Origin of the sequence: Paenibacillus sp. MDMC362 (assembly GCF_003269305.1) — a bacterium.
GTDB lineage: Bacteria > Bacillota > Bacilli > Paenibacillales > Paenibacillaceae > Paenibacillus_AQ.
Genome location: NZ_QLYT01000006.1, coordinates 115,344 through 173,014, shown reverse-complemented (window position 1 = coordinate 173,014; position 57,671 = coordinate 115,344). Strand labels below are relative to the sequence as shown.

Here is a 57,671-nt window from a genome sequence, read left to right as displayed (position 1 = left end):
CCTTTTTCCTTAAGATGCGATTGGACGATTGCGGCCATTTCGTAGTCGAGCGGAGCCATCACCTGGTTGGCCATTTCGATGACTGTCACCTGAACGCCGCGATCCGCCAGATTCTCGGCCATTTCCAGCCCGATAAATCCACCTCCGACAATAACGGCATCCTTCGGCTGGACTTCATCCACGTACTGCTTGATCCGGTCCGTATCGGGGATATTGCGCAAAGTGAAGACGTTTGGCGATCCGGCCAGACCGCGAATATCCGGCGTAATCGGCTTCGCGCCGGGTGACAGGATCAGATAATCATAATTCTCGGTGTAGGTTTCTCCGGTAATAAGGTTTTTAATCAGTACCATTTTTTCATCACGCAGTATGGACGTAACTTCGCTAAGATTTCGAATATCCAGCTTGTAGCGGCGGCTAAGGCCGGGTACGGTCTGCACCATTAACTTATCGCGGTCGGTTATCGTTTCTCCTATATAGTAGGGCAGACCGCAGTTGGCAAACGAAATATATTCACCGCGTTCCACTAAAACAATGGCAGAGTCCTCATCCAATCTCCGCAGTCTGGCAGCTGCCGAGGCTCCTCCCGCTACGCCGCCGACAATGAGAATTTTTTTGCCCATCGAATATTCCTCCCTGATTTGGTGTATATGATGAATGGATTGCTATATACCCTATGGGGTATCATAACATATGGCAGCACGGAAGAGTGTGACAATTATCAAACATGTCCTGATAAGCGTAAAGTGAGAATTATCCATTTGACAACATACCCTTGGGGGTATATATTGATGACATGCAAGCCCGTATGCTTTTAATCATGCATCCTAAAAAGTGCAGAGACTGGAGGGATCGAGATGAACTACAATGATCAGATGAAAAATCGGGTGAAACGCATCGAAGGTCAGCTGCGCGGCATTCTGAAAATGATGGAAGAGAACAAGGATTGCAAGGAAGTGATTACCCAGCTATCGGCAACGCGGACGGCGATAGATCGGACGATCGGCGTTGTCGTCAGCTCAAACCTGGTGGAATGCGTACAGAAAGCTGAAGAGACCGGGCAGGACACGGAGAAACTTGTGGTTGAAGCGGTCAATTTGTTAGTGAAAAGCAGATAACTTGAGGACACCGTTCCCCTCAATTGAATACCAGTAGGAAGTTCAATCAGGATTGACAGGAATTACTACATCGCTTTAAATACCCCGTTGGGTATATGGAGAAACATATAGTCATCATTTTAAGGAGGAATAATAATGAACGCGGATAAAGTATTGGATGTGAAAGGCTTGGCATGTCCCATGCCGATCGTGAAAACAAAGAAACAGATGAATGAGATGCAACAAGGCCAAGTGCTTGAAATTCATGCAACGGATCAAGGCGCGAAGAGCGATTTGACGGCATGGGCCAAGTCAACGGGCAATGAGATGCTGGAGCAGGCGGAGGATGGAGGCGTGTTGAAATTTTGGATTAGAAAGGGATAATTTTTTTTGAATGAAAGTATACCCATAGGGGTATAAAACACATTCATTGACATTTATATTTATAAATCAAATTTTGCAGGGGGAGATCACGACGTGACGCAAACAAAAAAGACAACGATCGTATTATTCAGCGGCGATTATGACAAAGCAATGGCCGCCTATATCATCGCGAACGGGGCTGCCGCTTATGACCATGAGGTGACGATATTTCATACCTTCTGGGGACTGAACGCACTTCGTAAGGACGAGGATGTTATGCTGCCCAAGAAGAAAAGTTTCATCGAGAAGATGTTTGGGAAGATGATGCCTCGCGGATCCGATAACATGGGTCTTTCTAAAATGAATTTCGCCGGGATGGGTCCAAAAATGATCAAGGACGTGATCAAGAAACACAATGCCGTTCCGCTGCCGCAATTGATCGAGATGGCGCAGGAGCAGAACATCAAGCTTGTTGCATGCACCATGACGATGGATCTGCTTGGGCTGCAGCAAGAAGAACTGCTTGAAGGTATTGAGTATGCGGGAGTTGCTGCGTATTTGGGCGATGCTCAGGATGGCAATGTTAACTTGTTCATTTAAGGAAAACAGCGGCGACGGTTGCTGTTTTGAAGAGAGGGAATAAAGATGGATATTCTCAATGTATCGTTCATTGCACTTATCATTTTGTTTGTCGTTTGGAGAATTCTCCCGGCTCAGGGAGTCAGGCAGATTACGGCGGCACAGCTGAAGCAAGAGCTTAAAGACGGAAACGCAAACAAGCAGTTCATCGATGTCCGGACGCCGGGAGAGTTCAAGGGGAATCACATTCGGGGTTTCCGGAATATTCCGCTGGACCAGCTCATGTCGAGCAGCGATTCGCTCTCCAAAGAGATGGAAGTGGTATTGATCTGCCAAAGCGGCATGCGAAGCAACAAAGCGAGCAAAACATTAAAGAAATTAGGCTTTGAGATGGTGACTAACGTGAAAGGCGGCATAAATCGCTGGTCTTAAACTATAAAAAGTAAAAGGAGTGCTGAACAACATGAAAGAGATTTCTCCAAAAGAAGTAGAGCATATGCTGAGTGACGGAGCTGACATGAATATCATCGATGTTCGAGAAGCGGAGGAAGTCGCGGAAGGTAAAATTCCGGGCGCCGTCAACATTCCTTTAGGTTTGATTGAATTCCGCAAGCAGGATCTTGATCGGTCGAAAGAGTATGTCTTGGTATGCCGTTCCGGGGGGCGCAGCGGCCGTGCAACCGAATATTTGGAAGGTCAAGGCTATCAAGTCGTCAATATGACGGGCGGTATGCTCGCATGGGAGGGCAAAACAGAGTAACTGTGTCTATTTGAACAAGAATGGGTGTGTTAGGCACCTCTTTTTTTGAACTGAAATATACCCCAGGTGGTATGTTTACACAAAAAACAATGGAGGTTCGATGTGATATGGCAGCAATTGAATCGAATATGAGGCTGGATGCTAAGGGGCTGGCTTGCCCGATGCCCATCGTCCGCACGAAAAAAGCGATGAAGGATCTTGAAGCCGGACATGTACTGGAGGTAGAGGCAACCGACAAAGGCTCCAAGGCCGACATGCAGGCATGGGCGGAAAGCACGGGGCATCAATATCTCGGAACGATTGAAGAGGGGGATGTGCTGAAGCACTACCTTCGCAAATCATCAGGAGAAGAAACGGCAGAACGAACTTATCCGCATGTAGCGTCTAATGATCAGCTGGAGGAGAAACTTGCGTCCGGAGCGTCAATCGTCATTCTGGATGTAAGGGAAGCGGCGGAGTTTGTTTTCAAGCATATTCGCAATGCCGTATCGATTCCTCTTGGTGATCTGGATGAACGTATGGCTGAGTTGAACAAAGAGGATGAAATCTATGTCATCTGCCGTACCGGAACGCGGAGCGACCTGGCTGCGCAAAAGCTTTCAGCTAACGGCTTTGCAGGCATTATAAACGTCGTGCCGGGCATGAGCGGCTGGTGTGGAGAAACTGTGGGCTTGAACGATAACGCAGATTAAGATGGCTGTTCAAAAAACATGCTGACGCTTTTAATAGGCGGCCGGAAGTAATTTTAACATTTTCAGAACCATTTGAAATTATGAGGAGGAAGGCGACATGACAGTAAGAATAATGCAAGCGCAGGAAGTGGCCATGAAGGCGATTCGCAAAGAGAGCCTGTTCATATTGGATGTGCGGAACCCATCGGATTACGAGGACTGGAAGATTGAAGGCGATGGAATTCTGCATTTGAGTATCCCCTACTTTGATTTGATTGACGGCGTGGAAGAAATTTTGGATCGAATCCCGAAGGATCAAGAAGTGCTGGTCGTATGCGCCAAGGAAGGCTCGTCGGTGATGGTGGCTGAGATGCTGGCCGAGCACGGCCGGCATGTGGCGTATTTGAAAGGCGGTATGAAGGCCTGGAGTGAACACCTTGTTCCCCTGAAGATCGGCAGTTTGGCAGATGGAGGCACGCTTTATCAGTTTGTTCGTATAGGCAAAGGCTGCTTGTCTTATATGGCGGTATCGAACGGTGAAGCGGCATTGTTTGACGCAACCCGTATGACGGAGGTATATCTTGAATTCGCAAAAAGCCTGAATGCAAACATCAAGCATGTGTTTGATACCCATCTCCATGCGGACCATATTTCCGGCGGTCGAATGATTGCTAAGCAGACAGGAGCCGTATACTGGCTTCCGCCAAAGGATGCCGGCGAGGTGGTGTTTGAGTACGAACCGCTCAAGAACGGAGGCGAAGTGGCGATCGGCGGCAGCACAATTCGCATTGAAGCGCTCCATTCTCCGGGCCATACCATCGGGTCTACCTCGTTTGTGATTGATGATCAATATCTGCTGACAGGCGATATTCTGTTTATCGATTCCATCGGCCGTCCGGATCTGGCTGGGCTGGCGGAGGATTGGGTTGGCGACTTGCGGGAAACGCTCTATGTCCGCTACACCCATCTATCGGATGATCTGACCGTGCTGCCGGCGCATTTCATGGTCATGGACGAACTGAACGAGGACGGAACCGTCGCGAAGAAACTGGGAGAGCTTTACCGGGAAAACCATGGGCTCAACATCGCCGGTGAGGCAGAGTTCCGGACGTTGGTCACGCAAAATCTGCCGCCGCAGCCTAACAGCTATCAGGAAATCCGCCAAACGAACATGGGGAAATTGAATCCGGATACGGAGCAGCAGCGAGAGATGGAGATCGGGCCGAACCGCTGCGCGGTACGTTAATCATGCAAGGGCCGCCAACAAGATCGGCCACGACTATAAACGGATGTAACAAGAGAAAAAGAGATATAGGGAACCAGGCAGGTTCCCTTTTCTAAAGAGAAATAAGGGGGCAACACGATGGAACTAAGTTTATCCTTCATCATTACGATATTTTTAATCGGGTTCATTGGCTCTTATATATCAGGAATGGTTGGCATTGGAGGCTCGATCATCAAATACCCGATGCTGCTGTATATCCCGCCGTTATTCGGCCTTGCGGCTTTCACGGCGCATGAAGTATCGGGCATAAGCGCCGTACAGGTATTCTTCGCCACGATCGGCGGCGTGTGGGCATACCGTAAGGGCGGATATCTGAACAAAACGCTCATTATCTATATGGGTTCGGCCATACTGCTGGGCAGCTTCATCGGCGGTTTCGGCTCCAAGATGATGAGTGAAGGCGGCATCAATCTCATCTACGGCATATTGGCGCTGATTGCGGCCATTATGATGTTCATTCCGAACAAAGGGGTGGACGATATTCCGCTGGATCAGGTCAAGTTCAATAAATGGCTGGCCGCTTCGCTGGCTCTTGTGGTCGGTATCGGAGCTGGCATCGTCGGGGCGGCCGGGGCGTTCCTGCTCGTTCCGATCATGCTGGTTGTATTGAAAATACCGATGCGAATGACCATTGCGTCCTCGCTCGCAATCACCTTCATCTCATCCATCGGTTCTACGGTAGGGAAGCTGACGACGGGACAAGTGGATTATATCCCGGCCCTTATTATGGTTGTTGCCAGCTTGATCGCTTCTCCACTGGGGGCGGCCGCGGGTAAGAAGATGAACACGAGGATCCTGCAGATCATGCTGGCCGTTTTGATCCTGGCAACGGCTATCAAAATTTGGCTGGACATTCTATGATGGACGGGCTCCGGAAATCGCTATGGTTATTCATGACCGAGCCCAGTGGAGATAACACGCAAAGAGGCTAATTCCCCGAACCATTCGGAACTCACGCTAACATCGATGCGGCAGGAATGGTAAGATGGGGATGAGCTTCAGTGTGTACAGAATGGCGTTGATTTTAAAGAAAGAGGTGCTAAAACGATGAATCCATGGCATGAGCGGTTTCAGGGAGATGAATACGTGTTTGGGACGGACCCGAATGTATTCATTGCCGATATGCATAAGAAATTAGGCTTAACGGGCGACGCACTGGCTATCGCAGAAGGAGAAGGACGGAATGCGGTGTTCCTGGCCCGGGAAGGCATGAATGTTACCGTATGGGATTACGCGGAATCCGGCCTGAACAAAGCCAATCGACTGGCGGAAGCAAGCGGTGTGCAGATTCGCACGGAGCTTGTGGATCTCCACGATGCGTTGTGGAAGCAGGACCAATGGGATGAGATCATCTGCGTGTTTGGACATTTTCCCAAAGCATTGAGAACGAGGACTTTAGAAGGCGTGAAGACTGCGGTGAAGCCGGGAGGATATTTCCTCACGGAAGTATATTCACCGTACCAGATTCCTTATCGCAGCGGGGGACCGCAGGATCAGCAATTTTTATACGTTCCTGAGGATTTCCTCGAGCCCTTTGCAGATTGGCGCATTGTCCACTTTTTTATGGGAGAGGTCGTTCGTCATGAGGGCCAGGGGCATCAAGGCTTGTCCCATGTCATTCAGTTTGCTGGGCAGAAGCCGTTAGGAACATGAATGAAGACAAGCGGGGATTAAGTGAACAGCATGGAAATATCGGACCGATCGTCTTGCTGCACATAGTCGGAGGGCGACAGGCCGGTGTGTTTTTTAAACATCCGATAAAAATAGGACGTGTCATAATAACCCAAATAGTGGGCGATATGAGCGATGGTCATGTCCGAATGAAGCAGCAGGCTGCACGCTTCCAGAACGCGCAGCTGATGCATATATCGGATCGGTGAAAGACCGTACACCTCTTTGAAGAGGGCAGCAGCATAACTCGGAGAGCGATGGATTAGTTTCGCTAATCGATCGATTTCGATGGGTTCGCGGTAATGCTCTACCAGATACGATTTGATGGTATCCGCATAGTTTCGTTTGCTGGGTGCCAGCTCATTCTTCTCGAGCTCGCGGGCAAGCATGCCGATGAGCTCCTGCATAATGCCCTGACAGATCAAGGTACGGTAGCTTTTGCCACCCCGCATTTCCTCATACAGACGTTCACAGCGCCGGTAGACATATTGGATATGAGAGAGATTGAATTTCATGAATCGACCCGCATCCACAAATGGAATGCCTGTGGGTCCTTGACGATCCAATGTAAAGAGAATGGTATGCTTCTGATGTGAAGTGTCCTTCCAGTTGCCTCCGCTTCGTCTCGTCGACTGAGGGATATAGAGAACGTCTTCTTTCTCGGCAATGATTTCTTCCCCGTTGATATCGTATCTCACCTTGCCTTCTCTAACCACAACAAGGACATTGTACTCAATCGTTTCCAGCTGGGTTCGCCAATTCGGTATGTAATCATCAAAATTCACGCTCATCAATTGGATCATAGGACAACACCCCGCAGTGATTTTATACCTATAGCCTAGCACAATAATGCTCCATTTGAGTACTCATTGATTCGATTAGGTGATCCTGTTATTTCAAATCGGAGTAGAATCGTACAACATAGTGACGAAATGTACATCGACTCTGCAGGGATCGCGGCCTATAATTTCAAACAAATGCAGAAAAATTGTAAACGCTGACATGTGGAGTCTTGAGCGATGTCAAGTGAATTCAGACGAGGAAGGAATCGATGAGGATATGAGAGTATTATTGCTGGATTTGGATTCGACCAGGCCGGATCATTTAGGCTGTTATGGCTATCATCGGAATACGTCGCCGAATATTGACCGAATTGCGGCGGAAGGCGTGCGTTTTGACAATTACTATACTTCGGATGCTCCATGTTTTCCTTCAAGAACCGCATTAATGACAGGTAAGTTCGGCATTCATAACGGTGTCGTCGGTCATGGAGGCACGGCTGCCGATGTGCGCCATGAAGGTATCACCCGTGACTTCCGCGACAAGCTGGGGGCGGAGAGCTTTCCAGCTATATTCCGCAGGGCCGGCATGAAGACCGCTTTGATCAGTCCGTTCGGTGAACGTCATTCGGCTTGGACCTTCTACGCGGGCTTTAATGAAATGTATAATACGGGTAAGGGCGGGTTGGAGTCGGCAGAAGAAGTATCTCCGGTCGTTCTGGATTGGCTGGAGCGTCATGCGGATGAGGAGAACTGGATGCTGTACGTCAATTTTTGGGATCCACACACACCGTATCGCGCACCCCAGTCGCTGGGAAATCCTTTTGAGCAGGAGCCGCTACCCGATTGGATTACCGAAGAGGTGCTTCAGGAGCATCAGAAGAAGGTCGGACCGCATGGGGTGAACGAAATTAATATGTATAATAGTGAAGTATCCCCCGATTATCCGCGTCATCCCGGAGAGATCAGGACGATGGAGGATCTGCGGACCATGGTGGACGGCTATGATTGCGGCATTCGCCATATGGACGAGCATATCGGTGCGATCTTCGAATTGCTGGAGAACAAGGGAGTAATGGATGATTTGGTTGTCATCATTACCGCGGATCATGGCGAGAACATGGGGGAGCTTGGCATTTATGGAGAACACGGAACAGCGGATCAGGGCACTTGCCGCATTCCGATGATCATTCGGGGTCCTGGCATCATGAAGGGGGTAACGGATCGCGAGCTCCACTATCATCTGGATCTTTTGCCAACGATGGCGGAATATTTGAACATTGCACCGGCACGCAGCTGGGATGGCGTCAGTTATGCGGAGAGCCTGCGGACCGGTAAAGGCGGCGGCAGGGGGTATCTGGTAGTTTCTCAATGCGCCCATGTCTGTCAGCGAAGCGTGCGATTTGGAGAATGGCTCTACATTCGAACGTATCATGACGGCTATCATCTGTTCGACAAAGAAATGTTGTTCCATATCACTGAGGATGTCCACGAGCAGTACAATCGGGCAGCTGAAAGACCGGATCTGTGCAGGGAGGCTGTATACCTTCTGAATGAATGGCATGATCATATGATGTCAACGATGCCGTATGACGTGGACCCGTTGTGGACGGTCATGAAGGAGGGAGGACCTTACCATGCCAAAGGTCATCTGCCCCGGTATATCGAGCGTTTAAAGAATACAGGCCGTGGGGAAGCGGTGCCGGAATTGATGCGTCGCCATCCGCAGGAATTTGTATAAAATGAATAGTTAAAGTGAAGCAGGATAACCGCTCCGGCAGTGGTTGTCCTGTTCTCTGTATCTAGCATAGGAGGAACCGAGCATGGGAGAACAACATTCTTGTTGCGCAAGCGTGAGAGCGAAAGTGCGGTTGGGAGAAGCCGATCCGAAGGATCATCAAGACAGTCGAAGTGAAGGCCGATATCATGACCAGTCTCATCTTGAGCTCCATTCCAACATGATCACGATCCCCGGAGGGACGTTTACGATGGGCACGAATTCACAGGAAGGGTTCCCGCGTGACGGCGAGGGACCGGCTCGCAGCGTAACCGTTTCCGAATTTGAAATCTCGCCGTATGCCGTTACGAATGAACAGTTTCAACGGTTCGTGGAAGCAACCGGTTATGTCACGGAAGCGGAGCGTTTCGGATGGTCGTTTGTATTTGAACTGCTGGCTTCGGAGGAGACTAAGGCAAGAGTTGCACAAGTTCCGCAAGAAGTGCCTTGGTGGCTGGTGGTCGAAGGCGCATACTGGGCTGCACCGGAGGGAGCGGATTCGAGCGTCGAAGACCGAATGGACCATCCGGTTGTACATATATCCTGGAACGACGCGCTTGCTTATTGCCATTGGGCTGGCGTGCGGCTTCCAACAGAAGCGGAGTGGGAGTATGCGGCGCGCGGCGGTTTGGAGGGCAGGACCTATCCTTGGGGAGATCTGCTGAAGTTGGACGGAGAGCATCAATGCAACATATGGCAGGGGAAGTTTCCAGTTAAAAATAATGCAAGCGATGGATATATCGGTACCGCGCCGGCAGGTGCCTATAAACCGAATGGTTACGGACTATATAACATGTCCGGCAACGTATGGGAGTGGTGCGGCGATTGGTTCAGCCCGACTTATCATCAAGTGACCTCGGCCATCAATCCGTTCTTTGGTGAGTCTACGGGTAGAAGGTCGATGCGCGGCGGTTCTTACCTGTGCCACAGATCCTATTGCAACCGTTATCGAGTCGCGGCACGCAGCGGGAATACGCCCGACAGCTCGACGGGCAATTGCGGTTTCCGTGTAGTGAGGGAGAGAAAGTAGATTATGAATTCGATTATATTATGATTATGAAGTGTGATTCGAGTATTATGCGGGCAAAAATGAATATAAACGTATAAAACAGAAGTCATTCACTTGAAAAGTGGAATAAAAACGAATACAATCGTAGTGTATATGGGAGATTAAATGAATAAGCAGGAGGGAAAGTGTATGGTGCAAGATCAATCAGGAATGTTTGCCGAGGAACGTCGTCAGAAAATTCTTGCTTTGCTGCATCAAGATAAACGGGTGATTGCCAAGGACTTGGCCGAGCGGTTTGAAATATCGATTGATTCGATTCGTCGGGATTTGACAATCATGGAGGAGCAAGGTTTACTCCAGAAAACGCACGGAGGCGCCATCCCCTCCATGAAAGTCAGGCAGCCGCCATTGGCTCCGGAACAGCGGTATGGTGAAGGCTCTCCGGAAGGGCACGCCATTGCTCAATTAGCCGTTTCATATGTCCGAGAAAAAGATACATTATTCATTGGCAGCAGTTCGATTACCTACTTACTGTTGAAGCATCTTCCGGAGCAGATGCCATTGACGATCGTGACCAACTGCATGCGTGTAGCGGATGCCCTGCGCGAGCGCGATTGGATTGACACTTATTTAATTGGCGGACGGGTGAAGCCTTCCGGAAATATCACGGACGTGCTGGCTAACGAATTTATTCGTCAATTTAAATTTGATATCAGTTTTGTTAGCGGAGGCGGTATTTCCGATGAGGGAATATTCGTGGCTACTCCAGAAGTTGCCGCTTTTGGACGCGCGGTCTCTGCCGTATCCCGCCGCAGAATTGGTATGGCAACGCACCGGATCCTTGGACAGGATGGCTTTGTCAGAGCTGGCGCCGTAGAAGATCTGGATGTGTTAATTACCGATCAGAAGGCGGATCAGGAGGTTGTGGACCGGATTCAGGAGCTTGGCGTAAAGGTCATTGTGGCGAAATCGGAAGAAGTTGCACAGACGTGACAATCCATTCGATGTAACTTTATATAAGATAAGATTTAACAGGTAAGCGAGGTAAAATCATGATTCAGCAGCTTCTGCAAGCGAACTGGCCGGAGTGGAACGGTCAACTGGGTAAAGGTCCTACGGGCTGGAACAATACGACCCATTTTATTCATCATGAACAACGCCGTTCGGTCATGCGCATTTACAATACGCATCGAGACAGGGCAAGAATCGAATTCGAGTTTGCGGTACTGGACTCGCTGCAGCGGGTGCCGCTGAGCTTTAAGATTCCTGCCCCTATTCCATCCATGTCTGGCGATAAGATGGTTCGGGTTCAAGACGGGAGTGAGCGTTACGCCTGCTTATTTGCTTACATTGAGGGAGTACGTCCGGAAGAAGGCAGCATTCAAGCAGCCTATTCCTTTGGGGAGAAGACGGGGGAGCTGGTGAATGCCCTGGCGGTTTGTTCAATCGGAAAGGAGCATGTGTACCCGCCGTATTACGAGCTGCTTCAGTCTTATCCTGTGTGTAACGAGGCGTTCATTCTTGATTTTTGCAAGCAGCCGCCGCCGGTATTCAAGGATCAAGGAGAGGCACTCCATTTGCTAAAAGAAGCATACATCGATATATGCAGCAGCCTTGAATCTCTAAAAAACCTGCCGCAGCAGCTGGTCCATGGCGATCTGAATTTTTCGAACCTGCTTGTAGACGCAGAGCACCCGCACACGGTCAGCGCTTTGCTTGATTTTGAATTTTGTACACAGGATGTAAGAGCGATGGAGGCTGCGGTCGTCATATCGGGATTTATGGGAATGGCGGACGAGAAGGAGGCCATAAGGCAGTTTTGCGAAGGATTTGCCAAACGTGTACGGCTGAGCGGCGAGGAGATCGGCGCGATTCCGGTTCTCATGCGCTTGCGTATGGTGGATGTTTTTCTTCATTTTTTGAGCCGCTATCGGGAAGGGACCGATGAGTCTCCTGTGTTAAGGGAACAAGTGGAAATGCTGGCTGCCGGATTTAAGCGGATGGAATACAGCGGGAAGTGGCTGGATGAAATGTTGTTTCAGTGTTTGCTGTGAAAATCTCTCATGAATCCAAAAAAGCCCGGCTCTCTAAGAGACCGGGCCTTTCCGATGTATTCTGGAACATGCTATTGAGGAAAGCAAGAGTTTCCAATTACGATTATTTTTTCAGCAGATTCATATGGTCCAGCTCTGTGCTGCTGTTAAAGATGAACTCCAATTTGTACTCTCCCCGGTTGTAAGTGAGCTTGGTTTGTTTGATTTTCCCGGTTTTGAAAGTGGTTGTGGCATCCGGTGCAAACCAGTTCTGCTTCAGCATTTTCATGGTGATGCCGCCGATGTTGGTCTGCCGTTCCACGTTCGTGCCAAAATAACGCATCTCGCGGATTTTGTTCAGTTTATAGGAAAAGGCGTACCCTGGATTCCCCATGTTTGCCCCGTATACATCGAAGGCATCGGCATGCTTGCCGGGCACGGAAGGCTCGCCAATGGCTTTGTACACGTCCTGCTTCGTGCTTTTGCCAATCGTTAAACCGCTGACGGCTCCAGGGAATTGCCCCTTTAAAGCGGGTTTATAAAAGCTGTTGAGTGTCTTGAGCGCTTGCTTCGCAGCATAATCGCCGGTATTTGCCGCCTTGGCGGCTTCTGCTTGCTGAAGCGGAAAAACAGCATGATTTAAACCGATTGCACTTACGCCGAAGATGCCTGCCATGGTCAAGGCGACGATTGCTTTTTTTGCTGGATGTTTCAAGTTCATGTTGCATCCTCTCCTTTGTAACAACTAATTACCACATGCGCTGTGCATCAAACAAGTGTGTCAAACCTATCTTCCCATCATAGTGGAAGCGAAGCGGCATTGGGTTACGATTCTATGAAGATGAATTATCAGAATTGATACCCGGGGAGGGGATCGAGTACGATTGGAAGCTTGGTTGGTGGCGTGCTGCTGATGGTTTTATGTATTATTTTGTAAACAAGCCGTTTCTTCTGGATGCCGAGTAATCTTCGGCTGAGTAAAACTTCGGCGGTTTATGCACAATCTCTAACGCAAATGGAGCTAGTCCTTTAATAATGAGTACACCCGCGTGTCGTGCGCCACGCCATTTTGATAAATATATTGGCGAAGAACACCTTCCGCTTCAAAACCGAGTTTGGCCAGGAGGGCGTGGGAAGCCTGGTTCTCCATAAAAACAACGGCACCGATGCGCGTCAGACCGAGCTCCTGAAAACCATATGCGATAATGGAGGAGGCGGCTTCGCTTGCATAACCTTGCCCCCAGAATTCAGGATGTAATTCATATCCGATCTCGGCTCTCTTATGCCGCGGGGACCATGCGTTATACCCAATCGTGCCGATGAGACCCTGGGCATCTTTCCTTTCGATGCCCCATCGAATACCGCGTTTCTCCTTGTAGTTGTTAGTGAAGAGATCAACGAATTGGAGAGCCTGATCGATGGTGGTCAGTGTGTCTTGTCCGTAATAGCGAGTCACGTCATCATTCGAGAAGCAATGGTAGATAGCCCCGGCATCCTGATGCTGGATCTCCCGCAGCCTTAATCGTTGGGTCTCTAGTATTGGAAACATGTTTTTCCTCCCAAGTAGAAAATAAAATATTATATACCAACGGGCTGGCCTTAAAAGGACCAGCCCGTTTATATTGCTTTCATTTTAATGTTCGTAGTCCGCTTTAGGATTGCCCAGCACTTACCGTATCGGAATACGACTTAAACTGCCTCCGTCCGCAAATAAACGCTTGATGCTGCGTTCGACCTCTTCATCCGGCATTAATGGCGGGGCCTGATGCGGTTTCGTACGGGCATCGATAATGACCGTATCACAGCCCCAATGCTTGTGTTCATAGCGGCTGTTCACACCGTGAATGTCATGGGAAGGATTACTGCGCGTAAAGGTTGCCCATAGAAAATTATTCACTGTCGCACTCATGAATTCACTGTCATCGCACAGAATGATCATCGGACAAGACGGGAGCGAACCTCGCTCGCGGATTGCATCGCTTAGGATCGCCATTTCCTGCTCCACTTCGGCATAACTGGTAAAAGGGACTCCCTGGATCGCAACAATGCCGGGCATGATCCATTTTGCTGGCGAGTATCCGGGGAGATCCTTTAAGGCTTCAGGCACCTCATGGCACAAATCCCTTTTTTTATCCCCGACCGCAGCGAATACGACCTTGCTGCCGGTGTTGAGTCCGGTCCCGGAATAATCGAGTGTATCGATCGTGGTATTGGTCTGAAAATGGATGTCCCGCTGCAGATCGATGCGTTCCAATATATAGGTCAAGAAGTCCTCGATGCGATGTGTACTTAACGGCTCCTTCTCTTCCGCCGCGATGAACAAATATTTGGCCAAGCTTAATTGGCCCGTGCCCAGTATCCGGTTGGAGATGGTGAGAAGCTCAGCCGGCTGTTTTACTTGTTGATAAGGGGTATATCGTTCGCTGCCGATGGCAAAAAGCAAGGGGTGTACCCCTGCAGCATCCACCGCATGCACCTCTTTGACACCCGGGATTTCTTGCCGGATGGCCCCTCCGGTCAGCTCATGAATCAGTTCGCCGAAGGACGTATCTTCCTGCGGCGGTCTTCCGACGACCGTAAACGGATAGATTGCCTGCTGTTTGGCGTAAACCTTGTGCACGCGCATGACGGGAAACGGATGGACCAGGCTGTAATAGCCCAGATGATCGCCAAAAGGTCCCTCGGGCTTGGTTTCGCCGGGGTGGATTTCGCCTGTAATGACGAAATCCGCGTCATGGCTAATGCAATAGCCGTCAACATAGCTGTATCGGAAATGGCGTCCGGACAGCAAGCCGGCAAAGGTTAGCTCGCTCATGCCTTCCGGCAGCGGCATAACCGCAGATATCGTATGGGCAGGAGGGCCCCCGATGAAACAGCTTACTTTAAGCGGCTGCCCCAATTTATTAGCTTTTGCTTGATGGATGCCGATGCCCCGGTGGATCTGATAATGGATGCCGACTTCCTTGTTCATTTCATAATCGTTGCCTGTGAGCTGGACCCGGTACATGCCCAGATTGGAATTCATGACGCCCGGCTTCTCAGGATCTTCCGAATAGACTTGAGGCAGCGTGACAAAAGCACCGCCATCGTCCTTCCAGTGTTTAATTAGCGGCATATCAGAAATTTGGATTTCCTGAAACCCAGGTGGCAGAGCCCCCGTTTTTTTGATAGGTAACGCGGTTTTAGCTGCTAATCCTGTCCCGATATATTTGAACGGATTTTTGAGCGCCTTCATCGGATCGTTGCGCAGCGCAATGACGTCTTGCGTGGATGCAAAGGTTTCCCGAAAAATGAATTTACTGCGCTCGATCGTGCCGAACAGGTTGGAGACCGCGCGGAACTTTGAACCCTTCACATTTTCAAACAGCAGCGCCGGGCCGCCTGCGGCATAGACCTTCATATGTATGGCTGCCATTTCCAAATGAGGATCAACCTCTTCATGTATACGAACCAAATGCCCATGTTTCTCCAGATCCATAATGCATTCTTCCAAATTATGATATTTCATTGCATAGCTCCAATCGAAGATAGTGAACTTATTCTACTATTATCGACAATCTCGGTGCACAGGTCAATGACACCCGATATAGATTAAAAGAATGGAAACGGACCCTGACAGAGTGCGGGGCGGGATTCATGCCCGTTGTTCTCCTCCCCCATAATGATCGACAGCAAAGCTGAACAATACTTTCAGCATAAACAGGGTTCCGGTCAGTAACATGTAGGGCTGGATGTTGGACAGCAAGAACGTACCCCCTATGCCTATCGACAGGAGCAAGCCTCCTATAAAATGCTGCGATGATTTCCCGATCAGCGCATTGACGATCACAGCACCAGCGATGGTATATGCCCATATTCCCACCGCATACAGCATGTCGGTATCCAGCAATACGGCGACCAGGAGAATATGAACGTGGATTGCGATGAACACAATCCGCTGTTTTTTACGGGCTGCATAGAAATTACTGGTCGAGCGGGTGAAATTGGCGATACAGCCGCAGAAAATATCGAAAATAAGCAATAAAGCAAAGATACCTCGCCATAAAGGCAAAGAATGCAGGATATCCGGAAAAACAAGGCTTACCGCTATGGTCAGACATCCGCCGAACGCCAAGATGACAACAATCGTGCCAACGGATTGCTGTTCACCGAAAACCTCATGTAGAATCGAAGGAATCCTTATTGCTTTCATTTCATACCACCTTCATTTCTTCATAATTTTATTTAAAGTTATGTAGTAAATAAAGTGTTTCACTATAAAAAGAGTATAATGTCAAGTAGGTGAATGTCAATTGTTTTGTAGTGAAAACATTGAAACACTCCAAAACTTGGTTTATACTTCATTTGAGGTGGAGAATCCATGAACGGGTATGAACGCAGAAAGCATAAAAAAATCGAACAAATCTATGCCGTCGCTTTCCAGCTTTTTTCAAGGCACGGTTACCAAAAGGTCAGCGTTAACGAAATCGCCCAACAGGCAGGCGTGTCACCTGCAACGATATATAACTATTTTGGAACCAAAGATCAGCTTTATATGGATATGATCATGGATTGGACGGACAAGCAGTTGGCGGTGTATGAGCGCATCCTGGATTCCAGGCGCACATTTGCAGAAAAGACCCGAGAAATCATGCTGTTGGAGGCTAAAAATCTGACTTTTTTATCGGAAGAGTTTCGGAATTTCCAAACCTCCGAGGAGCGTGGCATTAGTCAGGCCATCCAGCAGTACAGCGAGGAGAAGGTGAAAAATTTTTTCATGAAGTTTGTCGCTCTAGGGAAACAAGAAGGTTATATTCATAAGGACCAAGCCGAAGAGGTTACGATGCTGTACTTCTCGATGTTCATGCATGAGCTGGGGCGACGCTGGGATTCGGATAACCGGGAAAATGTCAACGGCAGCATGGAAACCTTGATGGAGCTTTTCTTTTATGGTTTAGCCGGACAAAAACATGAAGGAAAATAGCAATGATACGAACAACTTCATGCCAAGTATCTCTATTTTTTTGAACATTCGTTTAAGCGGTGAATAAGTCTGTGAAGGAATTTATTCGGCGCTGGATCGATGACAAGAAAGGAGCCGTACATGAACGAATTAACGAAAGCGCAAATCGTTGATCTGGTGACAAGTCTGTATAACGGGGAAGGCAGCGAGGAAGAGGTGGGGGAATGGATCGAATGGCTGCAGCGGAATGTTCCCCACCCCGACATTAGCAATTTGATTTATTGGCCGGAAAAAGATCTGACACCTGAGGAAATCGTTGAAAAGGCATTGAATTATAAACCAATCGTACTATGAGCTCGTTAATAATCGTGCATTTGGTGTCTCGGCCGTACGCGAGTAGGGGATATCATATGTTCGAACTTATCTTAGGTAATCAAAAAAGCAGCCGCTTCGCATATTAGCGAAGCGGCTGCTTTATCGATTTACGGCATTATTGCTGAACGATTGCGATAATTTCGTCTTCCAGCTCAAGTCGTACTTGCTCACTGTAAGCGCGGATATTGTACTCGGAGTGCAGGTAGCGGAGAATAGCTTCGATGAGGTTAGCCTCAATCAAATATTGCGTTCTTCCACCGACCCATACTTCGGCTGTGTATCCGGTATCTTCGTCCCAGCTAAGCTCAAGCGATACATCGGTTGGTTTGACGCCTCTGCGTTCCGCCTGATGAAGGCAGACCGCATTGACGATTTCGTCCATGCTCAAAATCATGAATTAGTACCGATTGTTGTTATTATTGTTGTCGCGAGGCTCGTTTTGTTTACGACGATTCTTCACGGAGCGTACAACAGCCATAACGATCATAATCAAAGCCCAGATTGCGATCAGGTTAATGAGCAATCCCATAATTTCGCCCATGAAGCCCATGCCGGCGAACATGCTGCCGAAGAGCAAGCCGGCCAAACCACCGATCATAAGTCCTTTCATCAAGCTGCCGCCGCTGAAAAATCCTGGTTTTTTCGTGTTGCCGGCTGCCCCTGTATTGGAACGGTTGTTCGTTTGTTGAACATTATTAGTATCCTTTTTCGGAGTGCTGTTGTATGACTTGGTCCCGGATTTGAAACCTCCGCCACCTCTTCGGGCATCTGCGGAATCAGGCGTCAGCGCTACAAAGAACAGTGTAATCGCTACAAGAATCGTCAATACTTTTTTCATCGTGTTCTGTCGAACCTCCCAGTAAATTTAGAGTAATAAAGAGTAATACGGACGAGTCACGATAAGGTTTCAAAATTTGTGCGACCATGTTTTGAGGCTGTTGTGTGCTGCTGCTGTCTCAGTAATTCCAGTACCCAATCACACCATTTCAACTCGGTTTCAGCCATCATCAGTCCCTTGGTAGCGAGTACATAATTGCTGAAAGCCTTGCTTCCAATCTCGCGGGTATCCTCTGGAATGCCCTCTAAAATCTGCTCATAATAACGCTTTTTCTCCAGATAGCCGATTCTGCGGTCCTCGAAAATATCGACGGCGATGCCGATCTCCGTCAGCCACAGGCAAAAGGTTCGAAGAGAAAGTTCATCTTTGGTCACTGCAGGCGCGATCGGTTGGTACATCCATTCACGAAGTTTCTGCATGCCTTTTTCTGTAATCGCATAAATTTTCTTGTCCGGTTTATCACTTTGCTGGACCCAATGCGAGGACAATAGCTGTTTCTCCTCCATGCTGGACAGCAGGGGATAGATTTGACTGTGTTTGGCTTGCCAAAAGGGCTGTATTCGAAGCATCAAATCGTATCCTGATGATTCTCTTCTTGCTAGTAATCCTAACAAGCCGTATGACAACGTATTCATGGACATAACTCCCTTTGAAACGCATATCGTGGACGCTAAGGCGTAGATGGTCATCCGCCTATCGGTCCGGTTGATAAAAAGTGTACACTGAAACTGTATGGTTTGACAACCGGGGGAGGTGGCTTTCTCTCTGCTTTTGGCAAAATTGTGACTAAAAAAGCACAAACGCGTTCGCGTTTGTGCTTCCGTTTGACTTGGATTGATTTATTCGTTCTCGTATCCTTCTACGACTAGATCAAGGGCGCCGGTATTAGGGTCGATGACCATACCATGAACGGGAACGTTTGGAGGAAGAAGCGGGTGGTTTTTGATCAGGCTCACCGTATTTTTTACGCCGTCCGTAATATTATCGAAACCGCGAAGCCATTTGGATAACCGGATGCCGGAGTTTTCCAGCGTGGATAACACTTCATCGGATATACCGCGGTCTCTCATATGCTGGATCATATCATCGGCGTTCAAGGAAGCCATACCGCATTCGTAGTGGCCCACAACGATGACTTCTTCGGCGTGCAGTTCGTACAGTGCTACCATGACGCTTCGCATAACACTTCCGAAGGGCTGTGAAATGATGGCGCCGGCGTTTTTAATGATTTTGACATCGCCGTTTTTGAAATTCATCGCTTTAGGGAGCAGTTCAACCAATCGTGTATCCATACAAGTAATAATGACGAGTTTTTTCTCAGGAAAACGTCCTGTCAGGTAGGATTCGTACTCTTTATTCTCTACAAAGCTGCGATTATGTTCCAGTATGCTGTTAAGGTGTTTTTCCATCGATTTTCTCTCCTTTGTATTCTGTAATTTATTTGTTGTACTTACGCTCTGGCATCTAATACTTGAATATTGGTGCCGTAGTTTTGTCCGCTGCTGTCCAGCCGGAAGGAGTAAGTGGCTGGATCGGCGTCCAGCCTCATCTTCTCTTCGAAAAAAACGGCCTGCTTGCGGTTTACGATAAACGGCACCGGGCTGCCTGTCTCGACAGCGATATCTTCCGTCGTCGGCTCATCTACAATACGCAGGCTTGGGACGCCGTTGACGGCACATCCGCATCCCTCCGTGTCATAGATCAGTCTGATTGAGCCCGGCTTGTCCCCGAGCTTGTCCTTCAACTTCAGCTCGGCTTGCCGGGTGAGTTGAATGTTCACGCCTCCTGACACTCCTTTATATGTATATTGTTATTTATCCTATCTGGAAGTTGATTATATACCTTGTAAAAAGTATCATCAATAGAGTAAAGAAAAATCCTAATATAAAAAAAGAAGGTGTGCCCGAATGGCAGTACAACATTTACCACAATGGGAACAATTTGATCGATTGGTTCGCAAAATTATGAGTTATTACGAAGCTATTGGCCTACTTCATTGGGATTTACGGACGGGTGCTCCACGAAAGGGAACCGAAATCCGTTCGGAAACGATCGGGGTTTTATCTACAGAGGCATTTAAACTGCAAATATCGGAAGAGATGGGACAGCTGTTATCATTTTTTGCGGAGCCGGAGCAGGCAGAACAGCTGGATGATCGCAGACGCCGCATGATTGCGGAAGTCCGCAAGGTGTACGATCAGAGCAAATCCATCCCGCCTGAACGCTTTCAGGAGTATTCCATTCTCGCTGCCCAATCGGAGACGAAGTGGGAGGAAGCGAAGAAGAACAGCGATTTTGAAGGCTTCGAACCTTACTTAACGAAGATCGTTGCATTCAAGCAAGAATTTATTGATTATTGGGGCGTCAAAAACACCAGATACGACACACTCCTTGATATGTATGAGCCGGATTTAACGGTTGAAAAGGTGGATGCCATCTTTGACCGTCTGAAAGCGCGTCTGGTACCGCTGGTTCATGCGATCCAGAAATCGACCTTCAAGCCGAAAACGGACTTCTTGAAGCAGCTGTTCCCGAAAGAACAGCAGGAGAAATTCAGTTTGTTCCTGCTGGGGCAAATGGGCTACGACTTTGAAGCGGGACGCTTGGACGAGAGTGTGCATCCATTTGCAACGGGCTTAAACCCTGGAGACGTGCGCATTACGACCATGTATCTTCCGGACGATGTGCTAAGTGCGGTATTCAGCTCTCTGCATGAGGGCGGGCATGCCCTTTATGAGCAAAATATCGATAAAGAGCTTGCAGGAACGCCGCTCTCCGGAGGTACCTCGATGGGCATCCATGAATCTCAATCCCGATTGTGGGAAAATATGATTGGTCGGAGCCGTCCGTTCTGGCGTCGTTATTTCGCGGATCTGCAGCAGCATTTCCCAGAACAATTGAAGGACGTCGATGTCGAGGACTTCTATTTGGCCGCGAACAAGGTAGAAAACTCTCTGATTCGAATTGAGGCGGATGAGCTTACTTATAACCTGCACATCATCATTCGTTATGAGATCGAGAAGAAACTCTTTAACGAAGGTTTATCCGTGAAGGATCTGCCGGAGACCTGGAACGCGAAGTATAAAGAATACCTCGGCATTATGCCGCCAAATGACGGAATGGGCGTTCTGCAGGACGTTCACTGGTCCGGCGGTGATTTCGGATATTTCGCTTCGTATTCCCTCGGCAATATGTATGCGGCTCAGATGCTTCATACGATGCGCAAAGAACTGCCGAACCTCGACCAGCTTATCGAAGAGGGGAACCTGGCTCCGATCAAGGAATGGCTGACGGACAAGGTTTACAAGTACGGAAAGAGCGAGAAGCCGTCCGAGATCATCGTGCGCGTCACCGGAGAAGAACTGAATCCGGACTATTTGGCCGATTATCTCGAAGAGAAGTATAGAGAGATTTACAAACTTTGATCCACGTTATAAACGCAGCCCAAGTGGCTGCGTTTTTTTTTGTATTCACTCTAAGTTACACCTCTGGAGCTTCAACCCTTATCTCGCTAGAAAAGCTTCCACTAAATGTGGTCTGTCTTCCCAGAAAATACGCCAATAGACGATTTATGATGATCGATCATGCCAATTACGAGCCCCCGACATATCTATCCGACGTTTAACCTTTGGGCAGGCACATGCATATGCTGAAAAGAAACAAAGGGTCAATGGGAATGGAGGGTTACGATGAAGCGTCGAAAATGGTGGGGGCTGGCGTTAACCATGCTGCTTGTTTGCGGAGTGGCGATTGCCGGGTGCGGTGGCGGCGGATCGGCTACGAAGGTCAAGATTGGCGAAGTGACGCGCTCGATCTTCTATGCGCCGCAGTATGTCGCATTGGAAAAAGGATTTTTTAAGGAAGAGGGGCTTGATGTCGAGCTGCAGACGACCCCTGGCGGAGACAAAACGATGACGGCCCTGCTGTCGGGAGCCATCGATGTGGCACTTGTCGGCTCGGAAACTTCGATCTACGTGTATCAACAGGGCTCTGAAGATCCGGTCATTAACTTCGGACAGGTGACGCAGACAGACGGGACATTTTTGATGGCCAGGGATGGAGCGGGGGCTTTTGACTGGAACAACCTGAAGGGTAAAGTATTCCTCGGTCAGCGTAAAGGCGGAATGCCGCAGATGGCTGGCGAGTTTACCTTGAATAAAAAAGGAATCGATCCGCACGCGGACCTGGAACTGATTCAGAATATCGATTTTGCGAATATCGCCTCTGCCTATGCTTCCGGCACGGGTGAATTTGTTCAGCTCTTTGAGCCGCAGGCCTCCATCTTTGAAAAAGAAGGCCGTGGCAAAGTGGTGGCTTCCTTTGGCGTAGAAAGCGGACGACTGCCGTATACCGTATTCATGACGAAGCAGAGCTTTATCGACAAAAACGATGCCACGGTGCAGAAGTTTACGAATGCCCTGTACAAGGCGCAGCAATGGGTGGATGCAAGCAGCCCGGAAGATATCGCGGATGCGATCATGCCTTATTTTAAGGATAGCGACCGCGACATCGTAGTGTCTTCCGTTAAACGCTACAAGGAGCAGGGCAGCTATGCGACCGATCCAATCGTGGACGAGGCGGAATGGAACAATCTGCTGGACGTGATGGAGCAGGCCGGGGAGCTGAAAGAACGGGTAGCGCCTGATACGATCGTCAATAACAGTTTTGCCGAGAAAGCGAAACAAGCCAAATGATGAACTCAGCCTAATCCATAGAACGAAGGGAGAGAGCACCAATGGTACCGGTAGTTGAATTGAACGATATCGCTCACGTATATGTCACGGATCGGGAAGCCTCTCTGGCTGTGGAAGGGATTCAATTGAAGGTGGAAGCGGGGGAGTTCATCAGCCTGGTTGGGCCTAGCGGCTGCGGCAAGACGACGATTTTGTCTGTCATTGCCGGCTTGCTGCAGCCATCCAAAGGAGCGGCCTATGTGAACGGCAAACCGGTAAACGGGCCGTCGCCGGCGGTCGGGTACATGCTGCAGCAGGACTATTTATTTCCTTGGCGCACCATTTTGGATAACGCTTTGATCGGCTTGGAACTGACGGAGCGGTTGAATCCGGAAAGTCGCGGTATCGTACAGAGTTTGCTTAAGGAGATGGGTCTTGGGGACAGCGGCAACCTCTATCCCGCCCAGCTGTCAGGCGGAATGAGACAGCGGGTTGCACTTGTAAGGACCTTGGCGACGGACCCGGGCCTGCTATTGCTGGATGAGCCTTTCTCCGCACTGGATTATCAGACGAAGCTGCAGCTTGAGGATCTGATCGTGGACACCTTGAAGGAGCGCGGGAAGACCGCCATCCTGGTGACCCATGATTTGTCCGAAGCCATTGCGATGAGCGATCGGGTCATTCTTCTGAACCGCAACCCGGGAAGGGTTCACCGGATGTTTAATATTCCTGAGAACATACGTAGGGTACAGCCTTTTTATGCTCGTAAGGAACCGGGGTTCAACGAATTGTTTCATGAGATCTGGGGGGAAATGCAAACAATCGGGAAGGAGTGAAGCCTATGACATCAAGGGATGAGCCTTCTGCTTCTTCTTCGAAGGGCTGGCTCCAGGATATTTATGTAAAACACATGAAGCAGAAGAAAAGTTTACGCAGACGCGTGCTGACCGTCCAGCTTAGCTTGCTGCTGCTATTCTTTATCTGGTGGGAAGCGGCGGGCAGATTCCAATGGATAGACGTGCTGCTCTTTAGTTATCCGACCAAAATTTTTTCCAACATATGGGGGAATATGATCAGCGGCGAGTTATGGGGGCACTTGGCGATCACGGTAGGGGAGACGGTTGTCGGATTCCTGCTTGGTACGCTGGTAGGGACGCTGCTCGCCGTATTCATCTGGTGGTCACCGTTTCTTAACAAGGTTCTGGATCCCTATATGGTTGTGTTCAACAGTATGCCGAAAGTAGCGCTCGGTCCGATATTTATTGTGATGTTTGGCGCGGGTTTTACGGCTATTGTTGTCACTACGTTATCCATCACGGTCATCGTGACCACGCTTGTTGTGTACAACAGTTTTCATGAGGTGGATTCCAATCTGATCAAGGTCGTCCGGACGTTCGGCGGAACCAAGCGCCAGGTGTTTCAGCGGGTTATTTTGCCAGCTTCGTATCCGGCGATCGTATCAACGCTCAAGGTCAATGTGGGCATGGCATGGGTCGGCGTCATCGTCGGCGAATTTCTGGTCGCCAAATCGGGTCTCGGTTACTTGATTATGTACGGCTTTCAGGTATTCAATTTCACGCTTGTGCTGTCGAGTCTGCTCATTATCGCCGTTGTGGCTACAGCCATGTATCAAATGGTGGTATATATAGAAAGGAAATTGCTGACTCATCGTTAATGGGCTTGGTCTATTGCCCCCAGGCATGGTTGTTTATGGCATAAAAATAAGCTAGGATGAGAAGATACCTTATATATGTGGTCACATGAAAAAGGAAACATATATAGTCATCATCAACTCGCCTGGAGGCTCTTCATCATATGGGATTTCGTGTCATCAAAACGGCCGCGGCAAGCCTGCTTGCCATCTTAATTACAGATGCCTTGAACATACCGGGGGCAACGTCCGCCGGTCTTCTTGCTATACTTGGCGTTGACGTCACGCGAAAACGGAGTGTGCGCTCCATATCGTCCAGATTGTTCGCTTCATTGCTGGGTCTGGTGCTGGCGTGTATTCTATTTTATTTTCTCGGATTTCATTATTGGGTATTGGCTCTATACATATTGCTTGCATTCCCCGCGATTTCAAAGGCGAACTTCAAGGAAGGCATCGTAACCAGCTCGGTCGTGGTGTTTCGGGTGTTCCAGGGGGAAGAGATCGGTATGGACATTTTGCTCACCCAAATCGAACTGTTGATTATCGGTCTCGGATCGGCCATGCTTGTGAACCTGGTGTATATGCCGAACAGCGAGGGAGCGATGATGGAGATCCGCCAGAAGGTGGACGGGCTCTTCTCCGTCATTTTCCGTCACTTCTCGCTTACGCTTCGGGATCCTGAACATATATGGGACGGGAAAGAGCTGATTGAGGCCAACCGGCAGATTGAGAAAGGAATTGAGGAAGCGAAGCGGGCATCGGAGAACCAGATGATACATCCGGACGGCTCCTGGAACATCTATTTTTATATGCGGAAAGAACAGATGGAGAATATCCAGAGCATGATGCATCAAATATCCCAGGTGTACGAGCGGCTTCCTCACGGCGTGCTGACGGCGGAAATATTCGATCAATTAAGCAGGGATGTCGTTGCCGAAGGATATACGGGCAAGTCCGAAGGACTGCTGATTGAGCTGGAGGACAGGTTCAAGGAGATGGAACTGCCGACGACCCGCGAAGAATTCGAGGTCCGGTCCGCGATCCTTCAGCTATGCCATGAGCTGGAATACTATTTGAATATTTCAAAGAAGTATAAGGCGCCCACGGCAAAAAAACCGCAGAAGCGCGCGGATTCGGCCGTATAGCTCAGGGATATGCAAAAAAAAATCTGATATTTTTAGCATCATATGAATTTATTTGGACCACTTCATTCAACATTCGCCCATGTCTTGCATACACATGTATGGAATGATTGTATGGAGGAGGTTCGAAGATGTCATTGAGTCATAAACACCAATGTAGAGAAATCATCACGAAGGCGATCTGCGGCAAGGGTCGTAAATTCTCTACCGTAACACATACCGTGACTCCGCCTAATAATCCGACCAGTATTTTGGGGGCTTGGATTATAAACCATCAATACGAGGCGGTTGCCGCCGGAGACGGAATTGAAGTTATTGGTACTTACGATGTTAACATCTGGTATTCCTATGACAAAAATTCACAGACCGATGTGGCGAAAGAAACGGTATCGTATGTAGAACGCGTGCCTCTTTCCTATCTGGATCCGAAGCATCGTGCATCCACGGTGGAAGTGTCGGCTGAAGCGACACAGGAGCCGAGCTGCGTTGAGGCCAGCGTATCCTCGAATGGCACAAGTGTCATTCTGCGGGTAGAGAGAGAGTACGCGGTGGAGCTGATTGCCGAAACCAAGGTCGTTGTCAAAGTATGCAGCCATCATCATGGCGATTACGAGGACAAAGAATTCGATTACGTCCTGGGAGACGAAGTCGATGATTACGAAGACCTTGATTACGAAGGTCTGGAGGATGAACTGTAAGATAACCCTCCTGTAGGAATGATTCTAATCTTAGCATATGCAGTGAGGGCAGCTTTGCGGAGGGCGGATGCCCTCTTTTTTATTTTTTTTACAGGGGGACTAAGGAGATGGCTCAATTTAAAGAAAAACCAGCTGCTGTAAAAGAATATGTGCCATTGAAGGGAGCTGCCGTGCTTCTCGCGCAAGCGCGTCTGTCCAGATCCGGGATACCGTCCCTTCTGGGCTTGAGCTCGGTTGAGGAGAAGCATTACACGGCCAGGTACGCCGTCCAGGTTGAGCAGCTGTCCGCAGTCTCGATCCGCTCCTATCGTCTCGGCGGCAGTGAAGTAATGATTAAGCCTGACCCCGAGAACGGGAGGTATGAGGATGGCCTGCATCGGCGATTGGAGAAAGCGGCCCTGCGGTCGCTGTATACGCTGGGCGCGGATGAAGGAGAGGTTATCATCAATGCCCGGCCCGGGCGCAGATACGTAGTCGAGGACATCCGCATGAAAGCGGGCCGGATTAAAACCGTCATGAGTGCGAAGGGGGTGCCGGCGGCAGGTTTTCACCCGCGTAACGATGACAGTGAATTCCCTTTGGCTGCGCCGCTGCTCATGGGGATGGACCCCGAGTTTGTACTGATGAGGGACAACGGAGAGATTGTGTTTGCATCCGAATTTATGGAGCGCGGCGGGTCGGTCGGCAGTGACGCTGTACGTTTTCGGGGGGAGGTCATTTACCCCATTGCCGAGCTCAGGCCGTTACCGAAAGCGAATCCGAAGGCGTTAGTGATTGAAATGCATAAAGCTCTGCGTCAAGCCCAGAGCCTGATTACCGATCACTCACTAACATGGAGAGCGGGAGCTCTGCCTTATGGTGACTTTCCGCTCGGCGGCCATATTCATTTCAGCGGCGTTCCGCTCTCCCTGTCTCTTCTTCAGACGCTGGATAATTATCTGGCTCTGCCGCTGGCGCTGCTCGAAGACCCCAAGGGGCGTTTTCGCAGACCCCGTTATGGTTTCCTGGGGGATTTTCGGAGGCAGCCGTATGGCGGGTTTGAATACCGTACGCTTCCCAGCTTTCTCGTTTCGCCGCTTGTCGCGAAGATATCACTGTATGTCGCCTACCTGGCAGCTCGATACAGCGACCGTTTGCTGGCGAGGCCATTCAATACGGAGCGTTACCATCGCGCCTATTATGAAGGCGACAAGTCTGTGCTCAAAGAATGTATCGCAGGCTGGCACAGGGACTTATCATCGCTGCCGGAATATTCGGACTTTGCCCCCGAAATCGAAAGCGCGCTTGTTCACATGGAAGCGGGGCGGGCCTGGGATGAGAGCAGAGATATCAGGCCGCTGTGGAATATTCCGATCAAGTCATAATGCCTTCGGTCAATTTCTGTTATAATGGAGGTCAAGCTAGAAGGTAATGGAGGTACGTCATGGCTAAATATACGCCGATGATTGAACAATATTTGAAGGTCAAAGAACAAGCGCGCGATGCGTTTCTTTTTTTCCGCTTAGGCGATTTTTATGAAATGTTTTTTGATGATGCGATCCTTGCATCGAAGGAACTGGAGATTACGCTGACCGGCCGCGAAGGCGGCGGTGCAGAGAAAATACCGATGTGTGGAGTCCCTTATCATTCCGCGGAGGGTTATATTCAGCGGTTGATTGAGAAAGGATACAAAGTCGCCATCTGCGAACAGATGGAGGATGCTTCAGTCACCAAAGGCATGGTGCGGCGTGAAATCGTTCGGGTCGTCACCCCTGGGACCATCATGGACGGCAAGGTTGTGCACGATAAATCGAACAATTACATGGTGTGTGTCACGGAAGCGGGCGGCTTAATGTCTTTATCGGCATGCGATCTGTCAACCGGGGAGCTTTATGTGACCTCAGTACCATCTTCGGAGGAATGGCTGCGGGATGAGATTGGCCTTTATGAGCCTTCCGAGATTATTGGGGACGCAGCGCTGCTTGATATCATTTCGTCTCAGGCGCTTCCAGGCAGCCGCAACGTCGTTTATACGACATGGGATCGTAGGGAGGACGCATTGGTTCGAACCCAGTTCGGTGAACCGGCTTGGGCCCGTTTGGAAGAGGAGCGAAGAGCCTGCATATCCCTGCTAATCTCGTATTTAAGCGAGACGCAGAAGCGGTCGCTGGGACAGCTGACGCAGATTGCTTCCTATGAACCGGGCCAATACATGGTTCTGGATCCGTTCACCAGGCGCAATCTGGAGCTGGTTGAGACGGTTCGTGAGCGTTCGAAGAAAGGTTCGCTTCTGTGGCTTCTGGATCGCACGGAAACCTCGATGGGAGCCAGACTCCTGCGGCGGAGAATCGATAAACCGCTGCTGTCCCGCAGCCGGATTGAAGAGCGGCTGGAGGCTGTTGAGCATTTGTATAACCAGTACATACTGCGTGAAGATTTGCGGATGGCGCTTAAAGAGATATACGATCTGGAGCGGCTGGTCGGCCGAATTGCGTTCGGCAGCGCGAACGGAAGGGATCTGAACGCGCTTAAGCTGTCATTAAGACAAATTCCTTCCCTGAAAGAGCTGTGTGCCCAGTCTGCCTCCGAGACGCTGCGCCGGTTGGCTGCGGATACGGATATTTGCGACGATCTGTGCGAACTGATCGAGAATGCGATTGTTGACGAACCGCCGGTATCCGTGCGTGACGGAGGCATCATCAAGCCGGGTTATCACGAGCGGCTGGATGAGTTTCGTGAAGCGAGCACCAGCGGCAAACGCTGGATCGCCGAGCTGGAAGCCAAGGAACGCGCGGCTACGGGGATCAAGTCGCTGAAGATCGGTTATAACAAGGTGTTCGGCTATTATATCGAGGTGACGAAGTCTAATCTATCGTCCCTGCCGGAAGGCCGGTACGAACGCAAACAGACGCTGGCGAACGCGGAGCGCTATGTCACGCCCGAGCTGAAGGAGAAGGAAGGATTGATCCTTGAGGCGCAGGAGAAGATGGTGGATATGGAATACGCTCTCTTTACCGAGCTCAGGGACAAGCTGAATACCCAAGTGAGCCGGCTCCAAAAGCTCGCGGAGCGCATTGCCGAGATTGACGTCTATCAATCCCTGGCCGCGGTCAGCGCGGAATACCGGTTCGTGAAGCCGGAGCTGAGCGAAGGGTATGATTATATCGTTGAAGGCGGCCGTCATCCTGTCGTGGAAGCCGTCATGAAGGATTCATCGTTTATCGCGAACGGGACGGATTTACGCAAGGACGGCTCCTCGATCCTGCTGATTACCGGTCCGAATATGGCTGGAAAAAGCACGTACATGCGCCAGGTTGCCTTGTTATCGATTTTGGCCCAGATGGGCTGCTTTGTTCCGGCAGAGCGCGCGGTTATCCCGCTGGTGGACCGTATCTTTACCCGTATCGGAGCCGCAGACGATCTGATCGGCGGCCAGAGCACTTTCATGGTGGAAATGGCGGATATTCAGGTCATGACGGAAAAAGCAACGCCCCGCAGCCTGATTATTATCGACGAGCTGGGACGCGGTACTTCAACGAGTGAAGGCATGGCGATCGCGCAAGCCGTGATTGAGTATGTGCATGACCATATCGGCTGTAAGGCATTGGTATCCACGCATTTCCATGAGCTCGCCCATCTTCAGGAAAGCCTTGGCGGTCTCAAAAATTATTCCATGGCGGTTCAGGAAAGCGGAGACAAAGTGCATTTCCTCCGCAAGCTGATCCCTGGCGCGGCTGACAGCAGCTACGGCATTTACTGTGCGAGATTGGCAGGTTTGCCCGGCAGCATCATTGACCGCGCCTATGGGCTCCTGCAGGGCCTGGAGATGGCCTCGCTGGCCGCGGTGGCATCGGAGCAAGGGACTGTGATGCAGCGCGAGCAGCCAACCGCCCCAGCTCCTTCCGACGAGAGACGAAGCGGATCCGAAGCTGTACATGAGGTTCGTGAAAATATGTTGTCGAATAGCGAAAGCTTGAGCGGCGCCGACCGGAAGGGCGGCGTGGTGCAGCTCTCCATTTTTGGCGAGGAGGAAGTGCCCGAATCTAGTGTTAAGCCTGGAAAGGACCAGCATTCCATAGCGCAGGAAGCTTCTCAAGATCCTGCCGTCAAGAGTCTCATTGAAGCCGTTAAAGGCGCGGACGTGATGAATATGACGCCGCTTCAGGCCATGCAGTTCCTGAATGACCTGAAGCTTCAAGCGAAGAATATGTGACTTTAGCATGGATGAAATGAAACGGAGGTAGGAACGATGGGGATTATTCGGATTTTGGACGAGCATATTGCAAACCAGATTGCTGCCGGTGAGGTGGTGGAGCGGCCTGCCTCCGTTGTGAAGGAGCTAGTCGAGAACGCCATTGATGCCGGGAGCACCAAGATTGACGTAACGGTAGAAGAAGGCGGACTGGACAGCATTCGCGTAACGGATAACGGCTCAGGCATCGATCCGGAGGATTGCGAGACGGCTTTTTACCGCCATGCGACGAGCAAAATCGCTGAAGGCCGCGATCTGTTTCAAATCACCAGCCTTGGATTCCGGGGCGAAGCCCTGCCATCCATTGCGGCCGTATCCAAGGTGCGTCTGGTTACGTCCAATGCTCAGGATGGCCGCGGACGGGTGATCGAAATCGAAGGCGGTCATCTGCGCGTGAACGAAGAAACGGCTGCACCCCGAGGAACCGATTTTCTCGTGAAGGAATTGTTCTTCAATACGCCGGCAAGGCTGAAATATATGAAAACGATCCAAACCGAGCTGGGGCACATATCCGACTATATGTATCGTCTGGCCCTTTCCCGGCCGGATATAGCCTTTACGCTCAGGCACAATGGAAACTCGCTGCTGCAGACGCTGGGCAACGGCGATGCCCTTCAGGTCATTGCGGCCATATACGGTACCCAATCGGCCAAAGCGATGCTGCCGTTTGAAGCGGAGAATATGGATTACACGTTAAGCGGATATATCAGCCGCCCGGATTATACCCGAGCCAACCGTAACGGCATGTCGCTGATCATTAATGGGAGATATATTCGGAACTACGGTTTGATGCAGGCGATTTTGAGAGGTTATCATACGCTGCTGCCAATCAACCGGTTTCCGCTCGTTGTCATGCAGCTGTCCATGCACCCCTCATTGATTGATGTGAATGTGCATCCATCCAAGCTGGAGGTGCGTTTCAGTAAAGAACAAGAGCTGGTCGCGTTGGTGGAGGAAGAAATTCGCAAGGTGCTTCAGCAGGAAATCCTTATTCCACGCCCGGCCAAACAAAATATTGGCAAAAGCGACAACGCCTATATCCAAGAACAGCTGCAATTTTCTCCTGCGCAAGGTCATGCCTCAGCGAACGGCAGCGGCAATGAGCGGGATATCGCGATCCCCGGAAGCCGCGAGCCTTCAATTGGAAGAAACCTGCCACTCAAGGCGCCGCCTGAGTCGACATGGCCTGAGGGGCAGGCCTTTACCCAGTCTGAGCCGGATCCCAAGCGCGCTTATGGGGCCGGAGCAGCTGGCACATCTGCCACCTCGCAAATGCGGGAAACGGCTGCAGCTTCTTCTTACCGCAGTGATTACCGTAGTGATTACCGCAATGAGACCCGGGGGAATGCCGGAATTCCTGCCGTAACCAAGGAGTGGCTGCAGGCAGCCTCAGGACCGGCTCCAGAGATTCCGCCATTTCCGGAGCTTACGCTAATCGGCCAGCATCACGGTACGTATCTCATAGCGCAGAATGATACCGGGCTGTACCTGATTGATCAGCATGCCGCGCATGAGCGGATTAACTACGAGTATTACTACGAACAGTTTGGCAACCCGGCAGAGGCATCCCAGGAGCTGCTGCTGCCGATTACGCTGGAATTTACGCTCTCGGAATCGGAGAAGGTGAAGGAACGGCTGCACTGGTTTGAGAAGGTTGGCGTGTATATGGAGTTTTTTGGCGGTCATACCTTCCTGGTTCGCTCCCACCCGTTCTGGTTCCCCAAGGGCGACGAGAAGGCCATTATCGAAGAGATGGCAGAATGGGTGCTGAGCGAACGCAATATCGATATCGCCAAGCTGAGAGAAACCTCGTCGATCATGTGTTCCTGCAAGGCTTCCATCAAAGCTAATCAGAAGCTGACGGAGCAGGAGGCGAAGACGTTGATTCAGCGTTTGGGCGCCTGCCGGCAGCCATACACATGTCCGCATGGACGACCGATCGTAATTTCGTTCTCAGCTTATGATTTGGAGAAAATGTTTAAGCGCGTTATGTAACAGCAAGGAGGACCTTCATGATTATAACAACTGGAGAAGCGGAAGCGCCGGACATTGTGGAGCGCGCGATAAGTTTAGCCCGGGAAACCGGCTGCCGTTATGTCCAGCGCGGCGGTCATTCATTGCGAAAATTAGCACGCAGGTTCGGAGATGACGACGTGTTGGTCGTACTGAACGGACATGTACGTCTAAGCGGACCGGACGGCTCGGTCATGGAATTTCATCCGAGCATGGGGTTTGTCCGATTGAAACGCGTACTGAGCGGAAAATCCGATCCCATGCTGGAGGCTTCCGGAATGGAGGAAGGGGATTCCGTACTGGATTGTACGGCTGGGCTTGGAGCCGACTCCCTGGTATTTTCGGGCAAGGGCGGCGCGAACAGTCGGATCACTGCTCTGGAAAGCTCACTTCCCTTGTATGCGCTGCTAAAAGAAGGGCTTCGGACCTATGAAAGCCATCTGGAGGCCAGTGATCAGGCGATGAGGCGCATCGAGGTCAGGCACAGCCATCACCTGGATTATTTGAAGTCGCTGCCGGACCGGAGCGTAGACATTGTTTATTTTGATCCAATGTTCCGAGAACCGATCGTCGAATCGGCTTCCATCCATCCTCTGAGACATTATGCAAACGGGGAGCCGTTGGAAATGGAAAGTGTAAGAGAAGCGGTTAGGGTCGCGCGCAAAACCGTTGTCATGAAGGAAGCGCGATCCAGCGGAGAGTTCGAGCGGCTTGGCTTTACATTGCCTGAACGGGGAAAATCGAAAATAACGTACGGAGTGATTTCCATTGACAGATGAGACCAAACCGAAACTGCTCGTTCTTATAGGACCGACGGCTGTAGGTAAAACCAAAATGAGCATCGAAATTGCGAAGGAATTCGGATGCGAGATTATCTCCGGCGATTCGATGCAGGTATACCGGGGAATGGATATCGGAACAGCCAAAATTTCGGCCGAAGAAATGGAAGGCGTCCCTCACCATCTCATTGACATCCACGAGCCCGATCACCCCTATTCGGTAGCCGAATTTCAAGAGCAGAGCCAAAAGCTCATTACGGAGATCACGCAGCGGGGAAAACTTCCGTTCATTGTTGGCGGAACCGGCCTTTACGTGGAGTCGGTGTGCTACGGCTATCAGTTTAGCGAGACCGGAGCGGATGAAGTTTTCAGGGAGGAGCAGTTCCGCTATGCCAATGAACACGGAGCCGAGGCTCTTCATCAAAAATTGGCTGAGGTTGATCCTGAAACGGCAGAGCGGCTTCACCCTAATGACCTACGCCGGGTCGTTCGTGCTTTGGAAGTATATCATATGACCGGCGTCCCACTTTCGGCCCAGCTGGCGCCTCAAACCAAGCAATCTCCCTATGACTTATGCTTGGTCGGTTTGACAATGGACAGGCAAATGCTATATAACCGTATTGAAGAGCGAATTGATCTTATGCTGAGCCAGGGACTTGTTGATGAGGTAGCGGCGCTCATGGACAAAGGGTTCGCTCCGGGACTTGTGTCCATGCAAGGGTTGGGTTACAAGGAGATCGTTTCTTACCTTAGCGGAGAATTCAGCTACGAGGAGGCCGTCGTGCTGCTCAAGCGCGATACACGCCGGTTCGCTAAGCGGCAGCTATCTTGGTTTCGCCACATGAAGGACATCGAGTGGGTAGACGTCACCGACTCGGGAAATTTTTCTGCAAACTATCAAAAAATCCGTGCTATAATAGCAGGAAAGTTTCACTGAAATCTTGAATATATTTTCAAAACAATCTAATTGAACCATTGGGGGTACGGCTAATGAACAAGTCCATTAACATCCAAGACACGTTCTTGAACCAACTGCGCAAAGAGAACATTCCGGCCACGGTATACCTTACAAACGGCTTTCAGATCCGTGGAACGATCAAAGCTTTTGACAATTTTACTATCGTGATTGACAGCGACGGCCGTCAGCAAATGGTGTACAAGCATGCTATCTCCACGTTCATGCCGCAGCGTAATGTGTCCCTGATGCAGGATAACAGCAGCGATCAATAGATTTTAGAATGGTTTTATAAAGAGCAGAATCATACCGTCAACTGATTAATTTGAAACTTTTTGGTTTATAATTCGTTTAGCTTATAAGGAGTGCAGAGAGCAACCTGAGAAGGTTGTTCTTTTCTTTCCGAGGCATGATTTAAAAGTCAGAAGGCTTGATCCCGCAAGGGAGTAAGGAGGGGGACAGATGGCTGGAAAAGATAATCAGATGTCGCGGTTGAACAAAAACAAAGACAACTCGAAGACATCCAAAACCACGAAACCGAATGCGAAGAAGAAAAAGGGCAAGGGAAAGCGAATAGCATGGGCGTTGTTTTTCACGGCCGTCATTGCGATCTTCTGTGCGCTTGCAGGTTATTTGTTCATCCTGATCAGCGGTGAAAAGCTGCTGGAACAGAATCAGGATAAATTGACCGCTTACGGTACTTCCAAGGTATATGACCGCAACGGAACGCTGATGGGCGAACTATCCCTCCAGAAGAGCGATCCAGTGAAGTACGAGGATATTCCGGAGAAATTGATACAAGCATTCATTGCAACTGAAGATAAACGGTTCATGGAGCACAACGGCGTAGATATGTGGTCGATCGGCCGCGCAGCGGTAAAGGATATTATGGCACGTTCCATGGTCGAAGGCGGAAGTACGATCACGCAGCAGCTGGCGAAGAATATATTCCTGACCAGGGACAAAACATTCTTCCGTAAGGCGACGGAAATGTCGATCGCGCTGGCGCTTGAGCGTCAGCACAGCAAACAGCAAATTATTGAGATGTATTTAAACCGGATTAACTTCGGGGGACCTTATTACGGCATTAAAGCCGCATCCGAGCGTTATTTCGGCAAGTCGAATTTGAAAGATTTGGATTTATGGGAAATGGCGACACTTGCGGCGATGCCAAAAGGGCCGTCCCGCTATAATCCGCTGAAGAATCCCGACCTTTCCAAAGAGCGTCGCGCTGTCGTACTGACCCTGATGGAACAGCAGGGGTATATCACGGCCGAAGAGGCAGCGGAAGCCAAGAAAGTGGACTATGCTTATACACCGCCTGAAAGACAGCAGAAATATACAGCGTTTATCGATTATGTCATGGAAGAAGCCGAAGAGAAGTGGGGCCTTACCGAGGACGACGTTAACATCGGCGGTTATCAGATTTACACCACGATGGACGTGAATGCCCAGACGGCAATGGAAGAAGAGTTCAAGAATCCGGAAAACTTTGAAGAAAGTCCGGACGACGTGCCGGTTGAAGGTTCTATGGTCATCATAAATCAGGAAACCGGCGGTATCGTAGCCATGTCCGGTGGACGGGAATATACGCGCGGCGGGTTCAGCCGGGCTACCGACAGCCGTCGTCAGCCGGGATCCGCCTTGAAGCCGATTGTATCGTATGCACCGGCGCTTGAATCCGGGAAGTTTACGAAGGACTCTAGATTGAGTAATAAAAAGCAATGTTTTGGCGCCAATTACTGCCCGAATAACCTGCACGGATATTCGGAGACGATTGGAATGCCGGAAGCGATTCAGCGTTCCGAGAACATTCCGGCCGTATGGCTGTTGAACCAAATCGGCGTAAAAGCCGGATTCGAGTTTGCTCAGAGTCTCGGCATCAAGATGACCGAAGGCGATGCGAACTTATCCTTGGCCCTCGGAGGAATGGATACAGGTACGAACACATTCGAGATGGCACAAGCTTTCAGCGCCTTTGCCAATGGCGGAGAATTTAAAGAGGCTTTTGCGATCAAACAGATTAAAGATAACAAAGGCAAGGTTGTGTTTGAGAATAAAGGCAGCAAAGGGAAGCGCGTAATGAGCGCTTCGACGGCTTCGCAAATGACAGACATGATGAAGCGCGTCGTAGAGGACGGAACGGGTAGAAATGCTCGAATCAGCCGTCCGGTAGCTGGTAAGACCGGAACCACGCAGAGCGGCTATAAGGGCGTCAGCTCAAACCGTGACGTATGGTTTGTCGGATATACGCCGGAGTTAACGGCAGCTGTATGGATGGGTTATGACAACCCTGACCGGCAGCATCTGCTGAAACGAAGCAGTTCGATCTCGGCTTCCCTATGGGGCAAAGTAATGGAGAAGGCAGTTCAGGGATATGAAGCGAAGAGCTTCCCGAGTACCGAGCCGGTACAGCCGCCGCCAGCAGAAGAAACGACATTAACTGCAGTCAGCGGTTTGACGGGCTCCTATAATGGGGAGACTCAGACTGTATCACTGAGCTGGAATCCGGTTCAGGGCAACATTCAATACCACGTGTACCGTAAGGAAACTTCGGAATCGGAATATACCCGTATTCTCGATTCCTTGGGAGGAACCGCTATAGAGGATTTAAGTGCGATGGAAGGATTGACTTACGAATATTACGTGACAGCCTTCGATCCATCAACCGGCGATGAGTCGGAACCATCGAACATTTTGCAAATCGTGGCTGTTTCCGAGGAATTGCCGCCTGAGGATCTGGAACCCGATCCGGGGGACAACCAGGAACCGCCTCCGCTTGATGAAGGTGACAACGGAGCAGGCAATGAGTTCCCTCCTGGACATGAGAATGGTAACGGCGACGGGAGCGGGAACGGAAATGGCAACGGTAACGGCGGGCCAGGTAATGGGAATGGTGAAGGCCCAGGCAATGGCAACGGAAATGGTAACGGCAACGGTAACGGAACGAATCCTCCTGACAATGGAAACGGAGCCGGTAATGGCCAAGATGGTCAAATTCCTGGCGATGGATCGGATGGTTCAGGAGAGGGATCTAACAATGGCGACACCAGCACCGGAGAAACCGACACCGACTCGGGCAATATTCCTACGGTACCGGGAACCATTGTGGAGCCGTCGGATCCGGTTGACGGATCTGACGAGTCTCAAGACAGCCCATAATGAATTTGAAAGCCTCCGCATGATTTGCGGAGGCTTCTTTGTTTTGAGTGTGAAACCCAAATGTGGTAAGCTGGGAATACGAATGGGGAGGAAAAGTTCCATGAAACGTAAATTCGGAGATCGGGCGAATTGGCGCCGTATCACCCGCCGGCACTTCACTTCCCGGTATGTGGAATGTGAGCAATTTACAGGGTATCTCACGTTATATACCATATATGGCCTGAAAGAACCGTTGTGGAAGACGTATGGCCGTCATACTTACCGAATCGCGGACAAAGGTTATTCATGGCTGCAGTATTATCCGAAGGACAGCCATTTCATCGTGACAGCCATGTTTGATGACAAACGAAATATTGTTCAATGGTACATCGATATTTGCAAGAAACAAGGGGTAACGGATCAAGGTGTCCCTTGGTTTGATGATCTGTATTTGGACGTTGTTGTCGTCAAGAATGGTGAAGTGTTCTTGCTGGATGAAGATGAGCTTGAAGATGCCTTAGGGCGGAATGACATTACCCGGGATGATTACAGGCTTGCCAAGGTGACGGCGCGGAATCTGCTTCGTGCCATCGACGCGCATGAATTCCCTTACTTTATGATGTCTCTGAAGCATCGCGACCAATTATTTCATAACGGAGAGTTCAGGAGGAAGAAATAATGCGTCAGGAAATACATAAGCGTCTGCCACAAGCAGGCACTAAGAAGAGAGCATGGTATCGGAGAGGGATGATTACCCTGCTCTCTCTCGTTGTTCTTGGAGTGCTATGGTCAGGTTATGCATATTGGAAGATCGAAAGCGCAATCAGCAGTCCGTCGGAGAAGGCGGATGTCGGCATCATCTTGGGCGCTTCCATGTGGGGAGATCAGCCAAGTCCTGGGCTTCGCGAACGGCTTGAGCATGCACTGGTTGAATACCATGCAGGCCGTTTTGATACCTTCATCGTTTCAGGCGGCCTTGATAAGCCCGGGTATCCATTTACCGAAGCCGAAGGGATGAGAAATTTCTTGATCGAAGCGGGCGTACCCGAGGAACAAATCTTCCTGGAGAACGAAGCTACGAGCACTTACGAGAATTTACTCTTCAGTCAAGAGATAATGGAGGAGCATGGGTGGAAGACCGCCATTATAATAACCCATGACTATCACGGGACGAGGGCGATGGAGGTTGCGACTACCCTTGGTTATGATCGTCCTTCTATATCGCTCACGGAATCTACCGTTTTGCCAATGGCCAAGCACAAGTCTAGGGAAGTGCTGGCTTATACGAAATGGACGGCCGATCGGCTGTTGATCGCCATGGGTGTCCTATGAGGACGAAACTTCTAATAAGCAGGCTGTAAATAGAATACATTGGAATAGATAGTCAGCCCTTTGGATAAAGAGGTGAGGAGCAATGAACGGGCGTGTAACGGCCGCTAACGGCCGATCTGAAGGACGGCCATCCAGGCAGATTAATGTCGTGCTCCGCAGCGCGGAACCTCCACTCATCAGCAGTGCGGTTCCGGAACGCGAACCGGCCCCTTCGCCAAACCCTGTTTCCCAGCACAGTCTATTCCAGGAAATTCAGAAAGAGCTGGATCAACTGGTAGGTCTTGAACAAATCAAAGACCTGGTATTTGAAATCTATGCTTTGCTTCAAGTGGCCCAGATGCGTTCGGAAGCAGGCTTATTAAGCGGCGGTCATGTGTACCATATGATTTTTAAAGGAAATCCCGGAACAGGGAAAACAACAGTCGCCCGTATCGTAGCAAAGCTGTTTCAGAAGATGGGCGTGCTTAATAAGGGTCATCTGGTCGAAGTAGAACGGGCGGATCTCGTAGGTGAATATATCGGTCACACGGCGCAAAAGACCAGAGAGCTGGTTAAAAAAGCGCTTGGAGGAATTCTGTTCATCGACGAGGCTTACAGTTTGGCGCGCGGCGGCGAGAAGGATTTCGGCAAGGAAGCGATCGATACGCTGGTCAAGGCGATGGAGGATCATAAAAACCAGTTCATTCTTATTCTGGCAGGCTACAGCGGTGAGATTGATTTTTTTATGGATTCCAATCCCGGCCTGTATTCCCGTTTTCCGATCCAGATGGACTTCCCGGATTACAATCTGGATCAATTGATACAGATTTCGGAGCTGATGGCGAAGGAGAGGGATTATATCTTGATGCCGCAGTCGCTGAGCAAGCTCAAGGAGCACCTTCAGATGGAGAAGGATCACGGACTGCATGCCTTTAGTAATGCGCGTTATGTACGGAATGTCATCGAGAAATCGATAAGGAATCAATCGGTTCGGCTGCTGAATCAGTACGTAACCGGTAATCCCGGCAAGCTGGAGCTTATGACCCTGCGGCCGGAGGACTTTAAGTTAAACGGAAAAATACAATGATTTTAAGCTTGTCTTCGAACATAATGAAGGGGTAGCGCTGCTTTCTTTGGATCATAATGTTTATTGCGGGCAGCAGCGGTTAGTTAAATTAGGAGACGTAATGTTAGAAGGAGTTGGCTATATGACAAATATAACGCATGATACCCGGACAGAGATCGAAGATAAAGCCGTTTTGGTCAGTTTGGTGACGGATGCGGTTAAACGCTCGGGAATAAACCCGGAACACTCGCTGCAGGAGTTGGTTCAGCTTGCTGAAACCGCTGGAGTGGAGGTGCTGGATGTCATTACGCAGAATCGCGAAGTTCCGGATTCCAAGTGGTTTATCGGCAAGGGAAAGGTCGAAGAGCTGCGCATGGCAATTGATGGCTTGGGCGCAACAACGGCTATATTTGATCAGGAATTGTCCGGTGCGCAAGTTCGGAACCTGGAAGAATCGCTCGATGTAAAAATTATCGACCGGACTCAATTGATACTGGATATTTTCGCTCAGCGGGCGAAGACCCGTGAGGGGATTATCCAGGTGGAGTTAGCGCAGCTTACTTATTTGCTTCCGCGATTGTCGGGACATGGCAAGAATCTGTCCAGGCTCGGAGCAGGGATCGGGACACGTGGTCCGGGGGAGAGCAAGCTCGAAACCGACCGCAGGCATATTCGGGACAGAATCAGCGACCTGAAGCGGCAGCTGGATGAAGTCACCCGCCACCGGACGCTCCATCGGGAGCGCCGGAAGAAGAGCGGAGCCGTGCAGGTTGCTCTGGTCGGTTATACCAATGCCGGCAAGTCGACATTGTTGAACCGGTTAACGGCAGCAGACGTATATATCGAAGATCAATTGTTCGCTACGCTGGATCCCACTTCGCGCGTGCTGGAGCTGCCGAGCGGCAAAGAAGTCGTCCTTACGGATACCGTAGGATTTATACAGAACCTTCCTCATGATCTGGTAGCGGCGTTCCGTGCGACGCTGGAAGAAGCCAACGAAGCCGATTTGATTCTTCACGTGGTAGATGCTTCTTCGCCTATGCGGGACGAACAGATGGCTGTTGTTCAATCTATCCTTCAGGATCTAGGGGCGGCGGATAAACCGCAGATCGTTCTGTTTAACAAAAAGGATGCTTGTGAGCCGGGCCAGCTGGAAATGCTGCCGACGGGGGATGGGCAATTAAAGATCAGCGCGTATGAGGATCAGGATTTGGAAACGGTACGCGAAGCGATTCAGGGCCAACTGTCCGGAGGGAACGTGACGTTCCGGATTCCGGCTGACCGCGGGGATCTGAATTCGGTTGTATACCGTGTCGGAGACGTGCTGGAGCAGTCTTTTGATGAGAATGATATCCTCTATGAGGTTCGGATCAATAAAGCGGATTATGAGAAAATGGGTTATTTGCTTCATGATTACGTTCAGAATGGATCTTAGGCATAGGTAGGAAATGCAATATAAGCCCCTCTACAGGGGCTTATATTGCGTGTACAGGGCGCTCGACGTTGATGAGTTCTATGCAGCAAAAATATATGTTAAGATGTGAGACATCATGTGTATAAGAGGAGAGAACAGTTAGTCATGGCAAGATTTTCGCAAGATATACTTGAATTGAGCAGTGAGATTGAGTCCAAAATCGGTCAGCGTATACGGGAAATTGACGCTATTGTTGATTTTAATCAGTGGAAGGTGATCGATGCTTTCCAGAAGTTTCAGGTGAGTGATTTTCATTTTGCGGCTTCCACCGGGTATGCATACAACGATCGCGGCCGTGAAGTGTTGGATGAAGTCTATGCGGACGTATTTGGAGCCGAATCTGCCCTGGTAAGGCCGCATTTTGCTTCCGGTACCCATACGATCTCAACAGCACTGTTTGGTGTTTTAAGGCCTGGAGATGAGCTGCTGTATATTTCGGGGCGTCCCTATGACACCCTCCATAAAGTGATTGGCGAACCCGGGGACGGCACCGGGTCCCTTCGGGATTTCGGAATCGGTTATCAGGAGGTTGCGCTAACCGAACAAGGGGAGATTGATTGGCAGCGGGTTGAGAATGCCATCACACCTTCAACTAAGGTGATCGGTATCCAGCGTTCCCGTGGGTATGATTGGCGTTCTTCGTTCACGGTATCGCAGATTGGCGACATGGTCAGCCGGATCAGGTCTATACGCCAGGATTTGATCATTTTCGTTGATAATTGTTATGGCGAGTTTACGGAGCGATTGGAGCCGACGGAGGTTGGCGTTGACCTGATGGCAGGTTCGCTTATCAAAAACCCTGGCGGCGGCATTGCTGAAACCGGCGGCTACATATGCGGTAAAGCAGCCTATGTAGATCAGGCGGCCTATCGGCTGACTGCTCCCGGCATCGGACGAGAAGTGGGGGCTATGCTGGGGACGACAAGAGGCATCTATCAGGGATTATTCCTGGCACCATCCACGGTTGGACAAGCGGTCAAGGGCAGCATCTATGCTGCCGCGATGTTTGAGGCGGTGGGATTCACAACCAAGCCGGGGTGGCAGGATGAGCGAACCGATTTGATCCAGGCTGTATCGTTTACCGGAGCGGATCATCTGATCTCTTTTGTTCAAGGGATTCAACGGGCTGCGGCGGTCGATAGTCATGTGGTGCCTGAACCTTGGGATATGCCTGGGTATGAACATCCCGTAATCATGGCGGCAGGGACGTTCATTCAGGGGGGAAGTCTCGAATTATCTGCGGACGCGCCGATCCGATCACCTTATATCGGTTATATGCAAGGCGGCTTAACCTACTCTCATGTTAAATATGGTGTGCTAATGGCCCTCCAAAGCATGAAGGATCGTAAATTGTTGTGAGTTATCCTTACATGCGGTTGACGTGGTTGATCAGGAAATGTACAATAGGATCAGAATAGACCACTTGGAAGGTTGATGAGATATGGGTGATGAGATTCGGAGGAATATGGCGTTATTTCCGATAGGCATTGTTATGAAGCTTACGGATCTATCTGCCAGACAAATTCGCTATTATGAGCAGCATAACTTAATTGTCCCAGCCCGTACGTCGGGCAACCAACGCCTGTTTTCCTTCAATGATGTGGAGCGACTGCTAGAGATTAAGGCTTTGATTGAAAAAGGTGTTAATATCGCCGGCATTAAGCAAGTAATGAACCCTGTCACGAAGGAGTCAGAAGAGGCTACCGTCATTACTCCCGATACCGAGAACAGACGCCGTGAGATGTCTGAGTCCCAGTTGCGACGTTTGCTGAAGCAGGAATTGATTACCGCTAAAAGACCGGGTCAGGTTTCATTGATTCAAGGGGAATTATCCCGGTTTTTTAATAAATAAGGATTGCCATGCTGTAATTCTAGTTTTTATTTAAAAAGGAGAGGATAAAGTGAGTTATACCAGAGAGGACATTCTACGCATTGCCAAAGAAGAAAATGTTCGATTTATCCGCTTGCAATTTACAGATTTGCTTGGAACGATTAAAAACGTTGAAATTCCAGTAAGCCAGCTGCCTAAAGCGCTTGATAATAAAATGATGTTCGATGGTTCATCCATCGAAGGTTATGTACGGATCGAAGAATCCGATATGTACCTGTACCCGGACCTGGATACCTTCATGATTTTCCCTTGGGTATCCGAGGATCGCGTTGCGCGTCTGATCTGTGATGTCTACATGCCTGACGGCACTCAGTTTGCAGGAGATCCGCGCGGCATTCTGAAGAGAGCGCTAAAAGAAGCCGAAGAGATGGGCTACACTTCCATGAATGTCGGGCCGGAGCCTGAATTCTTCCTGTTCAAAACCGATGAAAAAGGCAACCCGACCATGGAGCTCAATGACCAAGGCGGATACTTTGACCTCGCGCCTACGGATCTTGGCGAGAACTGCCGCCGCGATATCGTGCTGACACTGGAAGAGATGGGCTTCGAAATCGAAGCTTCTCACCATGAGGTTGCTCCCGGCCAGCACGAAATCGACTTCAAATATGCAGATGCGATTAAAGCAGCTGACCAGATTCAAACGTTTAAATTGGTAGTGAAGACGATCGCTCGTCAGCATGGACTGATTGCAACATTTATGCCGAAACCACTATTCGGTGTGAACGGCTCCGGTATGCACTGTAACCAATCGCTTTTCAAAGGCGGAGTGAACGCGTTTGTCGACGAGAGCGATGAGCTTGGCTTGAGCGTAACGGCTCGGCACTATATGGCGGGTATTCTTAAGCATGCACGCGCGTTTGCCGCGATCACGAACCCAACGGTTAACTCGTACAAGCGTCTCGTGCCTGGTTACGAAGCACCTTGCTACGTTGCATGGTCTGCAAGTAACCGCAGTCCGATGATTCGTATCCCTGCATCCCGTGGCCTCAGCACGCGCATCGAAGTGCGTAACCCGGATCCGGCGGCTAACCCGTATCTGGCCCTGGCTGTCATGCTGAAAGCAGGCTTGGACGGCGTGAAGCGCGAGCTGTCGCTTCCTGCTCCAATTGACCGTAACATCTACGTGATGACGGAAGAAGAGCGCATTGAGGAAGGCATCCCTAGCTTGCCGGCAAACCTGAAAGAAGCGCTCAACGAGTTGATTCGCAGCGAAGTCATCTCCGATGCACTCGGGGATCATGCGCTGGCTCACTTCTATGAGCTGAAAGAAATCGAATGGGATATGTATCGCACGCAAGTTCATCAATGGGAACGCGATCAGTACATTACCATGTATTAATAGAGGAATCCCTTGCGCCGTAAGGCGTGAGGGATTTTTGTTTTTGGGGGCAGCTGTAGAGGAATGATAGCTATTCTTGTTTCACCCCCGAAATAGTCCCCGTTTAAGAGTGGATAGCTGCTTCAAACAAGGCTTGTGGGATTTAGTAGAAATCATATAAAGTAGTGGGGAAAGATGAATGTAGCGGATGAAACAAAGGGGATCAGTAAATGGCGATTCTAAACGACCATGAAGAAAAAGGGACCCGGGCAGAGTTCACCTTTATATCCCGTATTCCTGGTGAGGATGAAGGATGCCAGATCAATTTTAAGTTTTATCAGGATAACCGAATCATTTATAGGAGCAGGATGTTCAGTTAAAGGCCGACAAGGAATCCGTCCGGAGATTTGGTTCCCAATTTAGAAAGGACTGGGATGAGGCTCCGCTAGTTTAATAATAGTAATCCTTTTGACTTATGGTTACGGGGAATCGTTCATAGAATGCAACTACTATAGAATCGCCCTCTATATAAGGGAGATTCTTTTTTTGTTTTTTTCGGAAGAGGGGAACCTTTGCTCACCTCCATGACTCTAATTAGATGAGGTGAATCGGTTGGAGCTGGAATACTTGAAGCAGATGACGGTGATGGACACACAGACACTGGATAAAATCATGAATCTGTACGGAAATGATATCTGGAATTACGCTTATTTTCTGACCAAACAGCAAGCACTGGCAGACGATATTGCTCAAGAGGTGTTTATAAAAGCTTATTTTGGCATACATACATTTCGCGGCCAGGCGTCGTTAAAAACGTGGCTGCTCACGATCACACGACATACCGCGTTCCGGTACAAACAGGCTTTTTTCATTCGGAAAGTGACCCTTAAGGACAGACTGCACATCGATGCCTCAAGTCGGTCCGCGGAAATGGAATATTTGGACGGGCAGTACACGAATGAAATATGGGCAATGATCATGGCATTACCCAGGAAGTTTAGGGAGGTGCTAATCTTGGACCTTTACTATGAGATGTCAATCAATCAGATTGCGGAGTTCCTTAACCTAGCGGCGGGTACCGTAAAATCCAGACTGTATCGGGCAAGGAAAAAAATGCAGAACCTGTTAAAGGAGAATGGCGATGAATGAGGATAAACCAGACTGGTATTCCCGGGTTTCAAAGGGACCTTTTCCAAATGAAAAATTTACGGCTGAAATGAAAAAAAACGTTCAGATGTCCGTGATGCGTGGCGATGGCAAGGCTAAGCGCCGAAAGTATCTACAAGTTGGCTCTATATGCGGGCTGCTGCTTCTGGTTATGTTACTTGCCATTCAGCTGCCTTTTGGCGGTGAGGAACAACAGAGAGCTGGTGATATATTACCACGTAAGGAGGAGACAATTCGAGCACAAGGCTTTACAGATCAGGGGAGGCTCAGTGTGGTTGCTGTGGAAAAGGAAACAATCAGGACACTAGGGGCTCCTAGCTGCTTCGGCATCGAAACGGACCAATCGTTTACCGGAGACTACATCGTACGGTATAGCTATAAAGAAGTTACGGATGAAGTAACCACGCTGGATGATCTTACTTTCATTCAGCCAAATTCAGCAGCTGTCCATATGGTTCGATTGCCGTTTCAGGATGCGGATGTATTTATACTTGCACCGCAATATCAGGACTGTCATGCCATTCAAATCTACGCATTCGCCGTGGAACATGATACGGGCAAGGCTGTGCAGCTCAGATTTCAAGATGAATTGACGGTGTCCTATACTTCCTATTACAGACCAGGTACTGCGCCCAAGGTGAAAGACGATAAGCTTGTTCTGCAGTCCACGGAAGGGCCGGGTGGGGAAGGTACGCTGAATTATAAACCTATACGGATGTATCGACTGGATCTTAAACAAGGCATTATGGAGCAGACAAACTAACTATGATCAGGTTTCGAGATCAATATAGAAAAAGCAAGAGGTTACCATCCAATTCAGGGAGGTAACCTCTTATTCATAGATCTATGAGATTAGTGGACATCCCGGAAAAGTCCGATTACTTTACCGAGAATCGTAACATGGTTCAGGCGCAGTGGCTCGTAGGTAGGATTCTCCGGTTGCAATCGTACATGATCCTTCTCCTTATAGAAGGTCTTTACAGTTGCTTCGTCTTCCTCTGTCATCGCTACTACAATGTCGCCATTGTCTGCAGTTTGCTGCTGGCGCACAATGACATAGTCACCGCTGTGAATGCCAGCTTCGATCATACTGTCACCGACGACCGACAACATGAAAACCTTATCGTCTCCTACATAATGCTGCGGGAGCGGGAAATAATCCTCAATGTTCTCCATGGCTGTAATAGGAACACCTGCAGTAACTTTACCAACAACAGGCACTCTGGCAATGGTGTGGGTAAACAGATTCGCGCTATCGGACTCTTCTTGGCCAAGCAGCTCGATTGCTCTTGGTTTCGTAGGGTCACGGCGAATTAGGCCTTTCTTCTCCAATCGGTCAAGATGTCCATGGACCGTTGAACTGGAAGCTAGTCCGACAGCCTCTCCGATTTCCCGGACAGAAGGCGGGTAACCCTTGCTACGAACTTCGTTGCGGATAAACTCTAAGATCGCCAGCTGGCGGCTGGATATTTTCGACATGCCGTATCAACCCCATTTAGTAACGTTTGGGAAAATTATAACATAGAACTTCCGTTCGTACAAACATAAGTTCTAAATAAAAATAGAACAAATGTTCTTTTGGGTATTGAATCAAACAAGTGTTCGTGTTAATATAAATCCATAAGAGAACACTTGTTTGGGAGATGATGATTCCATGTTGAAATACAGTACATACCGCAGCATTTATGAGAACGTTCCAGTGCAAACGATGAAGTCCCCTGAGACTTGGATCCATCAATTAAAGTCCAGAATGGCATCCATTCCTTTTATAAAGCTTTTATTCATCCTGTTGATCGTAGCTTCTTTTTGGACTGGGGCATACTCTGTTTTTGCCGGGGGGATGGACAAGCCGGCAGGGGAGAAACAGGTTATTGTTCAATATGGTGATAGTTTGTGGCGGATTGCTTCCCTTCATAAACCGGCAGATATGGATACACGAGTTTACCTGGATAGCATCCGAAGAATGAACGGATTGAAAGGTCCGGATATACAGGCCGGAGAGGTATTGTCTTTACCAGTCTGGTAATGGCATGAAACTACGAGAGGCTCTTTCCTTATATATGTCCCAACTTCTCGCTTCATATTTGTAGTCTTGCCTGATGATGTGATTTCACGCAGTGTGGCGTGTTTATAATAGACGAGTATTGAATTCTTAACAATGAGGACCCCATTTATAGGCATCATATGTTCATAATTGTTCTTAATAAGAGTTTGCAAGGGCGCTGTTGCCTTGACAAGCTCTTTTGGTCATGTTTAAGTTATACATGATATCGGAATTGGAGGAGAAGTCATGGACATCGATACTTTGGTTGAACGCATCAATGTACTAGCAAGAAAACAGAAGAGTGAGGGATTGACCGCGGAAGAGCTTAAAGAACGGGCTGAGCTTCGGGAAATCTACCTTAACAATATTCGCAGTAACTTCAGACAACAGCTGGAATCGATCGAATGGGTTGATGATAATGAACAAAAAGGCGGCCCGCGCTTAAAGCATTAGTCGATGAACGGGCACCTGGATCTACTAAGTGGATTCGGGACGATATAGAAGGATAGAATTATAATACTTGGGGTGCCGATTATTCGTGGGAATCGAATACGGTTACCCCAAGTTTATATAAATTGGTAATATTTTGAAATTGAGTCCAGGGGGAACCATATGTCACGATCATGGGAAAGAAAAGTCAATAAAAATATGTCGCAGCTCAACAAGCAGCGTAAAAAGCAGGGGCTAACCTCGTACCAAGGCTCTGCCGTTAATGATAAGCATGACGTGTTTAAAGGACGTAAGTATGTACTTCCGTTAGTGCTTGTTGCATTGGCTGGTTTGTATGCGCTTCTTGGAACGGCGACGTCACAGGCAGCCGGCGGAAGCAATGACGTGCTGAATTGGGTTGGTGTCAGCTTGTATATTCTGTTGGCGCTTATGATTTTCTTACGCAAGCCTTACTTGAAGATTGAGCGTGCTTCCGTATCCACGATGAAGTTCAATCGGGAACGTCGTTTGGCTGTATCGGATATCGAGAAAATCAAATTGTCTTCGGGCTCCGTCGTGGTTCAAGGCAAGGGGAAAGCAGGCAACTGGGTATTCTCGCGCATGATGAATCTTTATGATACGAAAGCGATGGGCGAAAGATTGGAAGAGTTCGCAAAGACTCATCAAATTCCAGTGGAGCATAATTAACAAATAAATAGATCACAGTGTATATGAGGAGTGGGAGAGACATGCCGATAGCTGCGGTTTTGTTTGATTTGGACGATACGTTGTTGTGGGATGAACGTAGTGTGGAAGAAGCGTTTGAAGTGACTTGCCAGGCCGGAGCGAACGAGACCGGCGTTGATGCCCAAGCACTGTTGGCCGCCGTACGGGAAGAAGCGAGAGCATTATATGAATCGTATGATACCTTTGCTTTTACCAAAATGATCGGAATTAACCCTTTTGAAGGCTTGTGGGCTAATTTTACGGCTGGATCGCAGCCTGAATTCAGACAGCTGCAGGAGCTGGCACCCGTATACCGCAAGGAATCATGGCGGCGCGGACTTCAGCGCCTGGGCGTTGATAATGAAACATTGGCCGAAAGGTTGGCCGAACAATTCGCTGCTGAACGAAGAACAAGACCATACGTATATGAAGAAACGTTTGAAGTTCTGAAGGAATTGCAGGGGAATGTAAAGCTGCTGCTTCTTACGAACGGAAGTCCGGATCTGCAGCAGGAGAAGCTGGACGGTGTTCCAGAACTGGTTCCTTATTTTGATCATATCATCATCTCTGGCGATTTTGGCAGAGGCAAGCCGGATGTTTCCATCTTCGAACATGCGCTCGACTTGTTAGGAGTCGAGGCGGATCAGGCCGTGATGGTGGGAGATAAGCTGACCACAGACATTAAAGGCGGAAATGCGGCTGGACTGCATACGGTTTGGATCAATCGGGTAAACCGACCTCATGATCCTTCCATTCAACCGAAGTTTGAGATCAAACATTTATCGGAGCTGCATGCCATCGTAGCATCCTTATAACCACACATTAAAGAGCTTATACACGAATACTTGGTATGCAAATGTACATAGGAACAGCCATAACTGCAGAACTCCAGAATTCTGCGGTTATTGGCTTTTTTTGTTGGTCACACGATCGAATTTCAATCTCGCCATTGGCTATGATAAACGTCACACAATTGTAAGCTGCATGAGATAGAAGTAACAGAATAATGCGATATAATGGAATAGGTAACTAAGCGAGGTTTGGAAATGACCATTACGTGAATGAACCATACATAGCCCTATATTGTAAAAGAGGTGTAGAGCATGACCCGAAAAAAGATGGCCCTAATTGCAGCTATGGTGCTGATGGCGGTTGCGCTTGCCGCATGCAATGACAGCAAGGCGGAATCCAGTGACGATGTGATGGCGGAACCCATCATCGTCGAGCTGTCTCTGACGCCGGAGAGCATTAAGGCTGGCGAGAAGGTATTGATCGAAGCGAAGGTGACGCAAGCCGGCAATCCGGTGGAAGATGCGAACGATGTGGAATTTGAAGTCACGCTGGAAGGCGGCGGCGTTCAGGCGAAGGTCCCGGTTAAGCATGATCAAGGCGGGGTATACAAAATGGAGAAAACCTTCGATGAGCCTGGAACCTATCGAATTGTTTCACATGTCACGGCGAGAGGACAACATTCCATGCCGTTAAAGGAACTGAAGGTAACGGAGTAACGCATCGCTAATAAATAAGGCAGCGCATGATCCGCAAGCGGATTGATGCGCTGCCTTATTTCATTTCCTATTCAATCAGCTTCAATGAACCCTCAGGCTTATTGGAATTGAGGATCTTCTACTGGTGTGGCTACCCAGCCGTTCTCCTCAATGAAAAGACGAACGGCGATGATCTGCTTGTTCTCCATCAATGTAAAGAAGTGAGGCGTGTTTTCCGGTACGGAGATGACATCGCCTGGCTCAAGCTCTACATTAAAGTAACCGACATCGTCGGAGCCCTTAATGATGAAGATACCTTTTCCGCCGACAATCGCACGGATTTCATCTTCCGAGTGGGTGTGAACCTCTTCGAATTTTTTCAGCAGGTCCTCTATATTAGGCGTGGACTCGGAAAGTGTGATGACATCCCAGATTTTGTAGCCGCGTCTTGCAGCCAAGTCACGAATTTCTTCATCAAAGATGTCCAAAATGCGCTTCTTATCGTCATCAGTCAGCTTGAAATTTTCTTGAAGCGCTGCCGGGAGTTTTTCCATATTCCAATGCTCGTAAACAACCTCTTGGTTATTCAGGAATTCCCGAACATTCTCTTCCCCTGTAATGCGTTTGTTCGTGTTGCGAATCACAATCTCTGCCATAGCTTTAACCCTCTTTCTCCCGTTGGATTAATATGTATTATAGCCCCCCTCACAGCATTTGTCATCTGCAAATGTTGATTTATACCCATTGCAACGCAATATTTCGGCTTTTCTATTGAAAAATATTCTGATACACTAAGATTTAACGTTTTCGGGGGAGGTTTATGAGTTGAACAAGCCTAGCTTACAAGAAGTACTCAAAGAACGAATATTAATTCTTGATGGTGCCATGGGCACAATGATCCAGCAGGAGGACCTCTCAGCTGAAGATTTTGGCGGTCCGGACCTTGACGGCTGTAATGAAATGCTGGTCATTCATCGACCGGATGTCATTCAGAAAATACATGAACAATATCTTGAAGCAGGTGCCGACCTGATTGAAACCAATACGTTTGGCGCAACCTCGGTTGTGCTTGCTGAATACGATATACCTGAACTTGCCCGAGAAATTAACCTGAAGGCGGCTCACTTGGCCCGCGCAGCGGTTGAAAAATATTCTACGCCGGACAGCCCGCGTTATGTGGTAGGAGCGATGGGGCCGACAACCAAGACGCTTTCGGTTACCGGCGGTGTGACCTTTGCCGAATTGATTGAGAGCTACGAGGAGCAAGCCGTTGCCTTGATTGAAGGCGGCGTTGATGCGCTTCTGCTCGAAACATCGCAGGATACATTAAATGTGAAAGCCGGGAGCATCGGGATCCGCCAAGCGTTTGATAAAACGGGTGTCACGCTCCCGATCATGATCTCCGGAACGATCGAGCCAATGGGCACGACGCTGGCGGGACAAAATATTGAAGCTTTCTACATTTCATTAGAACATCTGAATCCCGTATCCATTGGCCTCAACTGTGCAACGGGCCCGGAATTCATGCGTGACCATATTCGCTCCTTATCCGAAATGTCGAGAAGCGCGATCAGCTGTTATCCCAACGCGGGTCTCCCGGACGAGAACGGGCAGTATCATGAATCACCTGAATCGTTGGCTCAAAAGATGGGGGCTTTTGCTGAAAAAGGCTGGCTTAACATTGCCGGCGGATGTTGTGGGACAACGCCCGACCATATTCGCGCATTAAAGCAAACGATGGATGGCTTCTCTCCACGACCGCTGGATGGTGGACATTTGCCGGCATTATCCGGTATCGAGCCGGTATATATCGAGCAGGAAAATCGACCGTATATGGTCGGGGAGAGAACCAATGTTCTGGGTTCCAGAAAGTTTAAGCGTTTAATTGTAGAAGGTAAATACGAGGAAGCCTCCGAGATCGCCCGTGCACAGGTCAAGAATGGCGCGCATGTCATTGATGTGTGCGTACAGGATCCGGATCGTGAAGAATCGGAAGATATGATTAAGTTCCTGGAGCTTGTAGTTAAAAAGGTTAAAGTGCCGCTTATGATCGATACGACGGATCCCGCAGTAATTGACTTGGCGCTGCAATATTCGCAAGGGAAAGCGATTATTAACTCCATTAACCTTGAAGACGGTGAAGAGAAATTCGAGCATGTGATCCCGTTGGTCCATAAATATGGTGCCGCGGTTGTCGTTGGAACTATTGATGAGACCGGTCAGGCAATCCATCGTGATGACAAACTCAAGGTGGCTCAGCGTTCTTATGATCTGTTGGTGAACAAATATGGCGTTTCGCCAGAGGATATTATTTTCGACACACTTGTATTCCCGGTAGGTACGGGGGACGAGCAGTATATCGGATCAGCCAAGGAAACGATTGAAGGCATCCGCATAATAAAAGAAGCCATGCCAAAAGTGCATACCATTCTCGGTATCAGCAACGTTTCCTTTGGATTGCCGGAAGCGGGTCGTGAAGTCCTGAACTCCGTGTATCTGTACGAATGTACGAAGGCCGGATTGGATTACGCAATCGTGAATACGGAGAAGCTGGAGCGTTATGCCTCGATCCCTGAAGAAGAGCGTCGCCTAGCCGAGGATCTGATTTACAGAACCAATGATGAGACGCTGGCGGCTTTTGTCGCGGCATTCCGGGATAAGAAGGTTGAGAAGAAGGTTAAGGTATCCAACCTGACGCTTGAGGAGCGACTTGCATCCTATGTGGTGGAAGGTTCCAAAGAAGGGCTCATTCCGGATCTGGATGAAGCGTTAACCAAATACGGCGCGCTGGAGATCATTAATGGACCTCTGATGGCCGGGATGACCGAGGTTGGACGTTTGTTCAACAACAACGAACTGATTGTCGCGGAGGTACTGCAAAGCGCCGAAGTGATGAAGGCCTCCGTGGCGTATCTCGAATCCTTTATGGAGAAAAACGAGTCGTCGGTCAAAGGGAAAATCATGCTTGCCACCGTGAAGGGGGACGTGCACGATATCGGTAAAAACCTGGTGGAGATCATCTTATCCAACAATGGTTATCAAATCATTAATTTGGGTATAAAAGTACCACCGGAGCAAATTATCGAGGCATACCGCCGCGAGCAGCCCGATGCTATCGGCTTGTCCGGTTTGCTCGTGAAGTCCGCCCAACAGATGGTATCCACCGCGCAGGATTTGAAGAACGCGGGCATTAGCGTTCCAATCATGGTAGGCGGGGCGGCTCTTACACGGAAATTCACGAAGACCCGCATTCGTCCCGAGTATGACGGCATGGTGCTATACGCGAAGGACGCCATGGATGGTCTTGCGTTGGCCAACCAGCTTAGCGATCCGGTCCAGCGGACGAGAATCGCGGAAGAGATCAAGGCAGAGCAGGAAGCTGATGCTGCAGCTCCGCAAGTGGTTAAAGTGATGCCGAAGCTGTCAGAAGGACTGCGCTCCAAAATTTCGACCGATGCTCCTGTATATTTACCGCCGGATATGGAGCGGCATGTGCTCCGGAATTATCCGATTTCGCATATTCTGCCATATATCAACATGCAGATGCTATTAGGACATCATTTAGGTCTGAAAGGTTCTGTGGAACAGCTGCTTAAAGCCAAGGATCCCAAGGCGGTATCGCTTAAGGAAACCGTTGATGGTATTCTGGAAGAGGCCATTCAAACGGGGATCATACAGGCGCATGCGATGTACCGTTTCTTCCCGGCACAGTCTAGAGGAAATGACATTCTCATATACGATCCAAAAGATGCAACAAAAGTGTTGCATACCTTTACGTTTCCGAGACAGCAGGTTGAGCCGTACCTGTGCTTGGCGGATTTTCTGAAATCCGTAGACAGCGGGGTTATGGATTACGTTGGATTCCTTGTCGTTACAGCCGGTCACGGCGTCGGAAAATTGTCCGGGGAATGGAAGGACAAGGGTGACTATTTGCGCTCCCATGCACTTCAATCGGTCGCACTGGAAACGGCAGAAGGGCTGGCGGAGCGGATTCACCATATGATGCGGGATACGTGGGGATACCCAGATCCGGCAGACATGACTATGAAACAGCGCCTGGGTGCGAGATACCAAGGCATTCGCGTATCCTTCGGATATCCGGCCTGTCCGGATCTGGAGGATCAGGAACCGTTATTTAAATTGATGCAGCCAGAGGATATCGGCGTTCATCTTACCGAAGGTTTCATGATGGAACCGGAGGCATCGGTATCCGCTATGGTGTTCAGCCACCCAGAGGCTCATTATTTTAACGTGGATAAAGCTTAACATTTGAATACCGGTTCAGCCGGTTTGAAATCCTCCGAATGTTTCGGGGGATTTCTCCGGTTTACCACCGAAAGGGGAGAAGAGGGATGGAACTCTATTTTCTAGGAACAAATGCGGGGGTTCCTACGCTGCAGCGTAACGTGACCTCGATTGCACTGCGTTTGCTGGAAGAACGAAGAAGTCTGTGGCTGTTCGATTGTGGAGAAGGCACGCAGCATCAAATATTGAGATCCCCGCTCAAGCTGTCCAAGCTTGAGAAGATATTTATTACCCATATGCATGGTGATCATGTGTTCGGTTTGCCAGGTTTGCTGTCCAGCCGAGGTGCCCAAGGGGTAACTTCACCCCTGACGATATATGGTCCCCCAGGTATAAAGCCATTCATTGAAACTGCGCTGAGCATCAGCCAATCGCGCGTACCCTATACCATGGAGGTCATTGAGCATACCGGGGGCGTGTTGTTTGAAGACAATCACTTCCTCGTGGAATCGGCAAAGCTGGATCACAGGGCCGAGAGTTACGGCTACCGTATCGTGGAGAAGGATCTTCCCGGCAGTCTGGACCTGAAACGGTTGGCGGATTATGGACTCAAGCCAGGGCCGCTTTATGGCAAACTGAAAAGAGGGGAAAGCGTGGAACTCGGTGACGGACAATGGATTCATGCCTCAGATGTGCTCTTGACACCGAAAAAAGGGAGGGTGGTCACGATTCTCGGGGATACAAGGCCATGCCCTGGGGTGGAGATTCTGGCCAAAGGCGCCGATCTGTTGGTTCATGAAGCCACTTTCATGGAGGATCTGTCTGAACTCGCGCACGAATACTATCATAGTACGGCTAAACAGGCGGCAGAAGCAGCGAAACGGGCTGAGGCAAGGCTGTTATTCCTGACCCATTTCAGCTCCCGATATAAGGACATAGAGCATTTGCAGCCGCTGCTCAAGGAAGCGCGGGAGATTTTTGCGAATACACGCTTGGCAGAGGATTTTGGCCTGTATCCTATCCAGCGCCAATCATGAGCTGACATAGCTGTTATTCACAGGGGATATCGAGTAATTGAGTGAATTATTTTCCGGGAAAGCGCAGGAAATGACAAAGCGGTTAATAATCACTAACGCTTGGACAGTCTTCGATCTCTTTCGACTATTTAGCTGCCGGACCGAAGAGCAGTCCACGAACCTTGCAACCGGAAGTAGCCTTCTTTACAATAATACTAACCGGGGTTTCTACGTAAGCAAACTTCTGCACAGGGTATGAACCATGGTTATACATATCTATTTCGATATATGGCGATGAATAACGAGCACGGTGATGCCGAGCATGCTAATACTTTAATTAATGAATCATTTATGGCGTGAAGGAAAGAAATAAAGAAGGTGCTATCAATTCATGGAAAAACCAAAACCAAAAGGATTGCTGATTGACCTGGATGGAACGCTGTATCATGGCCGTTATCGGATTGAGGGAGCAGACCTTCTCATCGAGCGGCTGAAGGAAATGCAGATCCCGTTTCTGTATGTAACGAATAACTCATCACGAACACCGGAGCAAGTGGCGGCGCATCTGATGGAGATGGGAATCCCCGCCTTGCCGGAGGAAGTATGCACCTCCTCCCTGGCTGCTGCTAAATATATCGCTGAGGAATCGCCGGGTGCCAGAGTGGCGATGCTTGGCGAAGAGGGACTCCGTGAAGCGCTCTTGTCTGCAGGTCTGAACATCGTGGAGCAGTCCCCTGAATATGTCATTCAAGGAATCGACCGCTCGTTCCATTATGATAAGTTAACCCGTGCCGTTCGCTGGATTCAGGAGGGAGCCGTGTCGATATTGACCAATCCGGACTTGCAGCTCCCATCGGATACCGGCTTGATGCCCGGTGCAGGTTCGCTGGGCGCTGCGATCGAAGCCGCTTCCGGTGTGAAACCGACGGTCATCGGAAAGCCGTCATCGATATTAATGAAGTTTGCTTCGGATCGCCTTGGTTTGGCTCCGGAGGACATTTATGTTATCGGAGATAATATACGAACGGATATCGCAGCTGGCGTGCATGCCGGCTGTAAAACGGTGCTCGTTATGACCGGAATCACGACGGATCTCAATATGGAGGCGCATATGGAAGCCACGGGTGTCACTCCGGATTTTATATGCCGTAATTTAAGTGAAGTGAAAGATCTGCTGTGTTCATAATATGCGAGAGTGTACATATAAACTTTTGTGATTGACGAAAGGGAAGATGAATCATGCCGGAACTGCCGGAAATGGAAAATTACCGAAGATTGTTATCACAGAGCATTTTGAATGTCCCGATCACGAATGTCGTCGTGAATCGTGAAAAATCACTGAATGTGACGGTTGACGAGTTTACTTCCGTGTTAAAGGGAAGCAAGGTCATTTTTGTGGAACGTAGAGGCAAGCACCTCATATTCCATTTGCATAACGGAGGCAGACTTCTGCTTCACCTCATGCTGGGCGGCATACTGTATTTAGGGCATAAAGATGAGGAGCGCCCATCAAGGTCGACCCAAGTCGAGATCACCTTTGGTGATCAGGTGCTGTATTTCATCGGTTTGCGTTTGGGTTACTTGCATTTCTTAACAGCCAGAGAGACGGAAAATGCGCTTAAAGAGCTTGGTCCTGAACTTCTGGATCGGCGAATGACCAAAGCGCGCTTCGTGGAACGGATCGGAAAACGGCGGGGCGCTTTAAAAACTACGCTGGTCAATCAGCAGGTTGTCGCCGGGATCGGTAACTGTTATGCGGATGAGATCGCCTTCGATGCCCGTATTCACCCGCTGTCCAAAATCCAGGATTTATCGGAGCAGTCTTTAGAGCAGCTATACGAGAGTACCGTTAAAGTGATGCGCGAGGCGACGGATGGCGGCGGATATATGGAAATGCCGTTTCAGGAAGGGGATACCCTAACGGGGGCTTACAACGACGAGTGCAAGGTGTACGATCGCGAAGGAGAGCCTTGTGTTCGCTGCGGTACCCCGATCGTGAAGTTGGAGCATACCTCGCGCAAAGTGTTCTTTTGTC

Annotated in this window: 59 protein-coding genes (2 of these 59 cut by a window edge); 46 read left to right on the top strand and 13 right to left on the bottom strand. The window is 49.5% G+C overall.

The window, feature by feature from the left end; genetic code table 11:
* Positions 1–623, bottom strand: the 5' end (the start) of a protein-coding gene (locus DP091_RS01970; protein WP_113056836.1) for an FAD-dependent oxidoreductase. 1,030 nt of this gene lie to the left of the window's left edge; 623 of the gene's 1,653 nt are visible here — the first part of the coding sequence; the start codon lies at positions 621–623; the stop codon falls past the left edge of the window.
* Between the two features lie 234 nt (positions 624–857).
* Here DP091_RS01970 and DP091_RS01965 point away from each other — a divergent pair, with 234 nt between their 5' ends.
* From DP091_RS01965 to DP091_RS01925, 9 genes are all read left to right on the top strand, one after another.
* The gene (locus DP091_RS01965; protein WP_113056835.1) at positions 858–1,118 is read left to right on the top strand and encodes a metal-sensitive transcriptional regulator; all 261 of its coding nucleotides are present in this window, start codon (positions 858–860) and stop codon (positions 1,116–1,118) included.
* Positions 1,119–1,253: 135 nt separating this feature from the next.
* The gene (locus tag DP091_RS01960; protein WP_113056834.1) at positions 1,254–1,481 is read left to right on the top strand and encodes a sulfurtransferase TusA family protein; all 228 of its coding nucleotides are present in this window, start codon (positions 1,254–1,256) and stop codon (positions 1,479–1,481) included.
* A gap of 93 nt (positions 1,482–1,574) precedes the next feature.
* A complete protein-coding gene (locus DP091_RS01955; protein ID WP_113056833.1) occupies positions 1,575–2,060 on the top strand; it encodes a DsrE/DsrF/DrsH-like family protein in 486 nt (161 codons plus the stop codon).
* Positions 2,061–2,105: 45 nt separating this feature from the next.
* On the top strand, positions 2,106–2,471 hold the full coding sequence (locus DP091_RS01950) for a rhodanese-like domain-containing protein (protein WP_113056832.1): 366 nt from the start codon (positions 2,106–2,108) through the stop codon (positions 2,469–2,471).
* A gap of 31 nt (positions 2,472–2,502) precedes the next feature.
* A complete protein-coding gene (locus DP091_RS01945; RefSeq protein WP_113056831.1) occupies positions 2,503–2,799 on the top strand; it encodes a rhodanese-like domain-containing protein in 297 nt (98 codons plus the stop codon).
* Between the two features lie 107 nt (positions 2,800–2,906).
* Positions 2,907–3,491, top strand: coding sequence for a sulfurtransferase TusA family protein (locus DP091_RS01940; RefSeq protein ID WP_113056830.1), 585 nt, complete (start codon positions 2,907–2,909; stop codon positions 3,489–3,491).
* Positions 3,492–3,588: 97 nt separating this feature from the next.
* Complete coding sequence (locus tag DP091_RS01935) at positions 3,589–4,716, top strand: MBL fold metallo-hydrolase (RefSeq protein WP_113056829.1); 1,128 nt, start codon at positions 3,589–3,591, stop codon at positions 4,714–4,716.
* 117 nt (positions 4,717–4,833) lie between these two features.
* A complete protein-coding gene (locus DP091_RS01930) occupies positions 4,834–5,616 on the top strand; it encodes a sulfite exporter TauE/SafE family protein (RefSeq protein WP_113056828.1) in 783 nt (260 codons plus the stop codon).
* A 186-nt stretch (positions 5,617–5,802) separates the two neighbouring features.
* Positions 5,803–6,408 carry a class I SAM-dependent methyltransferase gene (locus DP091_RS01925; protein WP_113056827.1) on the top strand — a complete coding sequence of 202 codons (606 nt, stop codon included), beginning with the start codon at positions 5,803–5,805 and terminating at the stop codon, positions 6,406–6,408.
* A gap of 17 nt (positions 6,409–6,425) precedes the next feature.
* Here the strand turns inward: DP091_RS01925 and DP091_RS01920 are convergent, their stop codons facing one another.
* Positions 6,426–7,229 carry a helix-turn-helix transcriptional regulator gene (locus DP091_RS01920; RefSeq protein WP_113056826.1) on the bottom strand — a complete coding sequence of 268 codons (804 nt, stop codon included), beginning with the start codon at positions 7,227–7,229 and terminating at the stop codon, positions 6,426–6,428.
* Between the two features lie 256 nt (positions 7,230–7,485).
* Between DP091_RS01920 and DP091_RS01915 the strand changes: the two genes are divergently transcribed.
* The 4 genes from DP091_RS01915 (at position 7,486) to DP091_RS01900 (ending at position 12,045) form a co-directional block, all read left to right on the top strand.
* Complete coding sequence (locus DP091_RS01915; protein ID WP_113056874.1) at positions 7,486–8,946, top strand: sulfatase family protein; 1,461 nt, start codon at positions 7,486–7,488, stop codon at positions 8,944–8,946.
* Between the two features lie 82 nt (positions 8,947–9,028).
* Complete coding sequence (locus tag DP091_RS01910) at positions 9,029–10,012, top strand: formylglycine-generating enzyme family protein (RefSeq protein WP_113056825.1); 984 nt, start codon at positions 9,029–9,031, stop codon at positions 10,010–10,012.
* A gap of 189 nt (positions 10,013–10,201) precedes the next feature.
* The gene (locus DP091_RS01905) at positions 10,202–10,984 is read left to right on the top strand and encodes a DeoR/GlpR family DNA-binding transcription regulator (protein ID WP_181469706.1); all 783 of its coding nucleotides are present in this window, start codon (positions 10,202–10,204) and stop codon (positions 10,982–10,984) included.
* A 59-nt stretch (positions 10,985–11,043) separates the two neighbouring features.
* Positions 11,044–12,045 (top strand): phosphotransferase enzyme family protein, encoded by a 1,002-nt coding sequence (locus DP091_RS01900; RefSeq protein WP_113056823.1) that lies wholly within the window; start codon positions 11,044–11,046, stop codon positions 12,043–12,045.
* A 103-nt stretch (positions 12,046–12,148) separates the two neighbouring features.
* On the opposite strand, the gene DP091_RS01895 is transcribed toward DP091_RS01900, so the two are convergent.
* From DP091_RS01895 to DP091_RS01880, 4 genes are all read right to left on the bottom strand, one after another.
* Positions 12,149–12,745 (bottom strand): YjgB family protein, encoded by a 597-nt coding sequence (locus DP091_RS01895; RefSeq protein WP_113056822.1) that lies wholly within the window; start codon positions 12,743–12,745, stop codon positions 12,149–12,151.
* Between the two features lie 300 nt (positions 12,746–13,045).
* Positions 13,046–13,573 carry a GNAT family N-acetyltransferase gene (locus DP091_RS01890; protein WP_113056821.1) on the bottom strand — a complete coding sequence of 176 codons (528 nt, stop codon included), beginning with the start codon at positions 13,571–13,573 and terminating at the stop codon, positions 13,046–13,048.
* Positions 13,574–13,693: 120 nt separating this feature from the next.
* Positions 13,694–15,532, bottom strand: a complete 1,839-nt coding sequence (locus tag DP091_RS01885; RefSeq protein ID WP_113056820.1) for a UbiD family decarboxylase — start codon at positions 15,530–15,532, stop codon at positions 13,694–13,696.
* Between the two features lie 126 nt (positions 15,533–15,658).
* Entirely contained in the window at positions 15,659–16,216 is a 558-nt protein-coding gene (locus DP091_RS01880) for a hypothetical protein (RefSeq protein ID WP_113056819.1), read from the bottom strand.
* A gap of 168 nt (positions 16,217–16,384) precedes the next feature.
* Here DP091_RS01880 and DP091_RS01875 point away from each other — a divergent pair, with 168 nt between their 5' ends.
* Entirely contained in the window at positions 16,385–16,987 is a 603-nt protein-coding gene (locus DP091_RS01875) for a TetR/AcrR family transcriptional regulator (RefSeq protein WP_113056818.1), read from the top strand.
* Positions 16,988–17,107: 120 nt separating this feature from the next.
* Positions 17,108–17,320: a bacteriocin immunity protein gene (locus DP091_RS01870; protein ID WP_113056817.1), complete on the top strand. Its 213-nt coding sequence runs from the start codon at positions 17,108–17,110 to the stop codon at positions 17,318–17,320.
* Positions 17,321–17,456: 136 nt separating this feature from the next.
* Here the strand turns inward: DP091_RS01870 and DP091_RS01865 are convergent, their stop codons facing one another.
* The 5 genes from DP091_RS01865 to DP091_RS01845 all read right to left on the bottom strand — a co-directional run bounded on the left by DP091_RS01865 (position 17,457) and on the right by DP091_RS01845 (position 19,959).
* Positions 17,457–17,735, bottom strand: a complete 279-nt coding sequence (locus DP091_RS01865) for a YxcD family protein (RefSeq protein WP_113056816.1) — start codon at positions 17,733–17,735, stop codon at positions 17,457–17,459.
* A 3-nt stretch (positions 17,736–17,738) separates the two neighbouring features.
* Positions 17,739–18,179, bottom strand: a complete 441-nt coding sequence (locus DP091_RS01860) for a hypothetical protein (protein WP_113056815.1) — start codon at positions 18,177–18,179, stop codon at positions 17,739–17,741.
* Positions 18,180–18,235: 56 nt separating this feature from the next.
* Positions 18,236–18,814 carry a PadR family transcriptional regulator gene (locus DP091_RS01855; protein ID WP_113056814.1) on the bottom strand — a complete coding sequence of 193 codons (579 nt, stop codon included), beginning with the start codon at positions 18,812–18,814 and terminating at the stop codon, positions 18,236–18,238.
* A gap of 204 nt (positions 18,815–19,018) precedes the next feature.
* The gene (locus DP091_RS01850; protein ID WP_071218255.1) at positions 19,019–19,588 is read right to left on the bottom strand and encodes a beta-class carbonic anhydrase; all 570 of its coding nucleotides are present in this window, start codon (positions 19,586–19,588) and stop codon (positions 19,019–19,021) included.
* 41 nt (positions 19,589–19,629) lie between these two features.
* The gene (locus DP091_RS01845; RefSeq protein WP_113056813.1) at positions 19,630–19,959 is read right to left on the bottom strand and encodes an iron-sulfur cluster biosynthesis family protein; all 330 of its coding nucleotides are present in this window, start codon (positions 19,957–19,959) and stop codon (positions 19,630–19,632) included.
* 127 nt (positions 19,960–20,086) lie between these two features.
* On the opposite strand from DP091_RS01845, the gene DP091_RS01840 reads away from it, so the two are divergent.
* From DP091_RS01840 to DP091_RS01730, 22 genes are all read left to right on the top strand, one after another.
* Entirely contained in the window at positions 20,087–21,604 is a 1,518-nt protein-coding gene (locus tag DP091_RS01840) for a carboxypeptidase M32 (protein WP_113056812.1), read from the top strand.
* A 264-nt stretch (positions 21,605–21,868) separates the two neighbouring features.
* Positions 21,869–22,873 carry an ABC transporter substrate-binding protein gene (locus DP091_RS01835; RefSeq protein WP_113056811.1) on the top strand — a complete coding sequence of 335 codons (1,005 nt, stop codon included), beginning with the start codon at positions 21,869–21,871 and terminating at the stop codon, positions 22,871–22,873.
* A 41-nt stretch (positions 22,874–22,914) separates the two neighbouring features.
* Positions 22,915–23,688, top strand: coding sequence for an ABC transporter ATP-binding protein (locus DP091_RS01830; protein WP_113056810.1), 774 nt, complete (start codon positions 22,915–22,917; stop codon positions 23,686–23,688).
* Positions 23,689–23,693: 5 nt separating this feature from the next.
* Positions 23,694–24,527: an ABC transporter permease gene (locus DP091_RS01825; protein ID WP_113056809.1), complete on the top strand. Its 834-nt coding sequence runs from the start codon at positions 23,694–23,696 to the stop codon at positions 24,525–24,527.
* Positions 24,528–24,667: 140 nt separating this feature from the next.
* Complete coding sequence (locus DP091_RS01820; protein WP_113056808.1) at positions 24,668–25,648, top strand: aromatic acid exporter family protein; 981 nt, start codon at positions 24,668–24,670, stop codon at positions 25,646–25,648.
* Positions 25,649–25,776: 128 nt separating this feature from the next.
* Positions 25,777–26,343, top strand: a complete 567-nt coding sequence (locus DP091_RS01815) for an outer spore coat protein CotE (protein ID WP_071218248.1) — start codon at positions 25,777–25,779, stop codon at positions 26,341–26,343.
* Between the two features lie 107 nt (positions 26,344–26,450).
* Positions 26,451–27,707, top strand: a complete 1,257-nt coding sequence (locus DP091_RS01810; protein WP_113056807.1) for a putative amidoligase domain-containing protein — start codon at positions 26,451–26,453, stop codon at positions 27,705–27,707.
* A gap of 59 nt (positions 27,708–27,766) precedes the next feature.
* Positions 27,767–30,535, top strand: a complete 2,769-nt coding sequence (gene mutS, locus DP091_RS01805) for a DNA mismatch repair protein MutS (RefSeq protein ID WP_113056806.1) — start codon at positions 27,767–27,769, stop codon at positions 30,533–30,535.
* Between the two features lie 36 nt (positions 30,536–30,571).
* Entirely contained in the window at positions 30,572–32,569 is a 1,998-nt protein-coding gene (mutL, locus tag DP091_RS01800) for a DNA mismatch repair endonuclease MutL (RefSeq protein WP_113056805.1), read from the top strand.
* Positions 32,570–32,586: 17 nt separating this feature from the next.
* Entirely contained in the window at positions 32,587–33,366 is a 780-nt protein-coding gene (locus DP091_RS01795; protein ID WP_113056804.1) for a class I SAM-dependent methyltransferase, read from the top strand.
* Positions 33,356–34,303 (top strand): tRNA (adenosine(37)-N6)-dimethylallyltransferase MiaA, encoded by a 948-nt coding sequence (gene miaA / locus DP091_RS01790; protein ID WP_113056803.1) that lies wholly within the window; start codon positions 33,356–33,358, stop codon positions 34,301–34,303. The genes DP091_RS01795 and miaA overlap by 11 nt, the downstream gene beginning before the upstream one ends.
* A gap of 53 nt (positions 34,304–34,356) precedes the next feature.
* On the top strand, positions 34,357–34,596 hold the full coding sequence (gene hfq / locus DP091_RS01785; RefSeq protein WP_071218242.1) for an RNA chaperone Hfq: 240 nt from the start codon (positions 34,357–34,359) through the stop codon (positions 34,594–34,596).
* A gap of 187 nt (positions 34,597–34,783) precedes the next feature.
* Entirely contained in the window at positions 34,784–37,483 is a 2,700-nt protein-coding gene (locus DP091_RS01780; protein WP_113056802.1) for a transglycosylase domain-containing protein, read from the top strand.
* 100 nt (positions 37,484–37,583) lie between these two features.
* Complete coding sequence (locus DP091_RS01775; RefSeq protein ID WP_071218240.1) at positions 37,584–38,141, top strand: ribonuclease FAU-1 family protein; 558 nt, start codon at positions 37,584–37,586, stop codon at positions 38,139–38,141.
* A complete protein-coding gene (locus DP091_RS01770) occupies positions 38,141–38,794 on the top strand; it encodes a YdcF family protein (protein WP_113056801.1) in 654 nt (217 codons plus the stop codon). The genes DP091_RS01775 and DP091_RS01770 overlap by 1 nt, the downstream gene beginning before the upstream one ends.
* 82 nt (positions 38,795–38,876) lie before the next feature.
* Complete coding sequence (locus DP091_RS01765; protein ID WP_113056800.1) at positions 38,877–39,860, top strand: AAA family ATPase; 984 nt, start codon at positions 38,877–38,879, stop codon at positions 39,858–39,860.
* A 121-nt stretch (positions 39,861–39,981) separates the two neighbouring features.
* On the top strand, positions 39,982–41,274 hold the full coding sequence (hflX, locus tag DP091_RS01760) for a GTPase HflX (protein WP_113056799.1): 1,293 nt from the start codon (positions 39,982–39,984) through the stop codon (positions 41,272–41,274).
* A gap of 144 nt (positions 41,275–41,418) precedes the next feature.
* Positions 41,419–42,672 carry a methionine gamma-lyase family protein gene (locus DP091_RS01755; RefSeq protein WP_113056798.1) on the top strand — a complete coding sequence of 418 codons (1,254 nt, stop codon included), beginning with the start codon at positions 41,419–41,421 and terminating at the stop codon, positions 42,670–42,672.
* Between the two features lie 82 nt (positions 42,673–42,754).
* Positions 42,755–43,165: a MerR family transcriptional regulator gene (locus DP091_RS01750; protein WP_006209652.1), complete on the top strand. Its 411-nt coding sequence runs from the start codon at positions 42,755–42,757 to the stop codon at positions 43,163–43,165.
* Between the two features lie 49 nt (positions 43,166–43,214).
* A complete protein-coding gene (gene glnA / locus DP091_RS01745) occupies positions 43,215–44,543 on the top strand; it encodes a type I glutamate--ammonia ligase (protein WP_113056797.1) in 1,329 nt (442 codons plus the stop codon).
* A gap of 591 nt (positions 44,544–45,134) precedes the next feature.
* On the top strand, positions 45,135–45,671 hold the full coding sequence (locus tag DP091_RS01735) for an RNA polymerase sigma factor (protein ID WP_113056796.1): 537 nt from the start codon (positions 45,135–45,137) through the stop codon (positions 45,669–45,671).
* Positions 45,664–46,452: a hypothetical protein gene (locus tag DP091_RS01730; protein WP_113056795.1), complete on the top strand. Its 789-nt coding sequence runs from the start codon at positions 45,664–45,666 to the stop codon at positions 46,450–46,452. The genes DP091_RS01735 and DP091_RS01730 overlap by 8 nt, the downstream gene beginning before the upstream one ends.
* Before the next feature lie 89 nt (positions 46,453–46,541).
* Here the strand turns inward: DP091_RS01730 and lexA are convergent, their stop codons facing one another.
* On the bottom strand, positions 46,542–47,168 hold the full coding sequence (gene lexA, locus DP091_RS01725; RefSeq protein ID WP_006209658.1) for a transcriptional repressor LexA: 627 nt from the start codon (positions 47,166–47,168) through the stop codon (positions 46,542–46,544).
* Positions 47,169–47,343: 175 nt separating this feature from the next.
* On the opposite strand from lexA, the gene DP091_RS01720 reads away from it, so the two are divergent.
* The 5 genes from DP091_RS01720 to DP091_RS01700 all read left to right on the top strand — a co-directional run bounded on the left by DP091_RS01720 (position 47,344) and on the right by DP091_RS01700 (position 50,396).
* Positions 47,344–47,715 carry a LysM peptidoglycan-binding domain-containing protein gene (locus DP091_RS01720; RefSeq protein WP_113056873.1) on the top strand — a complete coding sequence of 124 codons (372 nt, stop codon included), beginning with the start codon at positions 47,344–47,346 and terminating at the stop codon, positions 47,713–47,715.
* Positions 47,716–47,979: 264 nt separating this feature from the next.
* Positions 47,980–48,186 (top strand): DUF896 domain-containing protein, encoded by a 207-nt coding sequence (locus DP091_RS01715; RefSeq protein WP_113056794.1) that lies wholly within the window; start codon positions 47,980–47,982, stop codon positions 48,184–48,186.
* A gap of 159 nt (positions 48,187–48,345) precedes the next feature.
* Positions 48,346–48,870 (top strand): hypothetical protein, encoded by a 525-nt coding sequence (locus DP091_RS01710; protein WP_113056793.1) that lies wholly within the window; start codon positions 48,346–48,348, stop codon positions 48,868–48,870.
* A 41-nt stretch (positions 48,871–48,911) separates the two neighbouring features.
* The gene (locus DP091_RS01705; protein WP_113056792.1) at positions 48,912–49,703 is read left to right on the top strand and encodes an HAD family hydrolase; all 792 of its coding nucleotides are present in this window, start codon (positions 48,912–48,914) and stop codon (positions 49,701–49,703) included.
* Between the two features lie 288 nt (positions 49,704–49,991).
* Positions 49,992–50,396 carry a FixH family protein gene (locus DP091_RS01700; protein WP_113056791.1) on the top strand — a complete coding sequence of 135 codons (405 nt, stop codon included), beginning with the start codon at positions 49,992–49,994 and terminating at the stop codon, positions 50,394–50,396.
* Between the two features lie 98 nt (positions 50,397–50,494).
* On the opposite strand, the gene DP091_RS01695 is transcribed toward DP091_RS01700, so the two are convergent.
* A complete protein-coding gene (locus DP091_RS01695) occupies positions 50,495–51,031 on the bottom strand; it encodes a cupin domain-containing protein (protein WP_113056790.1) in 537 nt (178 codons plus the stop codon).
* Positions 51,032–51,200: 169 nt separating this feature from the next.
* Between DP091_RS01695 and metH the strand changes: the two genes are divergently transcribed.
* From metH to mutM, 4 genes are all read left to right on the top strand, one after another.
* Positions 51,201–54,641, top strand: coding sequence for a methionine synthase (gene metH, locus DP091_RS01690; RefSeq protein WP_113056789.1), 3,441 nt, complete (start codon positions 51,201–51,203; stop codon positions 54,639–54,641).
* Positions 54,642–54,727: 86 nt separating this feature from the next.
* Positions 54,728–55,657 (top strand): ribonuclease Z, encoded by a 930-nt coding sequence (rnz, locus tag DP091_RS01685; protein WP_113056788.1) that lies wholly within the window; start codon positions 54,728–54,730, stop codon positions 55,655–55,657.
* 370 nt (positions 55,658–56,027) lie between these two features.
* Positions 56,028–56,822, top strand: a complete 795-nt coding sequence (locus tag DP091_RS01680) for a TIGR01457 family HAD-type hydrolase (protein WP_113056787.1) — start codon at positions 56,028–56,030, stop codon at positions 56,820–56,822.
* A gap of 53 nt (positions 56,823–56,875) precedes the next feature.
* Positions 56,876–57,671: the 5' portion of a DNA-formamidopyrimidine glycosylase gene (mutM, locus tag DP091_RS01675; RefSeq protein ID WP_113056786.1), read on the top strand. Its footprint extends 23 nt past the window's final position; only the first 796 of its 819 coding nucleotides appear in the window; its start codon is at positions 56,876–56,878; the stop codon falls past the right edge of the window.

What these genes read in the sequence shown, in the direction of transcription:
- DP091_RS01865 (WP_113056816.1), bottom strand. Translation starts at nt 17,735, where the DNA reads ATGATTTTGAGCATGGACGAAATCGTCAATGCGGTCTGCCTTCATCAG.
- mutS (WP_113056806.1), top strand. Translation starts at nt 27,767, where the DNA reads ATGGCTAAATATACGCCGATGATTGAACAATATTTGAAGGTCAAAGAA.
- DP091_RS01705 (WP_113056792.1), top strand. Translation starts at nt 48,912, where the DNA reads ATGCCGATAGCTGCGGTTTTGTTTGATTTGGACGATACGTTGTTGTGG.
- DP091_RS01755 (WP_113056798.1), top strand. Translation starts at nt 41,419, where the DNA reads ATGGCAAGATTTTCGCAAGATATACTTGAATTGAGCAGTGAGATTGAG.
- DP091_RS01715 (WP_113056794.1), top strand. Translation starts at nt 47,980, where the DNA reads ATGGACATCGATACTTTGGTTGAACGCATCAATGTACTAGCAAGAAAA.
- DP091_RS01950 (WP_113056832.1), top strand. Translation starts at nt 2,106, where the DNA reads ATGGATATTCTCAATGTATCGTTCATTGCACTTATCATTTTGTTTGTC.
- DP091_RS01960 (WP_113056834.1), top strand. Translation starts at nt 1,254, where the DNA reads ATGAACGCGGATAAAGTATTGGATGTGAAAGGCTTGGCATGTCCCATG.
- DP091_RS01905 (WP_181469706.1), top strand. Translation starts at nt 10,202, where the DNA reads ATGTTTGCCGAGGAACGTCGTCAGAAAATTCTTGCTTTGCTGCATCAA.
- hflX (WP_113056799.1), top strand. Translation starts at nt 39,982, where the DNA reads ATGACAAATATAACGCATGATACCCGGACAGAGATCGAAGATAAAGCC.
- DP091_RS01875 (WP_113056818.1), top strand. Translation starts at nt 16,385, where the DNA reads ATGAACGGGTATGAACGCAGAAAGCATAAAAAAATCGAACAAATCTAT.
- DP091_RS01890 (WP_113056821.1), bottom strand. Translation starts at nt 13,573, where the DNA reads ATGTTTCCAATACTAGAGACCCAACGATTAAGGCTGCGGGAGATCCAG.
- DP091_RS01695 (WP_113056790.1), bottom strand. Translation starts at nt 51,031, where the DNA reads ATGGCAGAGATTGTGATTCGCAACACGAACAAACGCATTACAGGGGAA.
- DP091_RS01830 (WP_113056810.1), top strand. Translation starts at nt 22,915, where the DNA reads ATGGTACCGGTAGTTGAATTGAACGATATCGCTCACGTATATGTCACG.
- DP091_RS01750 (WP_006209652.1), top strand. Translation starts at nt 42,755, where the DNA reads ATGGGTGATGAGATTCGGAGGAATATGGCGTTATTTCCGATAGGCATT.
- DP091_RS01940 (WP_113056830.1), top strand. Translation starts at nt 2,907, where the DNA reads ATGGCAGCAATTGAATCGAATATGAGGCTGGATGCTAAGGGGCTGGCT.
- DP091_RS01860 (WP_113056815.1), bottom strand. Translation starts at nt 18,179, where the DNA reads ATGAAAAAAGTATTGACGATTCTTGTAGCGATTACACTGTTCTTTGTA.
- DP091_RS01810 (WP_113056807.1), top strand. Translation starts at nt 26,451, where the DNA reads ATGGCTCAATTTAAAGAAAAACCAGCTGCTGTAAAAGAATATGTGCCA.
- DP091_RS01895 (WP_113056822.1), bottom strand. Translation starts at nt 12,745, where the DNA reads ATGAACTTGAAACATCCAGCAAAAAAAGCAATCGTCGCCTTGACCATG.
- DP091_RS01930 (WP_113056828.1), top strand. Translation starts at nt 4,834, where the DNA reads ATGGAACTAAGTTTATCCTTCATCATTACGATATTTTTAATCGGGTTC.
- DP091_RS01795 (WP_113056804.1), top strand. Translation starts at nt 32,587, where the DNA reads ATGATTATAACAACTGGAGAAGCGGAAGCGCCGGACATTGTGGAGCGC.
- DP091_RS01855 (WP_113056814.1), bottom strand. Translation starts at nt 18,814, where the DNA reads ATGAATACGTTGTCATACGGCTTGTTAGGATTACTAGCAAGAAGAGAA.
- DP091_RS01915 (WP_113056874.1), top strand. Translation starts at nt 7,486, where the DNA reads ATGAGAGTATTATTGCTGGATTTGGATTCGACCAGGCCGGATCATTTA.
- DP091_RS01730 (WP_113056795.1), top strand. Translation starts at nt 45,664, where the DNA reads ATGAATGAGGATAAACCAGACTGGTATTCCCGGGTTTCAAAGGGACCT.
- DP091_RS01820 (WP_113056808.1), top strand. Translation starts at nt 24,668, where the DNA reads ATGGGATTTCGTGTCATCAAAACGGCCGCGGCAAGCCTGCTTGCCATC.
- DP091_RS01680 (WP_113056787.1), top strand. Translation starts at nt 56,028, where the DNA reads ATGGAAAAACCAAAACCAAAAGGATTGCTGATTGACCTGGATGGAACG.
- DP091_RS01935 (WP_113056829.1), top strand. Translation starts at nt 3,589, where the DNA reads ATGACAGTAAGAATAATGCAAGCGCAGGAAGTGGCCATGAAGGCGATT.
- DP091_RS01815 (WP_071218248.1), top strand. Translation starts at nt 25,777, where the DNA reads ATGTCATTGAGTCATAAACACCAATGTAGAGAAATCATCACGAAGGCG.
- DP091_RS01885 (WP_113056820.1), bottom strand. Translation starts at nt 15,532, where the DNA reads ATGAAATATCATAATTTGGAAGAATGCATTATGGATCTGGAGAAACAT.
- DP091_RS01700 (WP_113056791.1), top strand. Translation starts at nt 49,992, where the DNA reads ATGACCCGAAAAAAGATGGCCCTAATTGCAGCTATGGTGCTGATGGCG.
- DP091_RS01870 (WP_113056817.1), top strand. Translation starts at nt 17,108, where the DNA reads ATGAACGAATTAACGAAAGCGCAAATCGTTGATCTGGTGACAAGTCTG.
- DP091_RS01775 (WP_071218240.1), top strand. Translation starts at nt 37,584, where the DNA reads ATGAAACGTAAATTCGGAGATCGGGCGAATTGGCGCCGTATCACCCGC.
- hfq (WP_071218242.1), top strand. Translation starts at nt 34,357, where the DNA reads ATGAACAAGTCCATTAACATCCAAGACACGTTCTTGAACCAACTGCGC.
- DP091_RS01780 (WP_113056802.1), top strand. Translation starts at nt 34,784, where the DNA reads ATGGCTGGAAAAGATAATCAGATGTCGCGGTTGAACAAAAACAAAGAC.
- DP091_RS01910 (WP_113056825.1), top strand. Translation starts at nt 9,029, where the DNA reads ATGGGAGAACAACATTCTTGTTGCGCAAGCGTGAGAGCGAAAGTGCGG.
- DP091_RS01900 (WP_113056823.1), top strand. Translation starts at nt 11,044, where the DNA reads ATGATTCAGCAGCTTCTGCAAGCGAACTGGCCGGAGTGGAACGGTCAA.
- DP091_RS01825 (WP_113056809.1), top strand. Translation starts at nt 23,694, where the DNA reads ATGACATCAAGGGATGAGCCTTCTGCTTCTTCTTCGAAGGGCTGGCTC.
- DP091_RS01770 (WP_113056801.1), top strand. Translation starts at nt 38,141, where the DNA reads ATGCGTCAGGAAATACATAAGCGTCTGCCACAAGCAGGCACTAAGAAG.
- DP091_RS01920 (WP_113056826.1), bottom strand. Translation starts at nt 7,229, where the DNA reads ATGATCCAATTGATGAGCGTGAATTTTGATGATTACATACCGAATTGG.
- DP091_RS01765 (WP_113056800.1), top strand. Translation starts at nt 38,877, where the DNA reads ATGAACGGGCGTGTAACGGCCGCTAACGGCCGATCTGAAGGACGGCCA.
- lexA (WP_006209658.1), bottom strand. Translation starts at nt 47,168, where the DNA reads ATGTCGAAAATATCCAGCCGCCAGCTGGCGATCTTAGAGTTTATCCGC.
- DP091_RS01835 (WP_113056811.1), top strand. Translation starts at nt 21,869, where the DNA reads ATGAAGCGTCGAAAATGGTGGGGGCTGGCGTTAACCATGCTGCTTGTT.
- DP091_RS01710 (WP_113056793.1), top strand. Translation starts at nt 48,346, where the DNA reads ATGTCACGATCATGGGAAAGAAAAGTCAATAAAAATATGTCGCAGCTC.
- DP091_RS01850 (WP_071218255.1), bottom strand. Translation starts at nt 19,588, where the DNA reads ATGGAAAAACACCTTAACAGCATACTGGAACATAATCGCAGCTTTGTA.
- rnz (WP_113056788.1), top strand. Translation starts at nt 54,728, where the DNA reads ATGGAACTCTATTTTCTAGGAACAAATGCGGGGGTTCCTACGCTGCAG.
- DP091_RS01945 (WP_113056831.1), top strand. Translation starts at nt 2,503, where the DNA reads ATGAAAGAGATTTCTCCAAAAGAAGTAGAGCATATGCTGAGTGACGGA.
- mutL (WP_113056805.1), top strand. Translation starts at nt 30,572, where the DNA reads ATGGGGATTATTCGGATTTTGGACGAGCATATTGCAAACCAGATTGCT.
- DP091_RS01925 (WP_113056827.1), top strand. Translation starts at nt 5,803, where the DNA reads ATGAATCCATGGCATGAGCGGTTTCAGGGAGATGAATACGTGTTTGGG.
- DP091_RS01965 (WP_113056835.1), top strand. Translation starts at nt 858, where the DNA reads ATGAACTACAATGATCAGATGAAAAATCGGGTGAAACGCATCGAAGGT.
- DP091_RS01720 (WP_113056873.1), top strand. Translation starts at nt 47,344, where the DNA reads ATGTTGAAATACAGTACATACCGCAGCATTTATGAGAACGTTCCAGTG.
- DP091_RS01840 (WP_113056812.1), top strand. Translation starts at nt 20,087, where the DNA reads ATGGCAGTACAACATTTACCACAATGGGAACAATTTGATCGATTGGTT.
- DP091_RS01880 (WP_113056819.1), bottom strand. Translation starts at nt 16,216, where the DNA reads ATGAAAGCAATAAGGATTCCTTCGATTCTACATGAGGTTTTCGGTGAA.